At 62.1% G+C, this 56,049-nt stretch carries 54 protein-coding genes, 1 tRNA gene and 1 pseudogene (2 of these 56 only partly in view); 32 read left to right on the top strand and 24 right to left on the bottom strand.

The genetic code is table 11. The features are described 5' to 3' along the window. Nucleotides 1–772: the 3' portion of a patatin family protein gene (locus tag NKI97_RS10885; protein ID WP_023678882.1), read on the top strand. It extends 200 nt beyond the left edge of the window; the window shows 772 of its 972 coding nt (coding positions 201–972); its start codon lies beyond the left edge, outside the window; its stop codon occupies nucleotides 770–772. Nucleotides 773–791: 19 nt separating this feature from the next. Here the strand turns inward: NKI97_RS10885 and recJ are convergent, their stop codons facing one another. The 5 genes from recJ to NKI97_RS10860 all read right to left on the bottom strand — a co-directional run bounded on the left by recJ (nucleotide 792) and on the right by NKI97_RS10860 (nucleotide 6,821). Continuing rightward, the gene (recJ, locus tag NKI97_RS10880; protein ID WP_352834004.1) at nucleotides 792–2,576 is read right to left on the bottom strand and encodes a single-stranded-DNA-specific exonuclease RecJ; all 1,785 of its coding nucleotides are present in this window, start codon (nucleotides 2,574–2,576) and stop codon (nucleotides 792–794) included. A gap of 60 nt (nucleotides 2,577–2,636) precedes the next feature. Continuing rightward, entirely contained in the window at nucleotides 2,637–3,620 is a 984-nt protein-coding gene (glpX, locus tag NKI97_RS10875; RefSeq protein WP_352834001.1) for a class II fructose-bisphosphatase, read from the bottom strand. Nucleotides 3,621–3,822: 202 nt separating this feature from the next. Further along, nucleotides 3,823–5,136, bottom strand: a complete 1,314-nt coding sequence (locus NKI97_RS10870) for a homoserine dehydrogenase (RefSeq protein ID WP_352454459.1) — start codon at nucleotides 5,134–5,136, stop codon at nucleotides 3,823–3,825. A 40-nt stretch (nucleotides 5,137–5,176) separates the two neighbouring features. Continuing rightward, complete coding sequence (locus NKI97_RS10865) at nucleotides 5,177–6,394, bottom strand: LL-diaminopimelate aminotransferase (protein ID WP_023678886.1); 1,218 nt, start codon at nucleotides 6,392–6,394, stop codon at nucleotides 5,177–5,179. Nucleotides 6,395–6,434: 40 nt separating this feature from the next. Next, nucleotides 6,435–6,821, bottom strand: a complete 387-nt coding sequence (locus NKI97_RS10860; protein ID WP_023678887.1) for a hypothetical protein — start codon at nucleotides 6,819–6,821, stop codon at nucleotides 6,435–6,437. Between the two features lie 97 nt (nucleotides 6,822–6,918). On the opposite strand from NKI97_RS10860, the gene phaC reads away from it, so the two are divergent. From phaC to NKI97_RS10820, 8 genes are all read left to right on the top strand, one after another. Next, nucleotides 6,919–8,754, top strand: coding sequence for a class I poly(R)-hydroxyalkanoic acid synthase (gene phaC / locus NKI97_RS10855; RefSeq protein WP_352746069.1), 1,836 nt, complete (start codon nucleotides 6,919–6,921; stop codon nucleotides 8,752–8,754). Between the two features lie 270 nt (nucleotides 8,755–9,024). Continuing rightward, complete coding sequence (locus NKI97_RS10850) at nucleotides 9,025–10,200, top strand: YcbK family protein (RefSeq protein ID WP_352833998.1); 1,176 nt, start codon at nucleotides 9,025–9,027, stop codon at nucleotides 10,198–10,200. A 174-nt stretch (nucleotides 10,201–10,374) separates the two neighbouring features. Next, a tRNA-Glu gene (locus NKI97_RS10845) sits at nucleotides 10,375–10,449 on the top strand. 286 nt (nucleotides 10,450–10,735) lie between these two features. Then, the gene (locus NKI97_RS10840; protein WP_352833995.1) at nucleotides 10,736–10,948 is read left to right on the top strand and encodes a helix-turn-helix domain-containing protein; all 213 of its coding nucleotides are present in this window, start codon (nucleotides 10,736–10,738) and stop codon (nucleotides 10,946–10,948) included. Continuing rightward, nucleotides 10,945–11,787, top strand: a complete 843-nt coding sequence (locus NKI97_RS10835) for a hypothetical protein (RefSeq protein WP_352833993.1) — start codon at nucleotides 10,945–10,947, stop codon at nucleotides 11,785–11,787. Before NKI97_RS10840 ends, NKI97_RS10835 begins: the two co-directional genes overlap by 4 nt. A 509-nt stretch (nucleotides 11,788–12,296) precedes the next feature. Then, the gene (locus NKI97_RS10830) at nucleotides 12,297–14,813 is read left to right on the top strand and encodes a primase-helicase family protein (protein WP_352833991.1); all 2,517 of its coding nucleotides are present in this window, start codon (nucleotides 12,297–12,299) and stop codon (nucleotides 14,811–14,813) included. Between the two features lie 350 nt (nucleotides 14,814–15,163). Then, nucleotides 15,164–15,730, top strand: coding sequence for a hypothetical protein (locus tag NKI97_RS10825; protein ID WP_352833989.1), 567 nt, complete (start codon nucleotides 15,164–15,166; stop codon nucleotides 15,728–15,730). Then, nucleotides 15,727–16,074: a hypothetical protein gene (locus NKI97_RS10820; protein WP_352833987.1), complete on the top strand. Its 348-nt coding sequence runs from the start codon at nucleotides 15,727–15,729 to the stop codon at nucleotides 16,072–16,074. The genes NKI97_RS10825 and NKI97_RS10820 overlap by 4 nt, the downstream gene beginning before the upstream one ends. Before the next feature lie 24 nt (nucleotides 16,075–16,098). On the opposite strand, the gene NKI97_RS10815 is transcribed toward NKI97_RS10820, so the two are convergent. Next, nucleotides 16,099–16,842 carry a recombinase family protein gene (locus tag NKI97_RS10815; RefSeq protein ID WP_352833985.1) on the bottom strand — a complete coding sequence of 248 codons (744 nt, stop codon included), beginning with the start codon at nucleotides 16,840–16,842 and terminating at the stop codon, nucleotides 16,099–16,101. A gap of 127 nt (nucleotides 16,843–16,969) precedes the next feature. Further along, on the bottom strand, nucleotides 16,970–17,254 hold the full coding sequence (locus NKI97_RS10810; RefSeq protein WP_352833983.1) for a hypothetical protein: 285 nt from the start codon (nucleotides 17,252–17,254) through the stop codon (nucleotides 16,970–16,972). 261 nt (nucleotides 17,255–17,515) lie between these two features. Here NKI97_RS10810 and NKI97_RS10805 point away from each other — a divergent pair, with 261 nt between their 5' ends. The 4 genes from NKI97_RS10805 (at nucleotide 17,516) to NKI97_RS10790 (ending at nucleotide 22,751) form a co-directional block, all read left to right on the top strand. After that, the gene (locus tag NKI97_RS10805; RefSeq protein WP_352833980.1) at nucleotides 17,516–18,052 is read left to right on the top strand and encodes a hypothetical protein; all 537 of its coding nucleotides are present in this window, start codon (nucleotides 17,516–17,518) and stop codon (nucleotides 18,050–18,052) included. A 168-nt stretch (nucleotides 18,053–18,220) separates the two neighbouring features. Continuing rightward, nucleotides 18,221–18,697: a hypothetical protein gene (locus NKI97_RS10800; protein ID WP_352833978.1), complete on the top strand. Its 477-nt coding sequence runs from the start codon at nucleotides 18,221–18,223 to the stop codon at nucleotides 18,695–18,697. A 50-nt stretch (nucleotides 18,698–18,747) separates the two neighbouring features. Then, a complete protein-coding gene (locus NKI97_RS10795; RefSeq protein WP_352833975.1) occupies nucleotides 18,748–20,010 on the top strand; it encodes a hypothetical protein in 1,263 nt (420 codons plus the stop codon). Then, complete coding sequence (locus NKI97_RS10790) at nucleotides 20,007–22,751, top strand: hypothetical protein (protein ID WP_352833972.1); 2,745 nt, start codon at nucleotides 20,007–20,009, stop codon at nucleotides 22,749–22,751. The genes NKI97_RS10795 and NKI97_RS10790 overlap by 4 nt, the downstream gene beginning before the upstream one ends. Nucleotides 22,752–22,871: 120 nt before the next feature. Here the strand turns inward: NKI97_RS10790 and NKI97_RS10785 are convergent, their stop codons facing one another. Further along, the gene (locus tag NKI97_RS10785) at nucleotides 22,872–23,477 is read right to left on the bottom strand and encodes a DUF1176 domain-containing protein (protein WP_352833969.1); all 606 of its coding nucleotides are present in this window, start codon (nucleotides 23,475–23,477) and stop codon (nucleotides 22,872–22,874) included. Nucleotides 23,478–23,779: 302 nt separating this feature from the next. On the opposite strand from NKI97_RS10785, the gene NKI97_RS10780 reads away from it, so the two are divergent. The 5 genes and pseudogenes from NKI97_RS10780 (at nucleotide 23,780) to NKI97_RS10765 (ending at nucleotide 28,339) form a co-directional block, all read left to right on the top strand. After that, nucleotides 23,780–24,727, top strand: coding sequence for a collagen-like domain-containing protein (locus NKI97_RS10780; RefSeq protein WP_352833966.1), 948 nt, complete (start codon nucleotides 23,780–23,782; stop codon nucleotides 24,725–24,727). Continuing rightward, nucleotides 24,727–25,104: a glycine-rich domain-containing protein gene (locus tag NKI97_RS35480; RefSeq protein WP_502907093.1), complete on the top strand. Its 378-nt coding sequence runs from the start codon at nucleotides 24,727–24,729 to the stop codon at nucleotides 25,102–25,104. Before NKI97_RS10780 ends, NKI97_RS35480 begins: the two co-directional genes overlap by 1 nt. Next, nucleotides 25,050–26,159 (top strand): annotated as a pseudogene (locus tag NKI97_RS10775) (type 2 periplasmic-binding domain-containing protein); the annotation flags it as partial. The gene NKI97_RS35480 and the pseudogene NKI97_RS10775, both read left to right, overlap by 55 nt. A 127-nt stretch (nucleotides 26,160–26,286) precedes the next feature. Further along, nucleotides 26,287–27,408, top strand: coding sequence for a carbohydrate ABC transporter permease (locus NKI97_RS10770; RefSeq protein WP_352576054.1), 1,122 nt, complete (start codon nucleotides 26,287–26,289; stop codon nucleotides 27,406–27,408). Between the two features lie 13 nt (nucleotides 27,409–27,421). Next, on the top strand, nucleotides 27,422–28,339 hold the full coding sequence (locus tag NKI97_RS10765; protein ID WP_352614125.1) for a carbohydrate ABC transporter permease: 918 nt from the start codon (nucleotides 27,422–27,424) through the stop codon (nucleotides 28,337–28,339). 50 nt (nucleotides 28,340–28,389) lie between these two features. Here the strand turns inward: NKI97_RS10765 and NKI97_RS10760 are convergent, their stop codons facing one another. After that, nucleotides 28,390–29,133, bottom strand: a complete 744-nt coding sequence (locus NKI97_RS10760; protein WP_352745753.1) for a creatininase family protein — start codon at nucleotides 29,131–29,133, stop codon at nucleotides 28,390–28,392. A gap of 5 nt (nucleotides 29,134–29,138) precedes the next feature. Further along, a complete protein-coding gene (gene hxlB, locus NKI97_RS10755) occupies nucleotides 29,139–29,705 on the bottom strand; it encodes a 6-phospho-3-hexuloisomerase (RefSeq protein WP_352746404.1) in 567 nt (188 codons plus the stop codon). 184 nt (nucleotides 29,706–29,889) lie between these two features. Here hxlB and NKI97_RS10750 point away from each other — a divergent pair, with 184 nt between their 5' ends. Continuing rightward, nucleotides 29,890–30,912, top strand: coding sequence for an aldo/keto reductase (locus NKI97_RS10750; protein WP_352746402.1), 1,023 nt, complete (start codon nucleotides 29,890–29,892; stop codon nucleotides 30,910–30,912). 87 nt (nucleotides 30,913–30,999) lie between these two features. On the opposite strand, the gene NKI97_RS10745 is transcribed toward NKI97_RS10750, so the two are convergent. From NKI97_RS10745 to NKI97_RS10730, 4 genes are all read right to left on the bottom strand, one after another. Next, the gene (locus NKI97_RS10745; RefSeq protein WP_023674657.1) at nucleotides 31,000–31,272 is read right to left on the bottom strand and encodes an HU family DNA-binding protein; all 273 of its coding nucleotides are present in this window, start codon (nucleotides 31,270–31,272) and stop codon (nucleotides 31,000–31,002) included. Nucleotides 31,273–31,468: 196 nt separating this feature from the next. Continuing rightward, complete coding sequence (lon, locus tag NKI97_RS10740; RefSeq protein WP_352746399.1) at nucleotides 31,469–33,880, bottom strand: endopeptidase La; 2,412 nt, start codon at nucleotides 33,878–33,880, stop codon at nucleotides 31,469–31,471. Nucleotides 33,881–34,146: 266 nt separating this feature from the next. Further along, nucleotides 34,147–35,421 (bottom strand): ATP-dependent Clp protease ATP-binding subunit ClpX, encoded by a 1,275-nt coding sequence (clpX, locus tag NKI97_RS10735; protein WP_352449349.1) that lies wholly within the window; start codon nucleotides 35,419–35,421, stop codon nucleotides 34,147–34,149. Between the two features lie 303 nt (nucleotides 35,422–35,724). After that, the gene (locus NKI97_RS10730; protein ID WP_023674655.1) at nucleotides 35,725–36,354 is read right to left on the bottom strand and encodes an ATP-dependent Clp protease proteolytic subunit; all 630 of its coding nucleotides are present in this window, start codon (nucleotides 36,352–36,354) and stop codon (nucleotides 35,725–35,727) included. 347 nt (nucleotides 36,355–36,701) lie between these two features. On the opposite strand from NKI97_RS10730, the gene NKI97_RS10725 reads away from it, so the two are divergent. Further along, nucleotides 36,702–37,292, top strand: a complete 591-nt coding sequence (locus NKI97_RS10725; RefSeq protein ID WP_352833961.1) for a hypothetical protein — start codon at nucleotides 36,702–36,704, stop codon at nucleotides 37,290–37,292. Nucleotides 37,293–37,295: 3 nt separating this feature from the next. On the opposite strand, the gene NKI97_RS10720 is transcribed toward NKI97_RS10725, so the two are convergent. Beyond that, on the bottom strand, nucleotides 37,296–38,399 hold the full coding sequence (locus NKI97_RS10720; RefSeq protein WP_352833958.1) for an NAD(P)/FAD-dependent oxidoreductase: 1,104 nt from the start codon (nucleotides 38,397–38,399) through the stop codon (nucleotides 37,296–37,298). A 97-nt stretch (nucleotides 38,400–38,496) separates the two neighbouring features. Between NKI97_RS10720 and NKI97_RS10715 the strand changes: the two genes are divergently transcribed. Then, on the top strand, nucleotides 38,497–39,744 hold the full coding sequence (locus tag NKI97_RS10715) for a cytochrome P450 (RefSeq protein WP_352833955.1): 1,248 nt from the start codon (nucleotides 38,497–38,499) through the stop codon (nucleotides 39,742–39,744). Between the two features lie 162 nt (nucleotides 39,745–39,906). Here NKI97_RS10715 and NKI97_RS10710 read toward each other — a convergent pair whose 3' ends face one another. Continuing rightward, nucleotides 39,907–40,821, bottom strand: a complete 915-nt coding sequence (locus NKI97_RS10710; protein WP_352833952.1) for a LysR family transcriptional regulator — start codon at nucleotides 40,819–40,821, stop codon at nucleotides 39,907–39,909. Between the two features lie 109 nt (nucleotides 40,822–40,930). On the opposite strand from NKI97_RS10710, the gene NKI97_RS10705 reads away from it, so the two are divergent. After that, nucleotides 40,931–42,388 carry an LVIVD repeat-containing protein gene (locus NKI97_RS10705; protein WP_352702551.1) on the top strand — a complete coding sequence of 486 codons (1,458 nt, stop codon included), beginning with the start codon at nucleotides 40,931–40,933 and terminating at the stop codon, nucleotides 42,386–42,388. A gap of 159 nt (nucleotides 42,389–42,547) precedes the next feature. Here the strand turns inward: NKI97_RS10705 and NKI97_RS10700 are convergent, their stop codons facing one another. The 5 genes from NKI97_RS10700 to NKI97_RS10680 all read right to left on the bottom strand — a co-directional run bounded on the left by NKI97_RS10700 (nucleotide 42,548) and on the right by NKI97_RS10680 (nucleotide 46,197). Then, nucleotides 42,548–42,898: a cupin domain-containing protein gene (locus NKI97_RS10700; protein ID WP_352449343.1), complete on the bottom strand. Its 351-nt coding sequence runs from the start codon at nucleotides 42,896–42,898 to the stop codon at nucleotides 42,548–42,550. Between the two features lie 5 nt (nucleotides 42,899–42,903). Then, on the bottom strand, nucleotides 42,904–44,184 hold the full coding sequence (locus NKI97_RS10695; protein WP_352449342.1) for an O-acetylhomoserine aminocarboxypropyltransferase: 1,281 nt from the start codon (nucleotides 44,182–44,184) through the stop codon (nucleotides 42,904–42,906). Nucleotides 44,185–44,345: 161 nt separating this feature from the next. After that, nucleotides 44,346–44,867 (bottom strand): CoA-binding protein, encoded by a 522-nt coding sequence (locus NKI97_RS10690; protein WP_352542616.1) that lies wholly within the window; start codon nucleotides 44,865–44,867, stop codon nucleotides 44,346–44,348. Nucleotides 44,868–44,943: 76 nt separating this feature from the next. Beyond that, a complete protein-coding gene (locus NKI97_RS10685) occupies nucleotides 44,944–45,366 on the bottom strand; it encodes a VOC family protein (RefSeq protein WP_352702557.1) in 423 nt (140 codons plus the stop codon). A gap of 9 nt (nucleotides 45,367–45,375) precedes the next feature. Next, nucleotides 45,376–46,197: an enoyl-CoA hydratase gene (locus tag NKI97_RS10680; protein ID WP_352833948.1), complete on the bottom strand. Its 822-nt coding sequence runs from the start codon at nucleotides 46,195–46,197 to the stop codon at nucleotides 45,376–45,378. A 154-nt stretch (nucleotides 46,198–46,351) separates the two neighbouring features. Here NKI97_RS10680 and NKI97_RS10675 point away from each other — a divergent pair, with 154 nt between their 5' ends. The 6 genes from NKI97_RS10675 to NKI97_RS10650 all read left to right on the top strand — a co-directional run bounded on the left by NKI97_RS10675 (nucleotide 46,352) and on the right by NKI97_RS10650 (nucleotide 49,432). Further along, nucleotides 46,352–46,807: a PaaI family thioesterase gene (locus NKI97_RS10675; protein WP_352833945.1), complete on the top strand. Its 456-nt coding sequence runs from the start codon at nucleotides 46,352–46,354 to the stop codon at nucleotides 46,805–46,807. Between the two features lie 56 nt (nucleotides 46,808–46,863). Continuing rightward, nucleotides 46,864–47,046 carry a type II toxin-antitoxin system HicA family toxin gene (locus tag NKI97_RS10670; RefSeq protein ID WP_352449435.1) on the top strand — a complete coding sequence of 61 codons (183 nt, stop codon included), beginning with the start codon at nucleotides 46,864–46,866 and terminating at the stop codon, nucleotides 47,044–47,046. Between the two features lie 27 nt (nucleotides 47,047–47,073). After that, entirely contained in the window at nucleotides 47,074–47,472 is a 399-nt protein-coding gene (locus NKI97_RS10665; RefSeq protein ID WP_352449337.1) for a type II toxin-antitoxin system HicB family antitoxin, read from the top strand. 257 nt (nucleotides 47,473–47,729) lie between these two features. Beyond that, entirely contained in the window at nucleotides 47,730–48,194 is a 465-nt protein-coding gene (gene rplM / locus NKI97_RS10660; RefSeq protein ID WP_023674645.1) for a 50S ribosomal protein L13, read from the top strand. 1 nt (nucleotide 48,195) lies between these two features. Next, nucleotides 48,196–48,678, top strand: coding sequence for a 30S ribosomal protein S9 (gene rpsI / locus NKI97_RS10655; RefSeq protein WP_023674644.1), 483 nt, complete (start codon nucleotides 48,196–48,198; stop codon nucleotides 48,676–48,678). Nucleotides 48,679–48,901: 223 nt separating this feature from the next. After that, complete coding sequence (locus NKI97_RS10650; protein ID WP_352449336.1) at nucleotides 48,902–49,432, top strand: hypothetical protein; 531 nt, start codon at nucleotides 48,902–48,904, stop codon at nucleotides 49,430–49,432. Nucleotides 49,433–49,519: 87 nt separating this feature from the next. Here the strand turns inward: NKI97_RS10650 and NKI97_RS10645 are convergent, their stop codons facing one another. After that, a complete protein-coding gene (locus tag NKI97_RS10645) occupies nucleotides 49,520–50,428 on the bottom strand; it encodes a LysR family transcriptional regulator (protein WP_352449334.1) in 909 nt (302 codons plus the stop codon). 94 nt (nucleotides 50,429–50,522) lie between these two features. Here NKI97_RS10645 and NKI97_RS10640 point away from each other — a divergent pair, with 94 nt between their 5' ends. Beyond that, nucleotides 50,523–51,401: an aldo/keto reductase family oxidoreductase gene (locus tag NKI97_RS10640; protein ID WP_352833941.1), complete on the top strand. Its 879-nt coding sequence runs from the start codon at nucleotides 50,523–50,525 to the stop codon at nucleotides 51,399–51,401. Between the two features lie 354 nt (nucleotides 51,402–51,755). Here the strand turns inward: NKI97_RS10640 and NKI97_RS10635 are convergent, their stop codons facing one another. Next, nucleotides 51,756–52,814, bottom strand: a complete 1,059-nt coding sequence (locus NKI97_RS10635; protein WP_352833938.1) for a glycerophosphodiester phosphodiesterase family protein — start codon at nucleotides 52,812–52,814, stop codon at nucleotides 51,756–51,758. Between the two features lie 305 nt (nucleotides 52,815–53,119). On the opposite strand from NKI97_RS10635, the gene speB reads away from it, so the two are divergent. The 3 genes from speB to NKI97_RS10620 are packed head-to-tail and all read left to right on the top strand — an operon-like array spanning nucleotide 53,120 to nucleotide 55,920. Next, on the top strand, nucleotides 53,120–54,127 hold the full coding sequence (gene speB, locus NKI97_RS10630) for an agmatinase (RefSeq protein WP_352449331.1): 1,008 nt from the start codon (nucleotides 53,120–53,122) through the stop codon (nucleotides 54,125–54,127). 29 nt (nucleotides 54,128–54,156) lie between these two features. Then, a complete protein-coding gene (gene argC / locus NKI97_RS10625) occupies nucleotides 54,157–55,083 on the top strand; it encodes an N-acetyl-gamma-glutamyl-phosphate reductase (RefSeq protein ID WP_352833935.1) in 927 nt (308 codons plus the stop codon). Continuing rightward, a complete protein-coding gene (locus NKI97_RS10620; RefSeq protein ID WP_352746369.1) occupies nucleotides 55,084–55,920 on the top strand; it encodes an aminoglycoside phosphotransferase family protein in 837 nt (278 codons plus the stop codon). It abuts the gene before it with no gap. On the opposite strand, the gene NKI97_RS10615 is transcribed toward NKI97_RS10620, so the two are convergent. Further along, nucleotides 55,910–56,049: the final stretch of a COX15/CtaA family protein gene (locus NKI97_RS10615; RefSeq protein ID WP_352745893.1), read on the bottom strand. It continues 955 nt past the right edge of the window; only the last 140 of its 1,095 coding nucleotides appear in the window; its start codon lies off the right edge, out of view — the gene reads right to left on this strand; it ends in the stop codon at nucleotides 55,910–55,912. The two genes, NKI97_RS10620 and NKI97_RS10615, sit on opposite strands and share 11 nt — an antisense overlap.

Here is a 56,049-nt window from a genome sequence, read left to right as displayed (position 1 = left end):
CGCCGGCACCTCGATCGGCGCGCTGGTCGGCGGCTGCTATGTTGCCGGCAAGCTTGACGAGCTGGAAGAATTCGCGCGCAGCCTGACCAGGCGGCGCATTTTTGGCCTTCTCGACCTCAATCTACGCGGCAGCGGCCTGTTCGGTGGCATGAAGCTCGATGCGCGGCTGCGCGAGCACATAGCCGGCATCCGCTTTGAGGACCTGCCAAAACCGTTCGTCTGCGTCGCTTCCGAAATCCGTACCGGCCATGAAATCTGGCTGTCGAGCGGCTCGTTGAGTACCGCCATGCGCGCCTCCTACGCGCTGCCCGGCGTGTTCGAGCCGGTCGCCTGCAATGGGCGCGTGCTGGTTGATGGCGCACTGGTCAATCCGGTGCCGGTCTCGGTCTGCCGCGCCTACGAGCAGCCGCTCGTGGTTGCGGTGAACCTTCACTACGATCTGTTCGGCCGCGCCGCTGTGATCAAGCACAATGCCGGCGAGCTGGTCATCGAGAAAGACGCGCCGAGGGCCGGCCACGCCGATCCCGAACGCCAGTCGCGCGAGACGCGGCTCGGCATTACCGGCGTGATGGTCGAAGCCTTCAACATCATCCAGGACCGCATCTCGCGCGCCAGACTGGCCGGCGATCCGCCGGACATATCGCTGCAGCCGAAGCTCAGCCATATTGGCCTGACCGAATTCCACCGCGCCGACGAAGCGATTCGTATCGGCTACCAGGCAACGATGGCGCAGATCGGCGACCTGACCCGGCTGCAGACCGTCCTCGCTTAGGCAGGGCGGCAGCGAGCTCTCAGGCAAGCGCCGCGTCGACGATACGAAACTGCACCGTGCGGTTGCCGTTCCAGTGGTTGCCCGACAGCGAACCGGCGACATGCACCGGCTTACCCCTGTTCTTGAACAGGAATTCGCCAAGAGCCGTGTCGACGGCGCGAAAGGCGATCGCCTGGATGCGGCCGCCGCTTTTCGACTGCAGGTCGGCGCGGATGTGGTTGCTGCCGACCGCCCGCGCATCGACAAGCCGGTGGCGCGGCAGCGCGAACACCGGCGCAACATGCCCGGCGCCGAACGGCCCTGCCCTCTCAAGCGCATCGAGCAGCGCAAGCGTGGCGCCCTCGGCGGCAAGCGCGCCGTCGATCGCCAGGCTCTCCTCGCCTTGCAGGCGGAACACGTCCACCGCCGCGCGCTCTTCGAAGAAAGCCCTGAGTTCGCCGAGCTTCGCCCGCTCGACAGTGATGCCGGCCGCCATTCCGTGGCCGCCGCCCTTGACGATAAGTCCGGCATCGGCAGCCTCGCGCACCAGCCGGCCGAGGTCGAAGCCAGACACTGAACGGCCTGAACCGGTACCGACACCATTGGCGTTGAAGGCGATGGCAAACGCGGGCCGGCGCGCATGGTCCTTGAGCCGCGAGGCAAGCAGGCCGACAATGCCCGGGTGCCAGTCGCTGCTGGCTGTGACCACGATGGCCGGACCATTGCCGCCGGCAAGCTCGGCGTCGGCCTCTGAGCGCGCCGCGGCCAGCATCTCCTGCTCCATCGACTGCCGCTCCTGGTTGAGCCGATCCAGCGTCTCGGCGATGGTGCGGGCTTCGACCGGGTCGTCGGTTGCAAGCAGGCGGCTGCCAAGCGCTGCGTCGCCGATGCGCCCGCCGGCGTTGATGCGCGGACCGATCAGAAAGGCCAGATGGAACGTGCTGATCGGCTCGCCTATACGCGAGACCCGCGCCAGTGCCGCCAGCCCTTCGTTTCTCTGCTGCCGCGCCACCTGCAGCCCCTTGACCACGAAGGCGCGGTTGATGCCGGTGAGCGGCACCACGTCGCAGACGGTGCCAAGCGCCACCAGGTCGAGCAGGCCAAGCAGGTCCGGCGGTGCGGCATCCGGCAGGCGGCTGCGCAGAATCTTCGCGGTCTGCACCAGGCAAAGGAAGACGACGCCGGCCGCACAAAGATGGCCTTGTCCGGAAAGGTCGTCCTCGCGATTGGGGTTGACGACCGCAGCCGCCGCCGGCAACGGCCCGCCGACCTGATGGTGATCGAGCACTACGACGTCGGCGCCGACGGCCTTCGCCGCGTCGATGGAAGCAGCACTATTGGTGCCGCAATCGACGGTGACGATCAGCGTCGCGCCGCGCGAAACGAGTTCGCGCATCGCTTCCGGATTGGGGCCGTAACCCTCGAAGATGCGGTCCGGTATGTAGATCTCCGACGGCACCGAGAAATGTGCGAGAAAGCGCTTGAGCAGAGCCGATGAGGCGGCGCCGTCGACATCGTAGTCGCCAAAGATCGCCACCTTTTCCCTGGCCATCACCGCCTGGGCGATGCGAGCGGCGGCCCTGTCCATGTCGGTCAGCGATGCCGGGTCGGGCAGCAGGTTGCGGATGGTCGGATCGAGAAACCGCTCGGTCTGCTCGGCGGTGACGCCACGCCCGGCCAGCACGCGTGCCACGATGTCGGGCACGCCAGAACCTTGCGCGATGGCGAGCGCGGCCATGTCCTGACGCTCGGTCAGCCGGTGTTCCCAGGAAACGCCGGTGGCCGACTGCCTGACATCGAGGAAAAAGCGTCTTTCCCCCGTCACGTGACGCGCCGTCTGCAATTTGTCATTGCGCACAGTATGCAACGGCTAACTGAGTCGAAATCAAAACTTTTCCAGATCCTGGTGCCTGGCCTTGATTTCGCGCACGGTCCGCGATGACGATCGCAGGACGATCGTGTGCGTGGTGATGAAATTGCGGCCGAACTTGACGCCGGCCAGCATATTGCCGTCGGTGACGCCGGTCGCGGCAAACAGCACGTCGCCGCGTGCCATGTCTTGCGTGTAGTAGATCCGTTTCGGGTCGGAGACCCCCATCTTGGCCGCGCGCGCCAGCTTTTCCGGCGTATCGAGGATCAGCCTGCCCTGCATCTGGCCGCCGGTGCAGCGCAACGCGGCAGCCGCGAGCACGCCCTCCGGCGCGCCGCCGGTGCCGAGATAAATGTCGATGCCGGTCTCGTCCGGGTCGGTGGTATGGATGACCCCGGCGACATCACCGTCGCCGATCAGCCGGATCGCGGCGCCTGTCGCCCGCACGGCTTCGATCAAGGCGCCATGGCGCGGCCGGTCGAGGATGCAGGCGGTGATCTCCGGCACCGGCACGCCCTTGGCCCTGGCCAGGCTGGCGATGTTTTCGGCCGGCGAGGCATCGATGTCGATGATGCCGTCGGCATAGCCTGGGCCGATCGCGATCTTGTCCATATAGACGTCGGGCGCGAACAGAAGGCTGCCTTTTTCGGCAATGGCGATAACAGCCAATGCATTGGGCAGGTTCTTGGCGCAGATCGTCGTGCCTTCGAGCGGATCGAGCGCGATGTCGACAGCCGGGCCTTTGCCGGTACCGACCTCCTCGCCGATATAGAGCATCGGCGCCTCGTCGCGCTCGCCTTCGCCGATCACCACCGTGCCGTTGATGGCGAGACGGTTAAGCTCCTGCCGCATGGCGTCGACCGCGACCTGGTCGGCCGCCTTCTCGTCGCCGCGCCCGCGCAATCTGGCGGCCGCGACCGCGGCGCGTTCGGTGACGCGCACCAATTCCATGGTCAGTATCCGGTCGAGGCCGGCGACAATGTTCTGGGCCACATTCATCGATGGACAATCCTCGTTGGCACTTTGTTTTTATTATGCATGTCGTTGTCCCAAAACCGCTGCACACTTTTGGGCGACATGCATTAGCCTCCCGCCAGAGACGCGCTTCTTGTGTCAAAGCCCCGTGACAACAGCAAGACCTGCGCTGGACCTTTTTGAAAGCGCAGCAATATCAATCGATTAAACGCAAAATGTGAGACTGCTATCCGGCCCGCTCGATGCGGATGACTTGCGGCTTGTCGGTCAGAAGGCTGTCCCTGGTGATGCCGTCGACGGCCTTGCGCACCGCCGCCTCGGTCGTCTCGTGGGTCACCAGGATGACCGTCTTCTGTGCCTCGGTTTCCGGCCCGGCGGCATGCTGGACGATCGATTCCAGCGAAATGTCGTTGTCGGCCATGCGCTTGGCTATTGCCGCGAAGACGCCGAGGCGGTCGTGCACGGTCAGCCGGATGAAATAGCCGCCGGCATGGCTGCGCATCTGCGCTTTCTTGTAAGGCTTCAATTCCTTCGCCGGCCGGCCGAAGACCGGACCATGCTGGAAGCCAGGCCGGCTCTTGGCGATGTCGGCAATGTCGCCGATCACCGCCGACGCGGTGGCGTTGCCGCCGGCGCCAGGGCCGGAAAGCAGCAATTCGCCGAGGATGTCGGTTTCGATCGCCACTGCATTGGTGACGCCGTGCACCTGCGCGATGACCGAGGCCGTCGGCACCATGGTCGGGTGCACGCGCTGCTCGATGCCGCTTTCGGTGCGTTGGGCGACGCCAAGCAGCTTGATCCGGTAGCCGAGATCGCCGGCCGCGCGGATGTCGGCCTGGCTGATGTTGGAGATGCCTTCCATGTAGATATCGTTGGCGGCGATCTTCGTGCCGAAGGCAAGGCTGGTCAGGATCGACAGCTTGTGCGCGGTGTCGTGGCCCTCGATGTCGAAGGTCGGGTCGGCTTCGGCATAGCCCAGCCGTTGCGCATCCTTCAGGCAGGCATCGAAAGACAGGCCCTCGGCTTCCATGCGCGTCAGAATGTAGTTGCAGGTGCCGTTGAGGATGCCGAAGACGCGGGTCACCGAATTGCCGGCCATCGCCTCGCGCATCGTCTTGATGACCGGAATGCCGCCGGCCACCGCCGCCTCGTAATTGAGCAGCACGCCTTTCCTCTCGGCGATCTCGGCCAATGCCACCCCGTGCTTGGCAAGCAACGCCTTGTTTGCGGTGACGACATGTCGGCCGGCCTCGAGCGCCGCTTTGACAGACGAGCGTGATGGGCCTTCGTCGCCGCCGATCAGCTCGACGAACACGTCGATCTCGGCGGTCTGCGCCATCTTGACGGCGTCGTCGAACCACTGTGCTGTGCCAAGATCAACGCCGCGGTCGCGTTTGGGATCGCGGGCCGAAACCGCTGACACGACGATGTCGCGCCCGCACTGCCGCGTCAGTTCGGCCGCCTTGTCGCGTAGCACGCGGGCCACCGACGCACCGACGGTGCCGAGCCCGGCAATTCCAACACGCAACGCTTCAGCCATGTCCGGCGACGCCCCATTCAGTCGGTTGATGTGTAGAAAATCAGCGATGCGCGGCGAGCGGCACGACGTTATTCGGCTGCTTGGCGCTGGATGCGAGGAAGCGCTTGATATTGCGCGCCGCTTGCCGGATCCGGTGCTCGTTTTCGACCAGCGCGATGCGCACGTGATCGTCGCCATGCTCGCCGAAGCCGACGCCCGGCGCCACCGCGACGTCGGCGTGCTCGATCAGGAGCTTGGAGAATTCAAGCGAGCCCAGGTGCTTGAACGGCTCCGGGATCGGCGCCCAGGCGAACATCGAAGCCGCCGGTGCGGGAATGGTCCAGCCGGCGCGGCTGAAAGCGTCGACCATGACATCGCGGCGTTTGCGGTAGACGTCGCGCACTTCGGCGATGTCGGCGCCGTCGCCGTTGAGTGCATGCGCCGCCGCCACCTGGATTGGCGTGAAGGCGCCGTAGTCGAGATAGGATTTCACTCGCGTCAGCGCCGAGATCAGCCGTTCATTGCCGACCGCAAAACCCATGCGCCAGCCCGGCATCGAAAAGGTCTTCGACATCGAGGTGAACTCGACGGCGACGTCTATGGCGCCCGGCACCTGCAGCACCGAAGGCGGCGGATTGCCGTCGAAATAGATCTCCGAATAGGCAAGATCCGACAGGATGATGATGTCGTTCTTCCTGGCGAAGGCCACCACCTCCTTGTAGAAATCGAGCGAAGCGACCAGTGCCGTCGGGTTGGATGGATAATTGAGGATCAGTGCCAGCGGCTTTGGAATCGAATGGCGGATGCCGCGCTCCAACGCCGGGATGAAGCCGTCGTCCGGCTCGACCTGCAGCGAGCGGATGACGCCGCCCGACATGATGAAACCGAACGCATGGATCGGATAGGTCGGGTTGGGGCACAGGATCACATCGCCGGGGGCGGTGATCGCCTGCGCCATATTGGCAAAGCCCTCCTTCGAGCCGAGCGTCGCCACCACCTGGCTGTCCGGGTCGAGCTTCACACCGAAGCGGCGGGCATAGTAGTTGGCCTGGGCACGACGCAGGCCCGGAATGCCGCGCGACGACGAATAGCGGTGCGTGCGCGGATCGCGTACCACCTCGCAGAGTTTGTCGACGATGGCCTTGGGCGTCGGCAGGTCCGGATTGCCCATGCCAAGGTCGATGATGTCGGCGCCGCGCGAACGGGCGCTGGCCTTCAGCCGGTTGACCTGTTCGAAGACATAGGGCGGAAGCCGGCGGACCTTGTGAAATTCTTCCATGGCAGTTCCAGACAGTGAGGTTGCGGTCGCGCGTATAAGCTTATTTGCAACTAGGGTCGAGAGCGGGGTCGCATTTGCCTTCGATCTGCTTCAGCGCCTCGGCGCCGTGTTTTTTTGCCAGCTGGTCCAGCGCTGCCTGGTCCGCAACCTTGACGCCGCCGCCCTTGGCGGCCTGGCTCTGCTCCTCGGCCTTCAGTTGGGCGAGCTTGGCGTTCTTTTCCTCGTCGGTGAATTGCTCGGCCGCCACCTGCGGCCGGATGTTCAGGTTCGGATAGGAACCGGTGTCCTTCGCGCCGACAAGGCCGGTGGCGGGCGCTGCACCTTCTATGTTGCTGCTCGTGCAACCGGCCATCGCCAACAGGACGAGCGCCATGCGGCAAAAACGACCAGTGCCGGAAAAAACGTTCTTGCCAATATTAATCGTCATATTGTTTTCCTGGCGGCCGGGTTAGAGCACATTGGACCCTGTTCGATATCCCATGGTAATATGTCAACAAAACGCTTCGGGAGGAACCCCGCGAACCATGTCCAAAACACCCGATTCGGGCAAAGCGGAAGATGACCAACCTTCGACCGTCGAGCAATATCTGGTGAAGGACCCGGAGCGCTTCGCTCTGAACATGGCCCGCATGATCGAGCAGGCCGGCAAGGCCGCCTCGGCATGGGCCGAGCCGCGGGAAAAGGGCGAGGTGCGCGATCACGTCGCCGAGCCGGTCGTCGACATGGTGAAGACGTTCTCCAAGCTCACCGAGTACTGGCTCTCCGACCCGCAGCGCGCGCTGGAGGCGCAAACGCGGCTGTTTTCCGGCTACATGACCGTCTGGGCCAACGCCGTCCAGCGCATCGGCGCCGGCGCCGAGGACGCCGAGGACGCGGTCAAGCCCGAGCGCGGCGACAAGCGTTTCCAGGACCCGGAATGGGGCCGCAACGCCTTCTTCGATTTCCTCAAACAGGCGTATCTGGTCACCTCGCGCTGGGCGGCCGAACTGGTCGAGCACGCCGACGGCCTGGACGAGCACACCCGCCACAAGGCCGGCTTTTATGTCAAGCAGGTGTCCAATGCCATCTCGCCGTCGAATTTCATCCTGACCAATCCGGAATTGTTTCGCGAGACTGTCGCCTCGAACGGCGAAAACCTGGTGCGCGGCATGAAGATGCTGGCCGAGGACATTGCCGCCGGCAAGGGCGACCTGAAGCTGCGGCAGGCCGATTATTCGCCTTTCGAGATCGGCAAGAATCTCGCCGCCACGCCCGGCAAGGTGGTCGGCCGCAGCGACGTCGCCGAAATCCTGCAATACGATCCGGCGACCGACACCGTGCTCAAGCGGCCGCTGCTGATCTGCCCGCCATGGATCAACAAATACTACATCCTCGACCTCAACCCGCAAAAGTCCTTCATTCGCTGGGCAGTCGAGCAAGGCCACACCGTCTTCGTCATCTCCTGGATCAACCCGGACGAGCGGCACGGCGCCAAGAGCTGGGAGGCCTATATCAGGGAGGGCCTGCAATACGGCCTCGACACGATTGAAAAGGCCACCGGCGAAAGGCAAGTCAACGCCATCGGCTATTGCGTCGGCGGCACGCTTCTGGCGGCGGCCCTGGCGCTGATGGCGCAGGAAGGCGACAACCGCATCAAATCCGCCACCTTCTTCACCACCCAGGTCGATTTCACCTATGCCGGCGATCTAAAAGTGTTCGTCGACGAGGAGCAGGTCGCGGCCGTCGAAAAGGCGATGAACGAGAAAGGCTATCTCGACGGCACCAAGATGGCGACCGCCTTCAACATGCTGCGCTCGGGCGACCTGATCTGGCCCTATGTCGTCAACAACTACATGCGCGGCAAGGATCCCCTGCCTTTCGACCTGCTCTACTGGAATGCCGATTCGACACGCATGGGCGCTGCCAACCATTCCTTCTATTTGCGCAATTGCTATCTCGAGAACAGGCTTTCGCAAGGCATGATGGAACTGGCGGGCCGCACGGTTTCGCTGAAGGACGTTACCATGCCGGTCTACAACCTCGCCTCTAAGGAGGACCATATCGCGCCGGCGCTGTCGGTATTCCTCGGCTCGAAATATTTCGGCGGCGAGGTCGATTACGTCATGGCCGGCTCCGGCCACATCGCCGGGGTCGTCAATCCGCCGGCAGCGCAGAAATATCACTACTGGACCGGCGGCAAGCCGGCCGGCGACTTCGACCAGTGGCTCGCCGGGGCCACCGACCATCCCGGTTCCTGGTGGCCGCACTGGCAACGCTGGATCGAAGCCAGGGACAATACCCGCGTACCGGCCCGCAAACCGGGCGAGCATATGCAAGTTCTAGGCGAAGCCCCCGGCACCTATGTCAAGGTGCGCGTGTAACCATCTGTAATGTGTGGTGAGTTGACGCGCCGCCAAAAGCGGGCGAAATGGTGCCGTCAACCCTGAGCAGCCTTGATTCATCCTCTAGCCGCCAAATTACTTTGAGGCTTGCAGATTTGACACAGGTCTCGTTTCCGGTTCGGGGAACAAGGGTCATTTCGACGAGACGTTTCGACGCCGCGCCAATGACGAACCGGTCGGATATCGAGGGGGAATTTTGTTTTGAGATCAGCAGGATCGCGCCTCGCGAAGGGAGAAAGCCGCGCCATTGTGGCGGCGCTTTTCTCGGTGCTCCTGGCGTCCTGCACCTCGGCCGGCGACCCGACCATGTCGGTCGGCATGCCAGGCTATAATACCTCGGCTACCGAAATCAGCACGGCCGCCGGTGCGCCCCAGGCCAGCACGGCCGCATCATCGTCGCAGATGACGACCGCACAAATGACGATGAATGCCGACGGTGACGCCAACCTTCCCGAGCAGGTGGCCTATGTGCCAGTGGCCAAGCCAGGGGCCAGGCCCGATGCCGGCTTCCCGATCGCCGTTCCCACGGCAGCCGGGACGATCGCGGGACACACGCCGCAGCCGCTGCACCCAAACGCCCAGACGGCCGATCAGGCCGTGGCGCAGAACAGTGCTGATGCATCGAAGCCCGACGCCAAGGCCGCCGCGCCGGCGATGAACAACCCGGTTTATGTGACCGCCGGCGAGATGCCGCAGCCACAGGCCTACGCACCGAAGAAAAACTTCCTGGCCTCGCTGTTCAGCGCCACGCCTGCTTCGGCGGCACCTTCTTCGCCGGCCAACAGCAGATCGGGCGGGCAGCCAACGGTCGTGCAGGCCAAGGCGACGCCTGCGGCAAAACCCACCATCACCCTGGCTTCGGCCGATCCGGCTGAAAAGCCGGTGCAGCTGGTGTCGACGGGCGATACCAGCCACTTCACGGCCGATGCGCTGCCCGGCGTGCGCCAGACGGCGCTGTTCGAGATCAAGCGCAAATCCGGCCTCGACGATGAGAGTGACGTCGATCTCAACGAAGACGAAGGTTCGGGTGGCGCCTACCAGGTCGCCTCCGCCGCCGGCCTTGCCCGGCTGGCGCCCAACGGCCTCCTGAAACAGAACGAAAGCGTCGATGTCGCCTGCTTGAAGCCGTCGCTGGTTCGCGTGCTGAAGACGATCGAAGGCCACTACGGCCGCAAGATGACGGTCACCTCCGGCTATCGCGATCCGGCCCGCAACCGCCGCGCCAACGGCGCAAAGAATTCGCTGCACATGTACTGCGCCGCCGCCGATATCCAGGTTCCTGGCGTCTCGAAATGGGAACTGGCGAGCTACATCCGCACCATGCCGGGCCGCGGTGGCGTCGGCACCTACTGCCACACCGAATCCGTTCACGTCGATGTCGGCCCCGAGCGCGACTGGAACTGGCGCTGCCGCAGGCGCGGCTAGGGCGAGGATCTTCCGTCACCGCAAAGGCCCTTCGGCGGCGTTGCATCATGCCGCAAAAACCAGCTTGGCTGTCGGAAAGACGCGGTTTGGAGCCAAAGGAAAAAAGTTGTCGCAGCCGGCGGCAGACGGGTTGCCGGTTTGTCGCGACGCAACTATAAGCGCTCACATCTGAGCGCGCCCATCGTCTAGCGGTCAGGACACCGCCCTTTCACGGCGGTAACAGGGGTTCGATTCCCCTTGGGCGTACCAGATAAATCAAGCACTTAGCACCCCATCCCGCAAATTCGTTGTCGAATTCGTTGATCTCGAATTCGTTGCCTTCCGATGAGCCACCGAGAATCAGTCGGTTTTGGTAGCGGGAAATTTTTCGAGCCAGAATTGGAAAAACATTCCTCAATCGAAACATCAGCTTCGATTCGTATGTCGAAATCCGGACTAACAGTATAACCCGCCGAGTAGATTTTCGTGCTTCGACAGGATGGCACAAGCTGACCTACCCTGAAGTCTAGATGCATTTCAAGCAATGGACATGGACATGAAACCTACGACACGGGCGGGCGCCATTCCGACTAGCTTATCCGCTGCACTAAGCGTTGACGAGGCTGCTGAATATTTGCGGATCTCGCGCGCAACGCTCTATCGGCTCTTCCGTGAGAAGAAACTGATTCCCGCCCGCCTGGGCGGGCGAACGCTGGTTCGAAGGATCGACGCCGATGCGTTCCTTGAAAGCTGCGTGGGCGCAGCATGAGAGCGACGATCGACGGCTACGAGAGGCCAGAACGATCTCGAGTGAAGTACGAATTTCGATACGACGACCCGAACCCCGCCAGCCTACTAGCTTTCCTTGTCGAAGGGTTTCGCCGAGCGAACGAGATGGTTGCGCCGTCGCCTTGGGGACCGCCGATCGAGATCGACCCAGCCTATCCGACTGCTATCCGCAACATGCTGACCGACGTCAATTCGTTTAAAGCGGCGATTGATGGTGCGTTCCGGACACGGGCAGCAGAGATGGTGGCCGCGACCGGCGTAAAGGCTTCAGGCGGCCAAGCTCTTGTCGAGGATCTCGTGCGCGGTTGGCGGTATGAGCAGCTTGTGTGTGACCTCCTGGCAAAGGAGCGGGTCGTTTCGCAGAGTAAGGTCTTCTCGCCGGCCGCTCGCGTCATCGCAGCCATCTGCGAGATGCTTCGCGCCGAGCTCGGCGTAATCAAGGACACGCCCTTATACGGCGAAGTCGCCAATCTTCTCAACCGAGGCATCCCGAAGAGCGAGACGGGACTGAAAGGCCGCCACATCCGGGCGGGCGCCAATCGCTGGCGAGGTGACCTTCTCATAGCGGTCAAAACACGACGCAGAGATTGTATCTCTGCCAAGGAACTGGTGGAGATGGAACACTCTTACATCACAGGGACCGTTCGGGGTTTGTTGATCCTGTGGCAACAGGCGCCTCTCGTCGAGCGCTTCAAAAAGTCCGGTCGCGGCGCCGACCTTGCGCGGGCGATTGATGACCAAGATTGCATCTCGTACCGCATCGGCAAGACCGACGGCCATCCGCTGAACCTTAGAGCTTTGTACGATTTCCGCCGCTAAAATCGGCGTCGCATCGCACAGCCTTTGTCCCGACAATCAGCCGCGACCAAACCACCTAGGGGAAAACAATGCGCTACCCGTCTCCAATCGAGCCGCCCGAGTTCATAACCGTTCGCGAGGCAGCAATCCGCGCCCGGCGCTCGACGGCCTGGGTGCGCGAGTGGATTGCTTGCGGCCAGTTAAACGCGGAGCGGCGCGACCGGGGGCGGATCTATGTCGACCGGGCTGATTTGGACGGTTTGATTGCAAAGACAGTGCGCAGACGTCGCCGGCTTCCAGTCCCGCATCTGCGGCTCGTCGTAGACAACACCACAAAGTAAGAGGCCCGCGGCTCTTGCAGGAGCGCACGGGCCAAGAAAGGTCTAAGCACAGTGAGCATATCGCGAAAACGGCCAGAGGCGCAAGTTGTAGACCTATCGGCTGCCTTGGCTGCGAAGCGAGCCGGACCGAGTCCCCTGTGGCCGGACAAGCATTCCTTTTCGTTCACGCTCTACACCGGCGCCAGGCCGATGACAAAGACGTATGGCGTCGGCGAAGCCGGGAAGCCTGTGGCAACCAAACTGGCCAGCATCTCGCCAGGCGTCGCCGCTCGAATCGAACTCGCGGGCAGCGCGAAAGAAGTGGCTGAAGGCTTCGCCTCAACGCTCGAATCTCTCACGCCTCGCCAAGCTATCGTTCTCGCTCCTCCGCCGGCCGGCCAAATTGAATGGCGAGTGGTAGCTGCTGATGATGCCGCTGGTCGCCCCGACGTGATCTCCAAGACGAATGAGCATTTTAAGGCCCCGGTTGGGCCGGCGATCATTGGCTTGGATTTTGACGTGAGAGATTGGCCGCGCGAAGTCCAGGAGCGCGTTCAGGCTGCTGATGGCCACCTTAGCGGGGTGCTGAGTTCGGTTTTCCCGGCCATGGCCGACGCGGTTTTCGTGATGCGGGCATCCGTTTCCAGCGGGATCGAAAACTCTGAGACGGGGCCTCAGCTTGGCGAGCGCTTCGGACAGCATCGGTACTTTTTCGCAGCCGCCGGCGCGGACGCTGTTCGCGACGAAAATCTTTTTGCAGACCGCCTTCACGATCGACTGGTGCTTGGCGGTTGGGGCTATGGGTTCATCACCAAGGCAGGCACCGTCCTAATTCGCAGCCTGATCGACAGAGTGGCAACGCAGAGCCTGAGTCGTATCTGGTACGAAGCCGATGCTGTGCTCGACGATGCTCGTCTTCGCCGGGAGCCCGGCGCACGCAGGCCAATCGTGAAGAATCGCGACGGCGGCGTTTTGGACACCTCGCTGCTCGCACCGTTGTCGGAGGCCGAAAAGACAAAGCTCGCCATCATCGAAGCAGCCATCCGAAAGGGTAAAGAGCCAGAGGCCGCGCCCGTGCGTGAAGCTTGGCGAAAAGCTCGAGTAGAGGCACTGATCAAACGCGGCGTGCCGGCCGATCGCGCAACAAAGGTAATCCACGCTGCGATCGAACGGCATGAGTTGACCGACGATTTCGAAATCTTTCTTGATGACGGCAGAACTGTCACCATTCGTGACGTCCTCGACTACCCAACCCGTTTCCACGAACTCACATGCGCGGATCCATTCGAGCCAGAATACGGACGCGGCAGGAACCTGGCCATAATCTACAGCGACGGAAAGCCTGTCACGATCTACTCGCACGCCCACGGAGGCATACAGTATTTTGCCAAAGAGGCGCCTCGCGACTGGTTTGACCCAAATGCGTTTGAGACCGCCGACGAACCCGCGCCTGACAGCGAGATCGCAGCCGTCAATCGCCTGAACGCCCATCATGCGGTCGTGCTCGCCGGCGGCAGAACGATCGTGGTCACGGAGAAGAAGACCGCTGAAGGCCTGCAGTCAGATTTCGGAGCCGTCGACACGTTGCGCCATTGGTATGCTAACGACGTGCTTAGGGTCGCAAAAAAGGACAGGAGCGTTTTCGACCTGTGGCTTCAAAGCCCAAAACGCCGCCAGTACGACGGTATAGTGTTCTCTCCAGAGGGCGCGCCGGCGGGCTCCTACAATCTGTGGCGAGGCTTCTCCGTACAGGCTGACGCCACCGCCAGTTGCGCGCTTTTGCTGGATCACGTCCGAACAAACGTGTGCTCGGGCAACGCTGACCACTTCCGATGGGTTATCGGGTTCTTCGCTCAGATGGTGCAGAGACCCGGTGACAAGCCGGGCGTTGCCCTGGTGCTCCGCGGCGGCCAAGGCACCGGCAAGTCGATCGTCGGCCAGTGTGTCGGTTCACTGTTCCCTGCGCACCACGTCGTCGTTTCCCAGCCCGATCATCTGACCGGACGGTTCAACGCACATCTCGAGCGCGCTATTCTCGTTCAGGCGGAAGAAGCCTTTTGGGCGGGCGACCGAGCAGCGGCCGGCGGCGCGCTGAAGGATCTTATCACTTCGGACAGGATGCGCATCGAGCGCAAAGGCATCGACGCAATCGAAGTCCGGAACAACATTCGGCTCCTGGTCACAACTAACTCCCGCTGGGCTGTTCCCGCAGGCACGGACGAACGGAGGTTTGCTGTCTTCGACGTTGCGGACCATCGCAAGCAGGATGCCGGCTATTTCGGATCGATTGTTGAGCAGATGAAGTTCGGAGGGCGTGGCGCTCTGCTCCACTACCTACAGACGTTCGATCTCAGCAGTGTTGACCTACGAGTGGTCCCCGACACCGAGGCGCTGCTCGATCAAAAACTGGCAAGCCTTCCGCCTTTCGACAGATGGTGGATGACAACGCTCGGCCGCGGCGAACTCGGCTACGCCAGCGACTGGCCGGAAGAGATCGACAAGAAGGCCGCCTATGCCGCTTACGAGAAAGAAGCGGCGAAGCTCGGCCGCGTCATGAGCGACGCCGAGTTTGGCAAGGAAATGAAAAGGGTCTGCCCTTCAATCGATACGAAGCGGATCAGAGTTGGGACGGCCCGCGCTTATGTCTTTGTCCTACCCGCCTTGGAAGTCTGCCGGCAGGCTTTCGCCGATTTGCTCCGCTCCCCACTGGATTGGAACGAACTTTGATGAGCAAAACGGAAGATACCCCGGACCACCTAGACCGGTTCGGGACCGAAAAAACGTTATATTTCAATGAGCGGTCTAGGTGGTCTAGGTGGTCTAAGTGAAAATTAGAATTATGGAAGAATCGGTTTACCGGGGTTTGGGTGCTAGCCGGCTCCGTGGCTGCGCAGTGCTTCTAGGAAAGGAATTGGGAAAATACCCGGACCGCCTAGACCACCTAGACCAGACCAACGATTTCAATGAGTTAGCGGTACGACGCGCCGGACCGGCCACGGACCGCCTAGACCGGGCAAAAAGTACGGACGTTCCGGTTTTGCGATACCTCACGAGCCTCTATTGCCGGAGATGGGTCTATGAAGAAGCGGGGCGCCCCTCAGTTGCTGGCCTGGTCCAAGTCGTCGCAATGGCGCGCTATCTCCAGTGCCCAGGCTAAGAAGAACCTTGCCGCGCTGAACGCTGCGCCTCGCTGCGGGGCATTGGCTAGATCCACGGGCGGCCCTTGCCGCAACCCAATCAAGGCGGGGTTCAATCGCTGTCGTCTTCATGGCGCGACTCCTAAGGGTGCAAAATGGCACATCGCCGGCCCCGCCATCACCCACGTAAAGACGGAGCGAAAGATTCGAGACCGCGTTCGCGCCGCGGAAAAGAAGGCTCGGCGCCTGGCCAAGATGGCCCCTGAGGAATTGGAAGCGCATCGGCAGTGGCAACGCGCGCACCAACCCGGCAACGCCGCTGCGCGTCAGCGCCTTCGTGATGAGCGCAAACAATCGGCGGAAGTTCGCGCCATGATGGAGCGGCCACGGCCGGCGCCGTCTGCCAAGTCTTCCGAACTCGCAGATCAGATAACGGCGCTGCGCGCGGAGCTTGACCGGCGTCGAGACGACGAACAAAAACCAAAGCCGATCGGGGCATTCGCATGAGCGACAACGACGACAACGAACTCGACGATTTCGACGGCGACGAACGCCTGAGGGCCGGCATCATCAGGCAAGCGCGGACGGTAGGGATCCAGGTGGCGTTTGAGAGCGCCTTGGCGGTTTGCCGAGATCCCAACGCGCCAGCAGCAGCGAAGGCCTCGAGCCAGCGCACCCTGCTAATGGTGGGCGGTCTTCTCGACCGCAACGACCGTAATGCCAGCGCGGCCAACAAGCCGCTTTCAGAAATGGACGGTGCCGAGCTCGAGAAGGCAACCCAGGACCTCATGCGCAGACAGCGCCGATCAGGCGCGGCGGCGGCCAAGCCGGTCGGCAGCGCTTTCGATTGATGACGGCGTGCATGCGCCGTCGGCCTACTTCGATGCTGCGGCCTTCGCCTTGCCAGTCTTGGCTCTTATGACCGGTTCGCCCGCCCTCGCCTGCGCACTCTGCGGCTCGGGGATGCCGTCGAGCCTATCCAGCATCCGTTTGATTGACATTGGTTTGAGGTTGGCGCGGCCCATCAACTGGTCGGCAATCCCGCGATAGGAATGACCCTCGTCGCGCATTGCCTTCATATCCGCGAGAATTGCCTGTTGCGCGGCGTTCGCGACCAATCGGTCGTCGGCCCTATCATAACCGAAGGGCACCTTGCCCCCTCCGTAGACACCTTGCGCGGCGAGATGGCGCTTCACCTCGCGAATCCGCTCACGGATGCGGTCGCGCTCGTTCTCCGCGACGGCTGACAGGATGGTGAATACCAGCTTCGAGATGCCGTTGCCGGTGACATCGCCGCCCAGGTCGATCATCACTAGGCCCGTGCCTTGCCCCTTCATCTCCTCGAGCGTGCCCAGCGCGTCAGAAGCGCTGCGAAACATGCGATCGAGTTTCGGCGTGATGATCATGTCGCCTTTGCCGACGGCAGCGAGAAGGCGTTCGCCCTGCGGCCGATCGGCGAGCGGCACCGAACCGGAAACGCCGGCCTCAACGAAAATCTCGTCGACGGGCCAGCCCTGCATCATGGCGTATCCGACGATCTTCGCCTTTTGTGTTTCCAGGCTGTCGCCGTTCGTTGCCTGCTCGGCGGTCGACACTCGCACGTAGCCAAAAACCTTCATTTCCTCGGTCCTTTTGTAAAACCGCGCTTTAGCAATGTTACAAAATAGGCAATGTTACAGGCAGATGCAAGTACAAAGAAGCCCGGCGCATCGGCCGGGCTTTCACTTGATCGCTCGTCCTGGCGTGTCAGTCGCTCGGGCCGCGGCGGTAGACGTTCTCGGCAAGCTCGTGGTTCACGGCCTTTCCCGCAAGAGCGCGAATGGTCGGGTTGTCGGAATGCGTTGCCAGCGCATCCAATTCGCAATGCAGATATTCTTGTTCGGCGATGTCGCCCGCTTGCTCAGCAGCGCGTAGGTCTGCCATCGCGCCCCAGTACATGCGAACTTCATTCTCGTTTATCTGTGTAGTCATGGTCGGTGCTTCTCCGTTGCCACAGGGAGACTGAATCATCGCGCGATACATGTCAAGCATTTGATTTTGTTGATTTTTTGTTGATCAATCAACGCCCAATCAACACAGTTCCCCTGCCCCATTGACCGGCCCGGAGGCCGGTGGCGCCCCCCGGTACGGTCCGAACAGCGCGAGCCGAGCGCCGGCGGATGCCGAAACAAAGTCGCCCCAATTTCAAACTTTTAATCCTCCGTTTTGTTCGATTTAGCGCCTTTTCGGCGCCGTAGTTTCGTTCAGCGGAAGCGGGCAAAATGGGTGCACTGAAACAACTGGACCGCCCCGATGCCGGACGAATTCATCATCCCCTTCGCCACCGATGGACACGCTGAGGGTGATCCACCGACCCGAGAAGAGATCGCCTTCGACAACGACATCGAGCACGTGCGTTTCGGCCTTTGGAAGACGACCCTGGAGCACGTTTCGATCAGCTTCCAACTCCCCCTGACTTTGGCGTCGATCCGAACCTTCAAGCCATCCTTTCAACTTGACGAAAAGCGGCGCGATCAACTGATCGAGGATATCTTCGGAGCCGCGGCGGCAGCATCTGCTCGTCTCCCCACGCAGTACAGCCGTCCTCAGATCGGTGTCGCAATGTCAGCCGCCGCAATCGTCGTGTCGGATTGGGCTGCGACCGAAACCGAGCGTGCTCGCCAGCATCCGCACAAAATCGACGATGCGAAAATGTGGGTGAAGATGCTCGAGCGCGATCTCCGCAACCTGTCGGACTTCGAATATCTGCAAGGCCGAAAACTGAAGCGTGGCCGGGAAGCCGACACCAGTCCGAAGCACCGTCAAACCGCATTCGCGATCGCCGCTTGATACTGGCTTTCACCTACGAAATTTCGTATATTCACATTGCCGGAACAACGCGGGACTCGGGCATCCGCATCGCTGCAAGCAAAGCTTGCAAATTTCAACCGCTCTCTCACGCCAGCCTTTTCATCGCGACGCCCTTGCTTCGCTGCTGTGTGAGTTCGGACGGATGCGATGCCGGAACCTACACTGCCGATCCACCTATCTTCGACTGAAGCTGTTCGTTCTCGACTGGAGCGAGCTGCATGTTATCTGGGCAACGTTGCAGAGCCGGGTAAAGCCGTTCTGAACACCTTGAGCGGGGTGCGGGAAATATTGTTTTCCGCGTGCGAAAGCCGCGATCTGCCCACCGAGTTTCCCGGCCTGTTGCCCAAGCTATCGCAACTGATCACCGAAGCCTGCCCCACCCTCGCCAAAGATGGCGCGATGTCGGCCGAGCGCGTGTACTGGGGCCTTGGTCGCACGAACGATCTCCTACACTTTGCCAAGTCCGACACCAGGACGGCCAGCATCAGTTACGTGGCCATATTCGTCGGCGAGCTTTCGATAGCGTTCCACCGGAAGCATCTGTCGGCGGCCGGTTTCGAGATATTCGAAGACGTTCTGGCTAGGCGCCCGCTGATCGACGCTGCCAGCATCGCCGTTCACTGAAAGGATGCACCGTGCCTATAAAAGCATCTCCATATTTTAACTCGCCCCAAATGGCTGCAGCCGCGTCGAACCTCGCACAGTTGTTCGAACCGCCGAGCGGCGCGGACGCTGCCGGGTGGGCCACGGCCAACGCCAAGAAAGAGGCGGCCAGCCGGCTTGCTGAATACTACGACTATCGGAACAACCCCGATTTTGATCAGCAAACGTTCGATCGGATGGGCGTGGCCGCAGGCGCCTATCAGCCGAATCAGAGCTATTACGCCCAAGACCAGAACGACGCCACGAGGCGCCGCGGCGACGACCTCACGGCGGCCACGTCGCGCGCCAACAACGCCGATGACAACGCTCGTGCGCTTCAAACGAATTCGGCCGACAACAGCCGTGCGCTCGAGACGAACAAACTGACCGAGCTCGGCAAACTCTACCAGCCGCTAAGCGAAGGCCAAGTTCGCCCGGACCTGCCCGCCGACGTCGCCGGCCAGTTCGGCGTCGGCCACGAACTGCCGGCTGCGCAGGGCCGCGAGAAAGCTCGATCTGAAACGGAGGTCCAGGGCGATCTCGTCGAGAAGATGCGTCAAGCCGGCCTGATCACCGATGGCATGATCGCCGACCGCTACGTTGGCGACAAAACCCCCGTTGAGGCCATCGGCCCGGACGGAAAACCCCGCTACATGGCGCCAGGCGCCGCGGTGCGCACCGCCGCCGCGCCGTACGACGCGCCAAAGGGCGCGGGCATGACCACGACGCTGCCGGATGGCACGATCATCCAGATGGGTGGATCGGGCGGAAAGCCGACGGACGCGCAATTGAAGAGCGCCTATGCCGGCACGATGTCCACGGCGCCCACGATCGATTTGTTGTCGGCGTACGACAATGGCAATTTGCCGAATGCCACGGACTACCAGATGTTCGGCCTCAAGAAGATCGCCCCTGACGCCTTCGCGCCGGCGATCAACAGCGGCATGTCTGATAAGGGCCAGATTTTCTACCAGAATCTCTCGACCGTGCTCCCGTACCAATTGATGGCGCAGTCCGGCCAGGCTGTCACCGAGCAGGAATACACACGCAAGCTGCGCGAGTTGGTCCCGGTTCCCGGCGAGGCCAGGGAAGTGACAGCCGCCAAACGCCGAACGCTGGAAACATATCTCCAGGCCGTCGCCAATTACGCCGGCAAGGATGGCGCGCCCATTATGGATGCGCTCACCCAATATCGATCGGGTTCGGCGAAAGCCAATTCGACGAGCGGCGCTACCACGACCCCTTCGGCATCGCCAAGCCGACTACGCTTCGATGAGAATGGAAATCCGCTATGACGAAGGAAGCAGAACTCTACGACGGCACGGTTCTGGAGTTTCCGGACACGACGCCCGACGATGTCATTCAGCGTGTCGCCAAGCAGCAGACCGCGGCCCGACGCGGCTCCGCAGCGCCGCCACCCGCCGGCAACAACATCGAAAGCCTGATTCGCGGTACGGAGCAGGCGCCCGAACAGCCAATCTCTACCGCTAAGGACGTCGCTTTGTCGGCCGGGTCCGGCATTCCGCGCGGGCTGGCCGAAACCGTCATGTTCCCCATCACTCTGAGCCGTATGGTCGAAGGCGGGGGGAACTGGCTCTACAACAAAGCCGAGAACGGCGTCCGCTACGCTGTCGGCGCCGACCCGCTGTCTGAAGAAGAACTGGCACGCCGTGCTGAAAAGGCCAATTCGTCGCCGGCTTACGCGGCGGAGGACCGCGTGCGTCAGTTTATGGACGACAACCTCCACAAGCCGCAGACGACGCCAGGTGAGTACGCCGGTACGATCGCCGAATTCGCCGCGCCGGGCGGTGTGCCAAGCAAAGGTGCGCGCCTCGCCGAGACGGGCCTGGGCGCGCTTCGCAAGTACGGTTCGGAGTTTGTCGGCAACGTCGTTGCCCCGGCGATCGTGTCTGAAACTGCCGGTCAGGCGACGGAAGGTAGCGAATACGAAGGCTTGTCACGCTTTCTCGGCGCAGCCTTTGGCAACGCGGCCACGGCCGGTCTTCGTGTCCATAACGCTCCTGAAAATGTCGTCCGTCGCGCGACTGGTGACGTCACTGAACAGCAGTGGCAGCGCGCCCGTGATCTCCAGAACAACAGGACCGGCGTGGCGTTGTCCGGCCCCGAAGCAATCAGCCAGGCCACCAACGGGGCAAGTGCACTTCCCACCGTCCAACGCGTCGTCGAAGGCTCGACCGACGGCGGGGCACGCATGGGGCCGTTCTATGCGCGACGCCCCGGCCAGGTCGACGCCGCAGTCGGCAGCACGCTGGACCAGATCGCCCCGCAGCATCCGAATCCGTCGACGTTGGGGCAGAGCGCTGCGGTCGCTGCCGAAAGCGCCATCGCCAACACGCCGCAGGGCCAGGCGCTTGCTGACGCTGTCCACGCGGCCGGCCCACGCACTACAGCGATGCAGGCCGGCGAAGAAATACAGGGTGCGCTGCGTCGCATCTTCGACCGCCGCGACGGCATGCGCGACGCGCTCGCCGATCGAGACTATACCACAGCGCGCGCCGCCCGGCCTGCCGTAGACGTGGGCGGTCTTCAGCCTGAAACCGTAGCCGCCGAGCGCCCGGTCTATTCGATCCGCCCAACTGCTGCCGACGAGGCCACTGGCGAAGCAGCGGCGATGGTCCCGCAGCGCGTTGACACGCCGCCGCAGCCGATCGCACTGGAAAGCCGCACCGGCGCCGACGCCGTTCAGGTCGATCCGCGGCCGGCTCTTCGGTACATCGACGATGCCTTGGTGAACGCTCGGGGCACTACCGCCGATGCGCTCGCGACCGTGCGCGGCAACATCATCGGGCCAAATGGCGCTGACACCGGCGTAACAGGGCTCGACAATCTGCGCGGAAACATCAATGGGATGATCTCGCGCGCTGTGCAGGAAGGCGACGGCCAGACCGCTGAAGCGCTTCGCGCTGTTCAAGGCCATCTCGACCAGGCGCTCGAAAGCGTGCCCGAGTACGCCGCCGCTCGCCAGGGTTATCGCGCGGCAAGTGTGCCGCTTCGGCCTTTTGAGAATTCGGCCGTCGCCGACGTCATCCGGCGCGACCAGTACAATCGCGACTTTGCCACCCCGCCCGAGAATGTGCCCGGAACGATCGGCGCGGGTGGTCCGACAGCAGCGCGCGAGTTCAACAGCGTTGCGCCGACGGATGCGCGCATTGCCTTCGAAAACCATCTGGCGACGCAAATTCTCGACAAGGTTACGGATGCGAGTGGCCGTGTGAACGGCGACAGCTTGGCGATCGCGGTACGCGACAACGAGGACATGCTTTCGCAGTATCCGGCAGTCGCCGAGCGACTGCAGCAGATCGTCGGCGCTAACGCTAACATGGCACCGGTACGCGCGGCCCCCTTGGGCCAGGTGGCGGCTGCAAAGGACACTGTGGCTGCCAGCAATGCCATCCTGCCCCACGATCCTCTCACCGGCTCGGCTGGTGAAGCTGGCGATGCCGTACGCCGGCTGGCGGCCGAAGATCCTGCGACGACAGCAGCACTTGTGCGCCAGAACCTCGCCGATCGCTACTCGACCGCGCAGACCGAAACGCAGGGCGGCAGCCGCGAATCAGCGGGCGCTAAGTTTCATCGGAGCGTCGCTGGGAATGATCAGCGGCAGGAAGTGCTCGACGCGGTGCTACGATCCCTCCCTGACGACAAAGCCTCATTGTCGATGCCAGAGCTTCTGGACGTGCTCCAGGCGACCGGCCGTCGAAAGCAGATCGGAAGCCCTACCGAATTCAACCGCAGTCTCAACGCCGATCTCGGCGACGCCTCGCCGGTGGCCCGTGCAGTTGCGGTGGCAACTTCGCTTGGCCGGTCGTTGTTCACCAACGCGGGTGACGCCGTTAAGCGCAAAGCCATGCGCGACGGTCTGGGCACGCTGGCCGACATGTTCATCGCGCCGAACTCGGTCGACCTGATCCGCAATGCCAGGAACCGGACCGGTGGCGCAATCGCTGCAGATGCTGCAGCTCGCACGGCATTGGAGAGCGCCGGGGTTATCTACGACCCCGCCGGGCAGCGTTGATGCGCTCGTTCTCGATGATCCACCGGTTCTCGCTACGCGGGTTGAAGCGCATGTCGCTCACCGGCGCTGAAACCGAGGGACACTTTCGACCTGCGGGTGGCCGCCTTTCAGGCGTATGATTCAGTAGGTGGCAAATGGGTCCTTTTGAGCCGGAGCCGCAACATCTCCAGCAAACGGATCGCTTCCACCTCCATTCTTCCGCCCGAGGTATGCGTCAACTTGGTTTTGGCAGTTACCCATCTCCAGAAGAGCTGCGTTGGAACCGCGCAAGCTCAAATTCAGGATCTGATTTCCATTAAAAAACACGCGAAGGGAGTGCTTTCGCATCAGTTGGTCAACAAATGCCGTCTGGTTTGTTCCGAAGATAAGCGCAGGCATCGAGCCAAAGCGATAGCCGGTCGCGGGCGAACGCCAGCCGGCCTCGTTATCAATCTGCAGCGTCAGATCGTAGTCTTTACCAGCTTCTATTGAGGTCCAATTCGAGTTTGCTAAAGCCACATAAAGACCAGATTTGGAATCCGGCGCCTCGAAGCCAATCCTGAATGTTGTATTATCTTGATACAGAGTAGCGATAAAACATTGATACTTAGTAGTCTTATCGATGTAGACCGCCCAAGTACCTACGTTTTTCCATAGGGCCGTCTCCAGATTGGAGTCGGACATCGCTTCTGTCGTCGAACTAAGCACCAATCCTGCGACACTCAAAGCAACAATGTGCAAGAACATCACCGCCTCCCCTAATCCCATCAGCATGATCGCGCGTTTTGGGAGTTGTGTCGAGTGTTTAGCGGGTCCGATCTACGGCATGGTTAGCAGGAGTGCCGTGTTGGTTGACTCTATGCATTCCCGGACAAATGAACTATAAACACATCGTCGGAACCGCGCAGAACTCGGGCATCTGCACCAACCGCTTCGGATCCCACCGGGGCTGACGTCAACGGTCTTCCAATCAGCATCTGAAACCGTGTCGTGCGGAGCGCTGCTCCTGCGCCGCGATGCTATCTGGAAGCGACGTTCTGGTGCATCAAATGGCTGCTCCCGAAAAGCCCGTCATCGATTTCAGCTACCAGTACTACCTTCCCTACGGCACGCAGCTTGACAATGATCTTGCCGAACTCGTCACCAGCATCGACGAGACGATCGACGCTTTGGCCGACGTACGCCGCAGTGACGGCGCGCTGCCGAACGAAAAGGTCACGGTCGACAGCCTTTCCCCTTCCGTCCTGGCGTTGCTGCGCGGCGACGGCCCAACCGGACCCACAGGGGCGACCGGCCCGACTGGTGTCGGGGCCACCGGCCCTACAGGGCCGACTGGCATCACCGGTGCTACCGGCGCCACGGGCGTTGTCGGAGCGACCGGCGTTGGCGAGCCAGGTCCGACCGGCATCACCGGAGCAACCGGTCCGTCAGGTCCAACCGGCGTCGTCGGCGCAACCGGTCCTGCTGGCGGCCCGACCGGCGCGACGGGTGTCGCAGGCCCGACTGGACTTACGGGTGCAACAGGTCCAACTGGCGTGACCGGAGCAACGGGCGTGACCGGGAACGTCGGGGCTACTGGACCGACTGGCCTTACGGGACCGACTGGCGTTACGGGACCGACCGGCATCACCGGTGCAACCGGCGTGACTGGTGCGACGGGGCCAAGCGGCAGCCCTCTGCCTCGGATTGCCAGTATAGCCAGTTCGGCGACGCCTACGCCGGATTCGACCAATACCGATGAATATATTTTGACCGCGCAGGCGGCCGCTGCGGCTTTCAGTGCGCCGACCGGCACGCCAGCCAACGGCCAGAAACTGATCATTCGCGTCAAGGACAACGGCACCGCCCGCGCCTTCACGTGGGATGCCATTTATCGGGCAGGAACCGATGTCGCATTGCCCGCAACGACCGTCATCAGCAAGACCATGTATCTCGGCTTTATCTACAACACGACTGACACGAAGTGGGACTTGGTCGCCAAGGTGAATAATATCTGATGCCGTACTCCCAGACGATTGCACTCACTTCTGGCACATCCTGGGTTGTCCCTGGGGACTGGAACAGCGCCGATAACCAGATCGTGGTTATCGGTGGCGGTGGCGGTGGCGGTGGCGGTGCGTTCGGCGGCGGCGGCGGCGGCGGCGGCGGTGGCGCGTGCTGCTTCAAGACTAATTATGCCCTGAGCGGGGCCGGCCCCATCTCTTACGCGCTTGGTGACGCCGGTGCGGCGGGTTCGGCGGGTGGAGACACCACGTTTGATGCCAGCGCCTTCATCGCCAAAGGCGGCACGGCTGGCGCCAGCGCGACGACAGCGGCGTCGTGGCCTATCTGCAGCCGCCGGTGGGCACATGGGACGGCAAGCAATATCGCGTGACCGTTGACGGCGACGCACATAATTTCAACTACCGCACCGACGTGTTTGCCGATGCCGACCTCGCCAAGGCCTGGAAGGACGGCGGCGGAGAAGGCGAATGGGGCGTGCCGAAGACCTGGCAGCAGGTGCAGGCGGTGACGAAATTCCTCAAGGGCAAGCAGGTGAAGGGCCAGGATGTCTTTGGCTACCTCGATGCGCCCAAGCCCTGGGGCGGTTTCGGCTTTTATTTCCTCGGCAGCCGCGCCAGCGCCTACGCCAAGCATCCCGATGACAAGGCCTGGCTGTTTGATGCCGACACGATGAAGCCGCGCGTCAACAATCCGGCATGGGTGCGGGCGATCCAGGACGTCATCGATGCCCTGCCCTCCGAACCCGCCGACCAGATCAATGCCGACCCGAACACCACCGCCTTCCAGCAATTCCTGGCAGGCACCGGTTCGATGGTTACCTGGTGGGGCGACGTCGGTTCGAACGTCAAGACCAACGATTCCTCGGTCGTCGGCGACATCACCGGCTTCTCGATCCTGCCGGGCTCGGACGATGTCTACAACTCCAAGACCGGGCAGTGGGACAAGCTCGCCAGCGGCCCGAACCATGCACCGAACTGCGCCTATCTCGGCTGGGGCGTTTATGTCATGGCCCGCGTCGACAGCGACGAAAAGAAGAAGAAGGCGGCATGGTCTGCCGCTGCCCATCTCGGCGGCAAGGACCTGTCGCTCTGGTGCGCGGCCTATCCGTCGGGTTTCCAGCCCTATCGCAACTCGCATTTCAACATTCCGGAATGGGTGGCGGCGGGCTACGACGAGGCGTTCATCACATCGTATCTGAAGTCGGAAGCCGACAGCTACAACCATCCGAACGCGGCGATCGAGCCGCGCATCCCCGGCATCTTCCAGTACTACAGCGCTGCCGAGGACATTTTGGCCAACACCTTTGCCGGCAAGATGAAGGCGCAGGAAGGCGCCGACGCCATCGCAGCCGCCTGGGAGAAGCTGACCGACCAGATCGGCCGCGACAACCAGGTCAAGCTCTACAAAGCCTCGCTCGGCATGTAGGCTGAGATCGTGAAACTGGTTCGGCGGCGCACAGCCGCCGGACCTCACCTTGACCAACTTGGCCTCGACCGGCTCGGCCGGTCATCGAGCCTCCTGTGAACGGGCAAGACGCGTGGCTGACCGGACCCTGGCTGACCAGACTTTGTCGACAAGTGAATGGCCGGCAGGCGCCGTGCCATCGGACCTGATACCGCGGAGCCGCAAACGGCTTGGCTGGGCGCTGATGGCTGCTGCAACGCTCGGCCTTCTGGCGGTGATCGCGCTGCAAATCCTTTACAGGAGCGATGTCGATGCTATCGGCTTCGAAACCTGGCGGCCGGTGGTCTACGCCTATGTGCTGTGGGGTGTCGCGCTCGGCATCGGCCAGGTACTGACGCGCGGCGAGGACGGCCAGCGCGCTCTGTTCCTGCTGCCGGCGCTGCTGTTTACCATTGCCATGGTGATCTTCCCGACGCTGTTCGGCTTCTACATCGCGCTGACCGACTGGAACCTCAGTTCCTTCAGCGGACGGCAGTTCAACGGGCTCGACAATTTCTGGCAGATGCTGAACGACGCCTATTATCGCAATGCGCTGTTCAACATGGTGCTCTACGTGCTGGCGGTGTTCGTCGAATATGTCATCGCCTTCGGCCTGGCGCTGCTGCTCAACGCGCAGATCCGGGCACGAAAATTCTTCCGCGTCGTGTTTCTCATGCCGCTGATGCTGTCGCCGGTGGCGGTGTCGTGGATGATCGGCAAGTCGCTGATGGAATACCGCTTCGGGCCCGCCGCGACGCTGGCGCGCCATCTCGGTTGGGAAAACCCGGCCTTCTTCTCCAACCCGATCACCGCCCGCATCTCGATCATGGTGCTCGACGCGTGGACGTTCATCCCGTTCATGATGATCATGCTGCTCGCCGGCCTGCAGGCGATGTCGCGCGAGGTGCTCGAGGCAGCGCGTGTCGATGGCGCCACTGCCTGGCAGACCTTCTGGCAGGTCACCTTCCCGCTGATGCTGCCGGTGTCGGTGACAGCGGTCATCCTGCGCATCATCTTCAAGCTGAAGCTCGCCGATATCATCATCACCGTCACCTCCGGCGGGCCGGGCGGCGCGACCGATTCGGTGTCCAGTTTCATCTACCGCGAATATCGCGACCGCTCGAACGTCGGCTACGGCACGATGCTGGCGATGGCCTATTTGATCATCATCATCGTGTTCGTGACCTGGCTGCTGAAATTCGCCAGCCGCTTCGTGCGCAACGTCAACTGATCGGGCCGGCGAGATGAGCGTTCAAACCACCGACTATGCCGCCTCCGAAATCCGCTCGCCGGCGAGCTTCGTCGCCAACCGCGTCTTCATCTACGGCGCCCTCATCTTCTGGGCTTTCATCTGCCTGTTCCCGATCTATTGGACGATAACCACCTCGTTCAAGACCGCGGTCGACGTCACCCAGGGCCATCTGATCCCGTTCGTCGACTTCCGGCCCGACTGGAAGGGCTGGCGTTCGCTCGGCCTATCGCCGGACTCGATCTTTCGGACGTCGACGGTCCGCGACGAATTCATCAAGCGTTTCATGAATTCGGTCATCACCTCGGTCGGCGCGTCGAGCCTCGCCATCGTCATCGGCAGCCTCGCCGCCTACGGGCTGACCCGCTATCGTTACAAGTTCGCCTGGTTCAGGAACGAGGATATTTCCTTCTTCTTCCTGTCGCAGCTGATCCTGCCGCCGGTGGTTTTGGCCCTGCCCTTCCTCGTGCTTTACCGGGAGGTCGGCCTGCTCGACACGCGCGTCGGGCTGATCCTGCTCTACACGCTGATGGTGCTACCGATCGTCATCTGGATCATGCGCGACCAGTTCAACTCCATCCCGGTGGAGTTGGAGGAGGCAGCACTCGTCGACGGCCTGTCGATCTGGGGCGCCTTCTTGCGCATCGTCATGCCAATCGCGCTGCCGGGCATGGTCGCCGCCTTCATCCTGGCGATGGTGCTGTGCTGGAACGAGTATTTCTTCGCTGCGCTTTTGACCTCGACCGACGCAAAGACCATCCCTGTCATGGTGGCGAGCCAGACCGGCTCACAAGGCATCAACTGGTGGTCGATGGCAGCGCTTGCCACCGCCGCCATCACACCGCTCGCCGTCATCGGCATCGCGCTCGAGCGTTACCTGATCATGGGCATGACAGCGGGCGCGGTGAAATAACTGCGCCGGCTCTCCCTTCTCCCCTTGTTGTGGGAGAAGGGAAAAGCGCGCTAACCCGAAAGTGTTGCCCGCAAATGCTCGAGGATCATGGCAACCCCTTTTTGCCCCAATTCCGCCGAGGCTTCGGGCGCACTTGCCGTGTACCAGCCGGTGTTGTCGGCGAAGCGGCCGACATCCACCGCTTCCGGGCACAGCGCCAGCATCAGTGACGTCTCGCCGGTGCCGGCATGGTCGAACGGGTACCGGCTGTGCATTGAAGCCGGCATCAGCGGATGCACCTGCACCCAGTTGAAGAAATTGCTGCCCTCGGCGTGCTCGGCATAATAGTCGGCCATCGCCGGAGAGCCCCACCAGCCTTCGCCACGTTCTTTCTCCAGGAAGCGGAAGATCGCCTGCCGGCCGGCGGCCTTGAAGGCGAGATCGGTTGGCATGCCGGCGGCAAAATTTTCGGTCTGGTGGTGAATGATGGCGTGGATGTTGCGGAAGCCGATGCGCAGCAGGCTGTAGAACAGTTCTTCCGCAAATGGCGCCAGCACATTGCCGCCGACCTGCACCGAGCCGCTGCCTTCCGGTGCTGCAACAGCATAGCTCGCCGCGCCGTAATAGAAGGGCGGCAGAATGACGATCTCGGCTTCTTTTTCGAACAGTTCCAGGCTCTTGACCACCGCCAGCGTGTCCATGCCGACGGCCATGTGCTCGCCGTGATATTCGAGCACACCCAGCGGCAACACGACCGGCCAGTTCTCGGCGATCGCCTTGCGGATCTGGTGCGGCAGCATCAATTCGTAGCGCATGACACCTACTCCATATTGGTGTGGCGGGCGCGCATCGCTTCCGGCGAGACGCCGGTCAGATCCCTGAGCTTCAGCACCATCACTTCGAAGAGGACGAACAGCGCGCCTTCGAAAACCGAGCCCATCGGCAGGACGGATGTCTTTTCCGGCCCCTGGTCGTCGGCCATGGTCTGAGCCGGGATAAGCAGTGTGAAGTCGGCCAGCTTCGCGGCAGTGCTCTCGGCTTGCGCGGTGAGCAGCAGGACTGTGGTACCGGCCTCGCGCGCGACCTGCATCAAGGTCAGCACCGTCGACGTCTCACCCGGGCCGGAACTGGCGAGGAAGACATCGCCCTCGCCCAGCGGCGGCGTGGTCATGTCGCCGACGACCGACACCGGCAGACCGAGATGGTAGAGCCGCATGGCAAAACCCTGGACCTGCAGCGCCTCGCGGCCGCAGCCATAGGTGACGATCTTTTTCGCACCGGCCAAGATGGCGCAAGCCGCGTCGATGCGGCTTTCGTCGATACGCTCCAGCACGGTGCCAAGCTCGCTCAGCGCAATCCCAAACAGGTTTTCGCCGGCAGCCGTCATGACATTTGCACCAGCTTGCCGGTGCCGGAGAACCATTTGAATATCTCAGTCACATCTGCCCCGAACAGCTTGTTTTCATTCATGCTATCACCGCGAAAATCGGTGTCCAACGACACACAGAGCTTTTGATGCGCCACAGCCGTGATAGTGTCACGGCAAATCGCAAATGAGGAAACGACGGCCTATGAAGACACGGCATTTCGACCGCATCGGCAATGGCGGCATCAATTTCACCGAGCTCGGCTTCGGCACGGCGCCGCTCGGCAATCTCTACCGCGCCGTATCCGATGAGGATGCCAATGCCACGCTGGAGGCGGCATGGCGGGTCGGCTGCCGCTACTACGACACCGCGCCGCTCTATGGGCTGGGCCTTGCCGAAACGCGGCTCAATCCGTTCCTGCGTTCGAAGAAGCGTGACGACTACGTGCTGTCCAGCAAAGTCGGGCGCATTATGCGCGCCTGCCCGCCGGAACAGCGCACCGGCATCGGCAAATTCTTCGACACCCCATCGCGCCGCGAGGTCTACGATTACAGCTATGACGGCGTCATGTGCTCCTTCGAAGCCTCGCTGGAACGGCTCGGCGTTGACCGCATCGACATCCTCTTCGTGCACGATGTCGACATCTTCACCCATGGCAGCAAGGAAGCCTCGGACCAGCGCATCCAGGAATTCATGAGCTCCGGCTATTACGGATTGCTGGCATTGCGCGACCAGGGCGTGATCAAGGCGTTCGGCGGCGGCATCAACGAGTGGCCGGTTGCCCAGACGCTGGCCGAGCGCGGCGATTTCGATCTGTTCCTGCTTGCCGGGCGTTACACGCTGCTGGAGCAGGAAGCGCTGCAGTCTTTCCTGCCGCTATGCCAGCAACGCGGCATCGGCATCGTTCTCGGCGGGCCGTACAATTCCGGCATCCTGGCAACCGGGCCGAAGCCCGGCGCCTACTACAACTATTCGGAGGCGCCGCAGGACATCATCGACCGCGTCACCCGCATTGAGGCCGTCTGCAAGCGCCACGGCGTGCGCCTGATCGAGGCGGCGCTGCAGTTCCCGCTGCTGCATCCTTCCGTCGTCTCGGTAATCCCGGGCGGCCAGCGGCCGGGCGAAGTCGAAAGCAATCGCTCGCTGCTCGACACAAAACTGCCATCGGCGCTGTGGGCCGATCTCAAGACAGAAGGCTTGATGCGCGCGGATGCGCCGACGGCATAGTGCCGCCTTTCCAACGACGCTGCGGGCACAGAAAAGAAAAACCGGACATACCGGCTTTTCTTTTCTCTGAAAGACTTAAGGAGGCGCTTAGTTGACCGCGTCCTTGAGGCCCTTGCCGGCCGAGAACTTCGGCACGGTGCGCGCCGGGATCTTCACTTCCGCACCGGTCTGCGGATTGCGGCCGGTCGACGCGGCGCGTTGTGACACGGTGAAATTTCCGAAGCCGACAAGCCGGACATCGCCGCCCTTTTTCAGTTCGCCGGTGATGACGGAAAACACCGCATCAACCGCCGACTGCGCGTCACCCTTCGAAATACTCGCGGCATCGGCGACAGCGGACACCAGTTCGTTCTTGTTCATAAAAATTCCCTTCCATGAGAAAACCGGAACACTCGACTCATCCGGCAGGAAACGGACTTTAGAAAGAAGCGCTCCGGCAACCAAGTCGAAAAGCGCCGGGAAAGTCGAAAAAAGCCCGGAAATCCGGGGTTCTTCACATGAAAAAGCCGGGCTCAAGGCCCGGCTCTCTCTTTGTGCATTGCAACTTTAGCAAGAGCTAATGCGCCAGCGATTTACCAGCTTCGTCCCCGACATCGACCACGGCCGGCGCATTGACGGGTTCGACCCACTGGATCGGTTCCGGCATGCGCACCAGCGCATGGCGCAACACTTCGCCAACCCGTGAGACCGGAATGATCTCCATGCCGCTCTTCACGTTCTCCGGAATCTCCGCCAGATCCTTGGCGTTCTCTTCCGGGATCAGCACCTTCTTGATGCCGCCGCGAAGTGCGGCAAGCAGCTTCTCCTTGAGGCCGCCGATCGGCAGCACCCTGCCGCGCAGCGTGATCTCGCCGGTCATCGCCACATCGGCCTTGACCGGGATTCCGGTCAGCACCGAGACGATCGCCGTCGCCATCGCCACGCCAGCCGACGGTCCGTCCTTGGGCGTTGCGCCTTCCGGCACGTGGACGTGGATATCGCGCTTGTCGAACAGCGGCGGCTCGACGCCGAAATCGATGGCCCGCGAGCGGACGTAGGACGCCGCCGCCGAAATCGATTCCTTCATCACGTCGCGCAGATTGCCGGTCACGGTCATGCGGCCCTTGCCGGGCATCATGACGCCTTCCACCGTCAACAGCTCGCCGCCGACTTCGGTCCAGGCGAGCCCGGTGACCACGCCGACCTGATCGTCGCTCTCGACCTGGCCGAAGCGGAAGCGCGGAACACCAAGGTAATCGGCAAGATTGTCCGCCGTGATGTTGATCGTCTTCTTCTTCGTCTTCAGGATCTCGGTCACGGCCTTGCGCCCGAGCTTCATCAGCTCGCGCTCCAGGCTCCTGACGCCCGCTTCACGGGTGTAGGTCTGGATGATGCCGCGGATCGCGTCCTCACCGACGGAGAATTCCTTCGGCTGCAACGCGTGGTCGCGGATCACCTTGGGCATCAGGTGACGTTTGGCGATCTCGATCTTCTCGTCCTCGGTGTAGCCGGCGATACGGATGATCTCCATGCGGTCCATCAAGGGCGCAGGGATGTTCAGCGTGTTCGCCGTCGTCACGAACATCACGCTCGACAGGTCGTATTCGACCTCGAGGTAGTGGTCCATGAACGTCGAGTTCTGCTCGGGATCGAGCACCTCGAGCAAAGCCGATGACGGATCGCCGCGGAAATCCTGGCCCATCTTGTCGATCTCGTCGAGCAGGAAGAGCGGGTTGGATTTCTTCGCCTTCTTCATCGACTGGATGACCTTGCCGGGCATCGAGCCGATATAGGTGCGGCGGTGACCGCGGATTTCGGCCTCGTCGCGCACGCCGCCCAGCGCCATGCGGATGAACTCACGGCCGGTCGCCTTGGCGATCGACTTGCCGAGCGAGGTCTTGCCGACGCCGGGAGGTCCGACGAGGCACAGGATCGGCCCCTTCAGCTTCTTCTGGCGGCTCTGCACGGCGAGGTATTCGACGATGCGGTCCTTGACCTTGTCGAGGCCGAAATGATCGGTATCGAGCACGTTCTGGGCAAAGGCCAGATCCTGCTTGACCTTGGAGTTCCTGCCCCACGGGATTGACAGCAGCCAGTCGAGATAGTTGCGCACGACGGTCGATTCAGCCGACATCGGCGACATTGTCCGCAGCTTCTTCAGCTCGGCTTCCGCCTTTTCGCGGGCCTCCTTGGAGAGCTTGGTCTTCTTGATGCGCGCCTCGATCTCGGCGGCCTCGTCGCGGCCGTCCTCGCCCTCTCCGAGCTCCTTCTGGATCGCCTTCATCTGCTCGTTGAGGTAGTATTCGCGCTGCGTCTTCTCCATCTGGCGCTTGACGCGCGAGCGGATACGCTTCTCCACCTGCAGCACCGAGATTTCGGCTTCCATGAAGCCCATCGCCTTTTCCAGCCGTTCCTTGACGGACAGCGTGGCGAGCATCTCCTGCTTCTCGGGGATCTTGATGGCAAGATGCGAAGCGACCGTGTCGGCGAGCTTGGAATAGTCGTCGATCTGGCTGGCGGCACCCACCACTTCGGGCGAGATCTTCTTGTTCAGCTTGACGTAGTTCTCGAAGTCGGTGACGACGGAACGGGCCAGCGCCTCGATCTCGACCTCTTCCTCCTCCGGTTCGACCAGCGCCGCAGCACGGGCTTCATGGAAGTCAGGACGGTCGGTGAACGCGACGATTTTCGCGCGCGAGGCGCCTTCGACCAGCACCTTCACGGTGCCGTCCGGCAGTTTCAGCAATTGCAGCACATTGGCGAGCGTGCCGATGTCAAAGATGGCATCGGGCTCCGGATCGTCGTCGGCGGCATTCATCTGGGTCGCAAGCAGGATCTGCTTTTCCTGACCCATCACTTCTTCCAGCGCCTTGATCGACTTTTCACGCCCGACGAAGAGCGGAACGATCATGTGCGGGAACACCACGATGTCGCGCAGTGGGAGGACTGCGAAGACGCCGTCGCTGGGAGCCTTGGATAATTTGGCCATTGTCCAACCTTTCATGTCGCGGCCGCCAATCGGCCAACCGCGAATCTCATATTAACGACCGGGGATCGTTCCGCCTACCACCGTTTGTGACGGGAGTTTTACAGCACAGAATTCGGCACCACGGCCTTCTGCCATTAGTTGGAGGCACAGGGGGTAAAGATCAAGGGTCAACACGGTCCGTCCCTCCAATCCGCAGCGATGACGCGGTGTGACAGCAAAACGGCGCCCTGCGGCGCCGTTTCAGAAAAATCCATTGCCGGCTCACGTCAGGCGCTGACGTTGCCCTTCTTTTCCTTCTGCTCGGAATAGATGTAGAGCGGCCTGGCGTTGCCTGACACCACCTCTTCCGAAATAACGACTTCGCGCACGCCTTCCAGCGCCGGCAGTTCGAACATGGTGTCGAGAAGGATCGCTTCCATGATCGAACGCAGGCCGCGCGCGCCGGTCTTGCGGTCGATGGCGCGCTTGGCGATCGCCGACAGCGCGTTCTCGTGGAAGGTCAGGTCGACATTCTCCATCTCGAACAGCCGCTGGTACTGCTTGACCAGCGCGTTCTTCGGCTCGGTCAGGATCTGGATCAGCGCCGGCTCGTCGAGGTCCTCCAGCGTCGCCAGGACAGGCAGACGGCCGACGAACTCGGGAATGAGGCCGAACTTCAAGAGATCCTCAGGCTCGACCAGGCGGAAAACATCGCCGGTGCGGCGATCCTCGGGCGAAGCGACGATGGCGCCGAAACCGATCGAGGTCTTCCTGCCGCGATCCGAGATGATCTTGTCCAGGCCGGCGAAAGCGCCACCGCAGATGAACAGGATGTTGGCGGTGTCGACCTGCAGGAATTCCTGCTGCGGATGCTTCCTGCCGCCCTGCGGCGGCACGGAGGCGACAGTGCCTTCCATGATCTTCAAAAGTGCCTGCTGCACGCCCTCGCCCGAGACGTCGCGGGTGATCGAGGGATTGTCCGACTTGCGCGAGATCTTGTCGATCTCGTCGATATAGACGATGCCGCGCTGGGCGCGCTCGACATTGTAGTCGGCCGACTGCAACAGCTTCAGGATGATGTTCTCGACATCCTCGCCGACATAGCCGGCCTCGGTCAGCGTCGTCGCGTCGGCCATGGTGAAGGGGACGTCGATGATGCGGGCCAGCGTCTGCGCCAGCAGCGTCTTGCCGCAACCGGTCGGGCCGATCAGCAGGATGTTAGACTTCGCCAGTTCGACGTCGTTGTTCTTGCCGGCATGGGCGAGGCGCTTGTAGTGGTTGTGGACGGCCACCGACAGCACGCGCTTGGCGTAGGGCTGGCCGATGACGTAGTCGTCGAGAACCTTGAGGATTTCCTGCGGGGTCGGCACGCCCTCGCGCGACTTCACCATCGAGGTCTTGTTCTCCTCGCGGATGATGTCCATGCACAGTTCGACGCATTCGTCGCAGATGAACACCGTCGGCCCGGCGATCAGCTTGCGCACTTCGTGCTGGCTTTTGCCGCAAAACGAGCAATAAAGCGTGTTCTTGGAATCACCGCTGTTGTTGCCGACCTTGCTCATTTTCCTGTCCTTTCATGGCCGCCCGCCGATGGTCTGGTTGAAAGGGCGCATATTCAATCTATCGCGGGAATCCGCTGCCGCCAGTGCCCGGCTCCCGCAACGCATTCCGTACGAAACACAAATCGGAAAACGGGGCAATGATTCGAACAACCCCACGCAAAGCTAAGCCGTCGAAAATCAACATAGCCTTAACGTAGGCAATTGCACCCGTCGAGGGAACAGCCAATTGTGGCCGAAATGCCGCAACCTGCGCCAAAAGCGCGTGATCCCGCCACTCATTGCCACCGCGGGGCCACCGCGGGCCTATAAGGCAATACCTTCGACCGGCTCACGTGACGAAATGACCTTGTCGATGAGGCCGAAATCCCTGGCCTCGTCGGCAGTCATGAAATGGTCACGGTCGAGCGTTTTTTCAATCTCATCGTAGCTCTTGCCGGTGTGCTTGACGTAAACCTCGTTGAGGCGGCGCTTCAGCTTGATGATGTCCTGGGCATGGCGCTCGATGTCGGAAGCCTGGCCCTGGAAGCCGCCGGAAGGCTGGTGGACCATGATGCGGGCGTTCGGCGTGGCAAAGCGCATGTCCTTGTGGCCCGCCGTCAAGAGCAGCGAGCCCATCGAGGCGGCCTGACCGATGCAGAGCGTCGACACGGCAGGCTTGATGAACTGCATCGTGTCGTAGATCGCCATGCCGGAGGTGACGACGCCGCCGGGCGAGTTGATATAGAGGTTGATTTCCTTCTTCGGATTCTCGGCCTCGAGGAACAGCAGCTGCGCGCAGACCAGCGTCGCCATGCCATCCTCGACCGGGCCGGTGATGAAAATGATGCGCTCCTTGAGGAGCCGCGAGAAAATGTCGTAGGCCCGCTCGCCGCGATTGGTCTGTTCGACCACCATCGGAACGAGGTTCATGTAGGTTTCGACGGGGTTCTTCATGGACTATCCCTTTTTGAGGATGGGATTCCGGCGCCGGAGATTTGCAATCGGGCAGAATCGGTTCTGGATCGTTATTGTGTAAATAGGATGCCGGCTCACCCTAGCGCAAGGCCGCCTCTCCTAGCCATCCGGTTAAGTCGAATCAAGGTTTCCAATCCAGTTTCGCCTGTCGCCGTGCCGGCAGCCCCTCTCCTGCCGTGGGAAGGGGCGCTCATGCTTGGCCGTTGTTTAGCAGTTTCTTAACCCCATCGCTTAACGAAAAGTGGTGAAACCGCTTTTTCCGGCCACGGCTTACCCTACAATTCAACGTTGAACTCGCTTCACGCAGTTCAAACAGGGGGAGTGCGATGATCAAGAAAGTTGCTTCCTTGGCCCTTACCAGCATCGCCGTATTCGGCATGGCGTCCGAAACGGCGGCCGGCGGACGCGCGGTCGAATGCTACGAGCAGGTCAATCGGCCGGCCGTCTACGACACCGTCTACGAGGATGTGCTCGTCAGCCCAGCCGGCCAGCAGGTGCAGTATGAAGCGCCGATCTACGGGACGCGCGAGCGCGTGGTGCAGATCGCGCCGGCGCGCGTCAGCTACGAGATCGTGCCCGCCATCACCCGCACCATCTACCGGTCCGTGAGGGTCGATGACGGCGGCTATTCCTGGGAATGGCGCATCATCAATGGCCGCAAGGTGCTGTGCAAGGTCAGGCACAAGGCGCGCTATGAACGCATTGCCGAGATCGTCGTGGTTGAGCCGGAACGCCGGCGGCGCGTTGTCCTCCCCGCCGAGTACGAGGGCGTCGCCGAAGAGGTTCTCGTGCGGCCGGAGCAACGGCGCATCATCAACATTCCGGCGTCTTATCAGACAGTGGCCCGCCGCGTGGTGGTCAGGGAGGGCTCATCCAGCTGGCGCCGCGTGCATATTCCGAGGCATTGCCAGTATTAGCGCTCAGGCCACCTCCGCCCTGAGCCATTTCTTCAGGCCGTCGACATCGCCATTGCCGACGCAGGCCGCAACCCTTCTGCCGACCGCCGCGCCGAACTTGTAGCCGTGGCCGGAGCAGGCCGAGACGACCAGGCATCTGCCTTTCCGGTGGGCCAGAAATTTCTCGTCGGCGGTGAATGTGTAGGCGCAGGTGACCACGTCGGTGACCTTGTACTCGTCGATACGGGCAATCGGCGGTGAAAACAGGTTGCGGATCGCCTCGCCTTCGCCCGGCACCGGCTGACGGTTCCAGTCGGCATCGCTGGTCGGCACCCTGTGCAGGCCTGAGCCGAATTTCATGCCGGCCCCGCCCGAGGGCGGGATGGCGTAGCCGTCGACAGTGCCGCCGATGTTGAGGACGACCGGTGCTGCCTGCCAGACCGCTTTCAGGTCCGTCGGCGGTTCGACATAGGCGAGCGCGGTGCGCCAGGTTTTCAGCTCGCCATCCAGCTCCGGGAACAGTGTTAGCACCCAGGCGCCGGCAGCGACGACGATCCGGTCGGCCTGCATCGTTTCGCCGCCCGCCAGCACGACATGCCCGGCGTCGGCGTCGATCTCGACCACCTTGCTGTTCTCATAGACATTGGCGCCGTTCGCGCGCAGCCACCTGGCGAGGCCGGCAGCGATCTTGCGGCAGTGCAGCGCGCCGCCGTCCGGCGAAAAATACGCATAGCGGAATGAACCAGGTTCTAGGAACGGCCAGCGTTCGACCGCGGCGTCCGGCTCGAACAATTCGAACGGGTAGTTCCCGGCTTCCATGCCTTCGCGGTATTCCTCGGCCTCATCGCCCGGCTGGCGCGAAATGCAGATGAAGCCGCGCGGATCGAGATGGCTTTCACCGAGATCGGCCCACATCTCGTCCCAGGCTTCGTAGGCTTCGGTGATCAGCCGGCCGTAGCCCGTTCCGGCCCGGTAGGCGCGGCGGATGATGCGATGATGGTCAGCGGAGGCGGCGAGCGGATTGGGGATCGGTCCCTGCTCGACGATCGAGACGAGGTGCCCGGCCTTGACCAGCGACCACGCCGTGGAAAGCCCGGCAATGCCTGCACCGACCACGATCACATTCATGAAAACCGTCCTTCCGCAGCCGCTTCGGCGGCTCGCCTCACGGGAGGGCCAACATACGGTCTGGCACCAGACTGGCAAGCCGCGCTAATGATCTGGCATGACCGAATTGAAGCCGTCCTACCTTGCCTTTGATCCAGCCACGCGTCGCCTGCGGCTCGATCCGCACGAACCGGCTTTTTTCCAGAATCCTTACGAAGCCTATGCCTTCCTGCACGGCGCATCGAACGCCTTCTTCTGGGAAGAATTTGGTTTCTGGTGTTTTGGCGGCTTCGACGACGTCAACCGACTGCTGCGCGATCGCCGCTTCGGCCGCCAGAACCCGGCCGGCATTCCGGACAGCCGGGGCATCGGCCAGGACCGCACGCACCTCAGCGCCTTCGACGGCATCGAGGCCAATTCGATGCTGGAGCTGGAGCCGCCTGTCCACACACGGCTCAGAACGCTGGTCAACCGCGCCTTCGTCTCGCGCCAGGTCGAGCGGCTCAGGCCACGTGTCGAGGCGCTGGCCAACGAACTGATCGACCGTTTCGAACCAGGAGGAGTCGACCTGCTGCCGGCATTCGCAGCTCCCTTGCCGATCACCATCATTGCGGAGATGCTCGGCGTGCCGGTCGACATGGGGCCGCAGCTGCTCGACTGGTCGCATCGGATGGTCGCCATGTACATGCATGGCCGCACCCGCGAGACGGAGGACACGGCCAATCGCGCCGCGCGCGACTTTTCCGATTTTCTGCGCGGCTACGTCGCCGAGCGGCGAAAGAGGCCGGGCGAGGATCTTCTGTCGCTGCTGATTGCGGCACAGGAGGACGGCCAGAAACTGTCGGAGGACGAGCTGGTATCCTCGGCCATCCTTTTGCTCAATGCCGGCCATGAAGCAACTGTCCACCAGACCGGCAATGCGGTGCGCTCGATCCTTGCGCAAGGCGGCGACCCGCGCCGCTTCTTCGCCTCACCGGAAGCAACAGCCGCGACGGTCGAAGAGTGCCTGCGCTTCGACGCGCCGCTGCACATGTTCACGCGCTACGCCTATCAGGAGGTCGAGGCCGGGCCGGGGATCATCGTCCAGCCGGGCGAGACGATCGGGCTGTTGCTCGGCATGGCCAATCGCGACCCTACTGCGTTTGCCGAGCCCCTCGCCTTCAGGCCGGACCGTGCCGACCAGAAGAACGTATCGTTCGGCGCCGGCATCCATTTCTGCATCGGCGCGCCGCTCGCCCGGCTCGAACTGCAGGTGTCGCTGAAAACCTTGTTCGACCGGCTACCGCAGCTGCATCTTGCCGAACAGCCGCGCTTCCGCGACACCTATCATTTCCACGGCCTGGAAACGCTCGCCGTCAGAATCTGAGGACGGCTTCCGACGACAGGCTTCGAAAGCCGGCTCCGGCGAATTCCGGTCAAATAGGTAACATCTCAAGGGTCGCGAGTGCCAAATAATCGCTGATCGAACGATGAAGCTACCGGAAGCAGGACCTCACACTAACAATCCCGGATGCCTATAGAAATTCGGTCATGAAGCTTGAAGAGAGACGGGATTTGAATCTTTTTGCGTCGTCTCGCGGACGATGTCGAGGAAGGCCTTCAGCACCGGCGAGGGTTGTTCATGCCGGTAGATGATTGAAGTGTCGATAGACAAGGTTCGTCCCTGGATAGGGCGATAAACGACGCCGCTCCGGCGCAAATTTTGCAGACAGGCGGGCAGCAGCGAGACGCCCAGCCCGACGGATACAAGTCCGATGATTGTCTGCTTCGGCGTTGCTTCTCGAACGATCCTCGGGCTGAACCCGGATGAACGGCACAACCCGACGATCTCGTCATAGAGGGATGGATTGATGCTGCGCGGGAACTGAATCAACGCTTCGGAGGCCAAGTCGGCTAGCGCGACCTCTGCTTCCGAGGCCAGCCGATGCGTTTCCGGCAAGGCCACGATCAGGGGTTCGACCAGTATGCTTTCGACCTTCAATGCGTTGTGAATGACGGGAGGATGAACAAAACCGATATCGAGCTGGCGTTCGGCCACAGCCCTGACTTGATTGGGAATGCGCAGGTCGGTCAGGCTCAACTCGACCTCGGGATAGCGCTTGGTGAAGCGTTGGACGACAGAAGGCACCACACTGTAGATAGCCGCGTCGATGAATCCGACAGCAAGATGGCCGGTTTCGCCACGATCGGCTTTGCGAGCAAGCTCCACCGCCTGCTCTGTCTGCTGAAGCACGGCCCTAACCTCATCAAGGAACACACGCCCCGCCGCAGTCAGTTCGACCTTGCGCTTGGTGCGCTCCAGCAAGCGCACACCCATCGCCTGTTCCAGTTGCTGGATCTGCTTTGTCAGGGGCGGCTGTGAGATATGCAAGCGCGCTGCCGCGCGCCCGAAATGCAGCTCTTCGGCGACGGCCATGAAGGACTGCATCAGCTTGTGGTTCATCGTCAGCCTTTAATTTCCCAAATAGAATTACCCATGGCTCAAACGATATTGGACGGAAAGTATCGGAATCTGCAAAACCCGGAAAGCTGCAAAATCCGGGAGACGCGCTTTGAAAAATTCCGAGATTTCACGCCGCCAGATGCTGAAAGTGCCGCTCATCGGCGCGACGATCGCCGCGGCATCTCAATCCGGTCTTGTCTGCGAGGCCTTTGCCCAACCCGTTCCAGCTTCGTCGCCAGCGCCCCCTGGCGCTTTCGCCCACAATGTCGAAGCAGTGGGCTATACCGATCTCGATCATCGCCCAGCCTTCAAAATGGCGATCAGGCAGGTTGGCGAACGTTGGTATCTCTACACTGGGCACTTCTGGCACTCCGGCTGGAGCATCGTGGACGTGACCGACCCGGCCAAGCCCGAGACGGTCAAGTTCGTACCCTATCTCGGCACGAATACTTGGACTCTACAAATAGATTTGTCCGGCGACACGATGGTGACCGCCCTCGAAAAGCCCTTTGCTAATTTCGGCGGTGACCCCGACGCACCGTTCGGCGAAGGCGTTCTGATCTGGGATATCGCGGATCCCATCAATCCGAAACAACTCAGTCATTACCGCACCGGCGGAAACGGCACGCATCGCAACCTCTATCCCGGTGGACGTTATGTCCACCTTGCCGCCGGCATGCCGGGTTACAGGGGCAACATCTACGTCATCCTCGATATTTCGGATCGCTCGAATCCGCGCGAAGCCGGACGCTGGTGGGTGCCGGGCCAGCACGAGGCCGGCGGCGAGAGCTTTGCGGCTGCGAAGCCCGCCGCCGACCAGGAGACCGCCGATCGCTACCGGTTGCGACTGAAGCCGCAATGCATGTGCGGCGCCTTCTGCGCCAGCACGGGCGAGGATGTCTCGCTGCACGGCCCGCCTTATGTCACCGGCGATCTTGTCTATTTGCCTTATGGTGCGGCGGGAATCGTTGTGCTCGATATTAGCGACGTCTCCCAGCCGAGGCAGGTCGGCGGCCTGAGCTTCAGCCCTCCGTTTCATTCGCGCTTCGGTGTGCATAGCGTGCTGCCGATTCCAGAGCGCGGCATTGCCTTCGCCAATTCGGAGAACGTCACCTATGGACTTGGTCCGATGCATCACGCTTCGATCGTCGATATTTCCGATTCCAGTGAACCCTTCCTGCTGTCGCTGTTGCCCGAACCAGTGCCACCCGAAGGCGCTCCCTATTCGGATTTCACAACTCGTGGCGGCTGGCGCGGGCCGCACAACATCAACCACCACCAGCATCATCCCGATGTCCAGAAACAAGGCGATCTGTTCTATATCGCGCACTTCAACGCTGGGCTCAGGGTCTATGACGTCTCGAATACTCGGCTTCCGCGCGAGGTCGGCTACTTCATCCCGCCGGAGCCAGTCCGACGCTACGGCCCTATGCCGGAAGACAAGCTGGTTGTTCAGACCGAGGACGTGGTCGTGGACCGGCGCGGCTTCATTTACATAACTGACAAGAACCAGGGGCTCTGGATTCTCCGCTACACCGGCCCGCGGCCGGAAACGGATCGAACGTGACGGTCACATTCACCCTGAATGAAGCCTTAGTCGGAGCGCGGAAGCGGAGGCAGTCATGATTTGCTGGGAAAGTTTCATGGCACCGCGACATGATGAGCCGATACGGATTTTCCGACACGGACATCGATTCCCTTTTGTAAAGTCCGGCGCGATGCGAGATCAAAGCTTGATCACATACTCCTTGCGAGTCGTTTCAAGCACTTCCCAGCTCCCCTTGAAACCCGGCCTCAGCACGAAACTATCGCCGGCTTTGACGGTGCGCGCATCGCCGCCGTCTTCGGCGATCACCGAAACCCCTGACAGGATGTGGCAGAACTCCCACTCATCATATTCGATGCGCCATTTGCCCGGCGTTGCTTCCCAGATGCCGGCATAAAGGCCACCCGCCTGTTCCTCGACATTCCAGGTGCGGAATTTCGGTTCGCCTGAAATCAGGCGATCCGGCGCCGGTGCGCCATGCTCGGCTTCGACGGTGTCGACGCCGACGGAAAGAAATTTCGGCGTGGTCATGGCGATCAAACCTTGGCGAGAGCCTGTTCCAGATCGGCGACGATGTCGTTGACGTCCTCGATGCCGACCGAAAGCCTGACCGTGTCCGGCCCTGCCCCCGCGTTGATCTTCTGCTCGTCGGAAAGCTGGCGATGCGTGGTCGATGCCGGGTGGATGACCAGCGACTTGGTGTCGCCGACATTGGCCAGGTGCGAGAACAGCTCGAGCGCCTCGACGAACTTGATGCCCGCGGCATAGCCGCCCTTCAGCCCGAAAGTGAACACCGCGCCGGCGCCAAGCGGCGAGTACTTCTTCTGCAGCGCATTGTTCTTGTCGCTGGGCAGGCCGGGATAGGACACCCAGGCGACCTTGGGATGGTTGGAAAGCCATCCGGCGACCGCCGCCGCATTGTCGCAGTGGCGCTGCATCCTGAGCGGCAAGGTTTCCAGACCGGTCAGGATAAGGAATGCGTTGAACGGCGAAATCGCCGCGCCGATGTCGCGCAGGCCGAGCACGCGAGCAGCGATGGCGAAGGCGAAATTGCCGAAGGTCTCGTGCAGGACGAGGCCGCCATATTCGGGGCGCGGCTCCGACAGCATCGGATATTTGCCCGACTTCGACCAGTCGAAGGTGCCGCCGTCGACAATGGCGCCGCCGATCGAGTTGCCGTGGCCGCCGATGAACTTGGTCAGCGAATGCACGACGATGTCGGCGCCATGCTCGATCGGCCGCAGCAGATAGGGCGAGGCCAGCGTGTTGTCGACGATCAGCGGCAGGCCGTGCTTGCGGGCAATGTCGCCGATCTTCTCGATATCGACGAAGACGCCGCCCGGATTGGCCAGGCTCTCGATGAAGATTGCCTTGGTCCTGTCGTCGATCTGGCTCTCGAAGGTCGAGATGTCACTGGTGTCGGCCCAGCGCACCTGCCAGCCGAAATTCTTGAAGGCGTGGCCGAACTGGTTGATCGAGCCGCCGTAAAGCTTTGTCGCTGAAACGAAATTGTCGCCCGGCTGCATCAGATTGTGGAAGACCAGCACCTGCGCGGCATGGCCGGAGGCGACCGCAAGGCCTGCCGTGCCGCCTTCGAGTGCCGCGATGCGCTCTTCCAGCACCGCCTGGGTCGGGTTCATGATGCGGGTGTAGATGTTGCCGAACGCCTTCAGCCCGAACAGCGAGGCGGCATGGTCGGCATCGTCGAAGACGAAGGAGGTGGTCTGGTAGATCGGCGTCGCTCGCGCGCCGGTCGCCGGATCCGGCTTGGCGCCGGCATGGACGGCGAGCGTGTTGAAACCGGGCGTGCGGGCCATCGAAAAAAACCTCCCTGAATGGTGAATGGTGAATGGTGAATGGTGAATGGTGAATGGTGAATGGCAAAGTCGGCCAGCCCCACCCTGATTGCAAGCGGCTCATATGCCGCCTTGCCGGCCTTCCAGAAAAATCCTTCTATTCACCATTCACTATCCATTACCTACTTCTGGCGAACGCCGAAACTCTGGAACCCCGGCCGCATCAGCGGCTTCTTCGACGACAGCACGCCTGAATTGACGCCGGTCCAGCCGATCTCGCCGGACAGCTTGCCATATTCGATCTTGGGGCAACGGTTCATCACCACCTTGATGCCGGCGGCTTCGGCGCGTGCGGCCGCCTCGTCATGGCGTATGCCAAGCTGCATCCAGATGACCTTCGGCAGCGGATCGAGCCGCAGCACCTCGTCGACAATGCCCGGCACGGCAGCGGAAGCGCGAAACACGTCGACCATATCGACAGGTTCCGGAACGTCGGCGAGCCTGGCATAGGTCATCTGGCCCAGAATCGCCTTGCCGGCCTGGCCGGGATTGATCGGGAACACCGAAAACCCCTTGCCGAGCAGATATTTCAGCACGAAATAGCTCGGCCGCACATCGTTGGCCGACGCGCCGACCATGGCGATGGTCTTCACGGAATTGAGAATGCCGGCGATATAGGCGTTGTCGTAGGCGTCGTGGTTCATGCCTCGTCATACAGCGCTTCGGAGTGAGGTGCCAACAGCCGAGCAAGTGGCTTGCAATGGGCCAGGGAGAACGTCGTCAGCCCGGCAGCGAAATCGATCCGTCTTCCGCGATCGGAAAAGCGGGATTGTGCGCGACTTCCCAGACATGCCCGTCCGCATCGGCGAAATAGCCGTACCAGCCGCCCCAGAAGGCGCGCCCGGCCGGCTTGACGATCTTGCCGCCGGCCTTCTCAGCCGCCGCAAGCACTTCGTCGACCTCGGCGTCAGAGCGGGTGTTGTAGGCAAGGTAGACGGCCGAAGGTGCCTTGCTGAAGGTCACGCCCGAATCCTCTTCGGCGCTTTGCCGCGGGAACAGGCCGAGAATGGCGCCGCCCATCTGGAAGAAGGCAACGCCCTCGGTGATCCCGGCATGGCGCTTCAGGCCCATCGCCTCATAGAAGCGCACCGCGCGGTCGAGATCGTCGGTAGCTATGGTGATGATGGAGATGCGCGGTTCCATATCCGCCTCCTATTCCTCCGGCCATTCCGGCTTGCGCTTTCCGATGAAGGCGCCAATGCCCTCTTCCGCATCGCGCGCCAGCATGTTCTCGACCATGACGCGCCCGGTGTAATCATAGGCCTCGGCCAGCCCCATTTCTGCCTGTTCGTAGAAGGCTTCCTTGCCGATCTTGACGACCAGGGAGGATTTGGACGCGATGGTTTGCGCGTATTTGGTGACAATCTGATTCAGATATTCGCGCGGCACGACGCGGTTGACCAAGCCGAATTCCTTGGCGGTTGCCGCATCGATCGTCTCGCCGGTCAAAAGCATCTCCATGGCGTGCTTGCGCGAGACGTTGCGCGACAGCGCCACCATCGGCGTCGAGCAGAACAGTCCGATATTGACGCCAGGCGTGCAGAAGGTCGCCTCGTGCGAGGCGATGGCGAGATCGCAGCTGGCAACCAGCTGCAATCCGGCCGCCGTCGCCAGACCGTCGACTACGGCGATCACCGGCTTAGGATGGCGAACGATCGCCTGCATCAGTGAAGCGCAGGCGGAAAAGGTCTTTTCGAAGAAGCCCCTGCCGCGATCGGCATCGGCGCGGTGCGCGCTCAACTCCTTGAGGTCGTGTCCGGCGCAGAACACTTTGCCGGCCGCCCCAAGGACAATGACGCGGACGGACTTGTCGGCCTTGGCGCGGTCGAGTTCCGCCGTCAGCGCCGCCATCACTGCAAGCGAAAGAGCATTGGCCGGCGGATTGGCGAGCGTCAGGCGCAGCACGCCCTTGTCCAGCCGGGCGGTGACCGGCCCTTCGGCAACGGCAGGCTTGATGGCGACGATTTCGGCCATAGGTCGTTCCTCCCCGATTCCGGATCGATGATGGACTAAACTAGTATGCCGTCTCGCTTCGTCCAACTCCCTCGTCCGCTTCTGCCACAATGAATGGCTGTTGCCAGAAACGGCATGCTGCGCTCAAACAGGCAGGCGCAAACGAGAGACCGCCATGCCTGCCCACAGCAATCTCAAGCCGGTGCTGACGGCTGCCGAAATCAACGCGCTGATGGCGACCGTTTTCCCGCAGCTCAACGACCAGTTCACCTTCTATGAGGCGTTGCAGGTGTTTCCAGGCGGCTGCATCGTGCGGCTCAATGCCGACGAGCGCCATTTGCGTCCCGGCGGCACCGTGTCGGGTTCGGCGCTGTTCACGCTGGCCGACATAGGCGGCTATGTCTGCGTGCTCTCGCATGCCGGGCCGGATGCGCTTTCGGTCACCACCAGTCTCAACATCAATTTTGTCCGCAAGGCCGAGGCCGGGCCGATCGACGGCCATTGCCGCATCCTCAAGCTCGGCAAGAGCCTGATGGTGTTCGATATCGACATCGTCGCCGGCCCGAAGGGACACACGGTAGCGCACGCAACGGGCACCTATTCGATCCCGCCAAAGCGAGCGCCGGCCTGATGCTTTCGATTGAATTTTTCCTTGATGTGTATATATGTGCGCATGGGTGATCTTTGCTGGAGCGTGACAGCCGCAAAATCGTGAAGCGTCTCAAGGACGACGGTTTCGAGCTGGTTTCCATACGCGGCTCACATCACAAGTTCCGAAAGGGCGAGATCGTGTTGATCGTTCCGCATCCGGAGAAGGATCTACCAACCGGTACAGCTCGCGCCATCGCCAAGCAAGCGGGCTGGATATAGGCGACCTGAAGCGGCTTGGAGGCTGAGATGAAGAACTATTTCGCGTTGGTCGATAAAGATCCCGACAGCGCGTTCGGCATTCGCTTTCCCGACATTCCCGGCTGCTTTTCAGCCGCGGACGAGGCGGAAGACATCGTACCGAATGCAGTCGAAGCATTGCAACTGTGGGCGGAGGATATGCCTGTTCCCGAACCGTCCAGCCACGAGGCGATCATCGCGCTTGCGGATATACGCAAAGCACTTGCTGAAGGAGGCTATCTGGTCTCGGTACCACTCATCGACAATGACAGCGCCGTCGTGAGGGCGAATGTGACTTTCGAGCGTGGCGTTTTGCGGGCGATCGACGCCGCAGCGCGCGACCGAGGCATAACGCGATCGGCATTCCTCTCCAGCGCAGCTCGCAAGGAAATCGAGGCAAAGCACTGAGACTTGCCCGACATAGAGCCAAAATCGCGATGTGGTAAAATCATACCTTTAACACAAGTCCTTGTTTTCATTTGGCTTTATCTTCTGGCAAGTGTTTCATGCGCCTTGACGCGGTCGAACCCCTCCCCTATAAGCCGTGACGAAGCAGCGGCCCGCAAAGGCCGCCGTTTTGTTATTGGCGGCGGGCAAGCGCCTTTCGCCAATCCAAGCAACAAGAAACGCCTTCTTTTGAAGGTCCGAACCGAAAGCAACAATCCATGGCAACCTTTTCGCAGAAGCCTGCGGATGTGGTGAAGAAGTGGGTGCTGATCGACGCCGAGGGTCTCGTCGTCGGCCGTCTCGCCACTGTCATCGCCAATCATCTTCGCGGCAAGCACAAGCCCACCTTCACCCCGCACGTCGACGACGGCGACAACGTCATCGTCATCAATGCCGACAAGGTGGTGTTCACCGGCAAGAAGTTCACCGACAAGGTCTATTACTGGCACACCGGCCACCCCGGCGGCGTCAAGGAGCGCACCGCGCGCCAGCTACTCGAGGGTCGTTTCCCCGAGCGTGTCGTCGAGAAGGCCGTCGAACGCATGATCCCGCGTGGCCCGCTCGGCCGTCGCCAGATGAAGAACCTCCGCGTCTATGCAGGCACGGAACATCCGCATGTCGCCCAGCAGCCCGTCGTCCTCGACGTGGCCAAGCTGAACGCCAAGAACAAGAAGGTTTCGTAAGATGGCTGAGCTTTCCTCGCTCGCAGAACTCGGAGCTGCCACCGGCAATACCAACACCCAGCCGGCCGCACCCGTCCACGTCCAGAAACTCGATAAGTCGGGCCGCGCCTACGCCACCGGCAAGCGCAAGAACGCCATCGCCCGCGTCTGGGTGAAGCCCGGCTCCGGCAAGATCGTCGTCAACGACAAGGTGTTCGCCGAATATTTCGCGCGTCCGGTGCTGCAGATGATCCTCAACCAGCCGATCATCGCCGCCAATCGCGCCGGCCAGTACGACATCGTTGCCACCGTCATCGGCGGCGGCCTTTCCGGCCAGGCCGGTGCCGTGCGCCACGGCATCTCCAAGGCGCTGACCTATTACGAGCCGGCGCTGCGCGCCGTGCTGAAGAAGGGTGGCTTCCTGACCCGCGACAGCCGCGTCGTCGAGCGCAAGAAGTACGGCAAGGCGAAGGCCCGCCGCTCCTTCCAGTTCTCGAAGCGTTAAACAAAGACCGGTTTTCTATCGATTTTTTCAGAGGGGCTGCGTATTCGCAGCCCCTTTTCTTTGTCGACATAGCAATCCCGCATCTTCAGGTGACCCTACGTAATATTAGTAGTATCTTAATTACAGGCGCGTTCCAGATCCCAGGGCAGCAGCCAACTCCACAGAGCGGGAGCTGTGCACGTTGCGACGCGCCGGTAACCCGACGCTCGCGAAGGAGGAGGCAATGCGCATCCATTCCAGCAGTGTGTTTCTGGCAGCTGTCGCCGCCACTTGGGCATTCGCCGCGCCTGCGGCCGACAAAAGCGACGAGCAGCTGATCGAGAATGCGATCACAGCGGCACCGGAGGCTGTCGGCAAAAACGCCGCCGTCGTGAATTGGGAGATGAAGACGTTGAGGAAGGGCACCAACGGCTTCACTTGCATCCCGGACGACCCGAGCACTCCCGCCGACGACCCAATGTGCACGGATGAGAACGGGATGGCGTGGATGCACGCGATCATGTCCAAGAAGGAGCCGCCTGCAGGGAAAGTTGCTTTCGCCTACATGCTAAAAGGAGGCGATGCGGCCAGCAATACCGACCCCTTTGCAACCAAGCCGCCGGAGGGGGCCGAATGGCTGCATGATGGTCCGCACGTGATGGTCATGAACGCACCAGACATGATGGCCTTGTATCCCCACGAGCCGAACCCCACACAGCCATACGTCATGTTCCCCGACACGCCCTACGCGCACCTGATGATTCCAGTCAAATAGATCAAGCAAGAGCTGCCGCGAAGCGTAGTGGCGGGTCACCTGAGGGAAGCGAGCCGCGCTTATTTTCGGGCGCGGCCCTCCCGGGTGTCAGGGCTGGCCGGCGGACGCCTTGATGAAGTCAATGAACGCCCGCAACGGTGCCGGCACGAGGCGCCGGCCGGGATAGTAAAGGAACGGCCCGGAGAAGCTCTGCCACCAGGGTTCGAGCAGCGGTTCGAGCGCCCCGCTCTCGAAGTGAGGGCGTAGCCAATCCTCGAACAGGCTGATGATGCCGGTGCCGGCGATGGCTGCATCGACTTTGAGGTCAGTCGCCCCGCCCAGGGTCACGAGAAGCGGCCCCGTCGGGTCGACCCGCACCACCTCGCCGTCGCGCTCGAATTCCCACGGCGGCATCGCACGGCTGGCAAAGCGGCCGCGCAGGCAGGCATGGCCGAGCAGGTCGCTCGGGTGTTGCGGCCGGCCATGACGATCCAGGTAGGCCGGGCTGGCGGCGGTGGCGAAGCGCTGCACGCGCGGTCCGATCGGCACAGCGATCATGTCCTGCTCCAGCCGCTCCTCATAGCGAATGCCGGCGTCGCACCCGGCCGCCAGCACATCGACGAAGCTCTCCTCCGAGATCACCTCCAACCGGATGCCTGGATAGGCGGCGAGAAAAGGCGGAACGATGCTGGGCAGCACCAGCCGCGCCGCGCTGACCGGCACATTGAGGCGCAACGTACCTGCCGGCCTGTCGCGAAAGCCGTTCACTACGTCGAGGGCCGACTCCACCTCGGTCAAGGCAGGACCGAGCCGCGCCAGCAGGCCTTCGCCGGCTTCCGTCAGGACAACGCTGCGGGTCGTCCGGTTGAGCAGCCTGACACCGAGCTGCGTCTCCAGGCGCCGCACCGCCTCGCTCAAGCCGGACGCACTGCCGCCGCTGGCGCGTGCCGCATCCCGAAAACCTTTGGCGCGCGCTACGGCCACGAAGGCGTTCAGGTCCCCGAGATCAATCTGCATTGTTCGTCGTTCCGCACAGCCCGTGCGAATTGTACCCAATTATCATGAGATCGGACAGCGTCTATCTGTGCACCGTTCCTGAAGGAGAAAGACCATGTCCAGCGTCGACCAGTCCGGCACATTCATCCTCGGCGACCGCCCAGTGAGACGGCTCGGCTACGGCGCCATGCAGCTCGCAGGGCCAGGCGTCTTCGGCCCACCAAAGGACCACGACGCGGCATTGGCCGTACTGCGCGAAGCCGTTGCACAAGGCGTCAACCACATCGACACCAGCGACTTCTATGGCCCGCACGTGACCAACCTGTTGATCCGCGAAGCGCTCGCACCCTATCCCGACGACCTCGTTATTGTCACCAAGATCGGTGCCCGACGCGGCACGGATGGCTCATGGCTGCCGGCCTTCTCGGCAGAAGAGCTGACACAGGCGGTGCACGACAATCTGCACAATCTCGGACTCGACGTGCTGGAGGTGGTCAACCTTCGGGTCATGTTCGACGCGCATGGCCCCGCCGAAGGGTCGATCGAGGCGCCGCTTAAGACGCTTGCCGAGCTCCAGCGACAGGGCCTCGTGCGCCACATCGGGCTGAGCAACGTCACCGCTGCGCAGATCGCCGAAGGCCGCAGGATGTGCAGGATCGTCTGCGTGCAGAACCAGTACAATCTGGCGCATCGGGGCGATGATGCCTTGATCAACGATCTCGCCCGCGACGGCATTGCCTATGTGCCGTTCTTCCCGCTTGGCGGCTTCAACCCGTTGCAGTCGTCGACCTTGTCCAAGGTCGCCGCACGCCTCGGCGCCACGCCCATGCAGGTCGCGCTCGTCTGGCTGCTTCGCCGCGCGCCCAACATTCTTCTGATTCCCGGCACGTCTTCCGTCGCGCATCTCAGGGAGAACCTCGCCGCTGCCGATCTCGAACTGTCGGACGATGTCATCAAGGAGCTGGATGGTGTGGCAATGGCGGCCTGCGGGTAGATTACCGAAGGCAGTGATGAGCCAATCTCCCCAAGTGGGTTCCCTTGCGGGGGAGATTGCCGGCAGGACAGCGAAGGCGCGCGACCTTGCAGGCGGGACAGCCGAGACGCTGAAGGATCGTCGCATTTTTCTGCGACTACGCCACATTTTGTTCTTGCTTTGTGCCGGCAGCTATGCTACTAATCTGGGTATGGTGCTAATTGGCTCCAACGACCCGCCCACAGAGGCGGGTTTTCTGTTTCTGGGTTCCTTCGAAAGTTTGGCGCTGCCGGCCTGGGGTCGGCGGGACAGCGCCCTTCTGCCCTGCCGGGCATCATTCCCACAAGAGGGAGATCCAATTCTCGCCGCGCCGGTCTAGTTGATGCTGGCCGTGTTGGCCGGCTCGGCCGGGCGCTTCTCACCGGCATAGGGCACGCGAAAACCGTTCGCCGCCAGCCAACTGATGGCGGCCTTCGGTTCATCGGTCTGGATGATGGTGGCGCCGCGCTCGACCCAGAAGCCATAAGTCTCGCGCGGGAGGCTGGCCGCAACCGCCAGCTCGTCGCCGCGACCACCGGCGAGGAAGCCGCCCGGCTTGTTGACGATGGCATAGGTGTCGGCCCAGATGTGCCAGTCGCCCCTCACCGCCAGCGCGCGCATACGCGGGCTGAACAGCGGGCCGCCGGTCTCGGTCAGTGTCTCTGATCCCGTGCGCCAGTTGATCATCTCGACCGCGCGCATCGGGAAGGCCCGGCTCACTTTCTCGGCAAACATGGCGTCGCGAACCGCGTCATCGGCGATAATCGGCATGAACTGGAAGCCGCTGCCGATCGCGTCCATGGCGGCCTTGACACTGGCAATCCGCTCCGCATTCCACAGGTTCTCCTTGACGATCACCTGTTCGGCCATGCCGAGGTCGCGCGCAACCGCGACCATGCCGACGAGGCTTTCGGTATCGAGCTTGTTGTCGAGATTGATGAGGATCCTGTCCCTGGTGGTCATCAACATCTCGCGCAACGTCGAGACCGTCTCGCCCGTAACGGCGCCGGTGCCTTCGATCACCAACCGGCACGTCTTGAGTTCGGCCATCGTGCGGTTGACCACCTCACCCTTGCAATTCGTCGTGCGGTCGAGCCAACTGTCATGCATGACGACGAACTGTCCGTCCTTCGAGCGCCTGATATCGACCTCGACGATTTCGGCGCCCATTGCGATCGACGCCTCGACTGCGGCGATCGAATTTTCGGGATAGAGCGTCTTGCCGGATTGCATGCCGCCGGCGCGGTGCGCGGCCACTATCACATGGTCGCGCCATTGGTTGGCGTGCTCGAAGCGGTCGAGGATCTGCCTGGCGCGCGTTTCGCCTGCCGAGGTCTGGCCAAGGGAGAGCGCCAGCGCCGCGGAAAGCAGAAGGCTCAGCCAAATCGTTCGCATGAGACAGGTCATTCGCACGAGAATCGCTCCGTACCGGGATCGCACCCCGGTTAAGCGATGCCCGTGACAGGCAGGTGAACGAAGCCGGCTTGCAAAATGCCGGAAAATCAGGTCAGCGCCGGCCGAGGCAGTCGTCGGCGGCTACTTTCGGTTGCTTGCCAGGCAATCTCCTGGCGAGCCATGCCGGGTTCGCCTGGCGAGCAAGGATTTGTGACCGGATCGAATGGCCATGATCCTCCGCAGGGGTCGCAATTCTGAGAATTATGTCCAATAAGGTTGCGCGTCGACGCACAGGAGATCGCTTCATGCCGCCAAGGACCATCGATCATGCCTTCACCACCCGCTCCAGGACGGGTGCGTCGTTCGAGCCGACCTATGCCGGCGCCCTGTCGTTCATGCGGCGCAAATATTCGAAGGACGTGAAGGACGCCGATGCGGTGGTGTGGGGCATTCCCTTTGACGCTGCGGTCACCAATCGGCCGGGCGCCCGTTTCGGACCGCAGGCAATCCGCCGCGCCTCGGCCATCCTCGACAACGATCCGCAATATCCGTTTTCGCGCGACCTGTTCGAACAGCTTGCCGTGGTCGATTATGGCGACTGCCTGCTCGACAGCGGCAATCACCAGAAGACGCCTGCCACGATCGAACGCGAAGCGGCGAAGATCCTGAAATCCGGCGCCTTTCTGCTGTCACTCGGTGGCGATCACTTCGTCACCTGGCCGTTGCTCAAGGCGCATGCCGCCATCCATGGCCCGCTGGCTCTGGTGCAGTTCGACGCACACCAGGACACCTGGCCCGACGACGGCAAGCGCATCGATCACGGCTCCTTCGTCGGCCGTGCAGTCAAGGAGGGCATCATCGACCCCGACCGGTCGATCCAGATCGGCATCCGCACCCACGCGCCCGACACGTTCGGCATCAAGATCCTGTATGGCCATGAAGTGGAGGAAATGCGTGCGTCGGACATCGCCTATGCCATCGTCGACCGTACGGGCGGCAAGAAGACCTACGTCACTTTCGACATCGATTGCCTGGACCCGGCTTTTGCGCCCGGCACCGGAACGCCGGTCGCGGGAGGCCCGTCTTCGGCAAAGATCCTGTCGGTGCTGCGCCAGATCAATCAGCTCGATATCGTCGGCGCCGACGTCGTCGAGGTTGCGCCAGCCTATGATCACGCCGATATAACGGCAATTGCCGGGTCGATGGTGGCCATGCACTATCTCGGGCTGTTGGCGGAACGAAAGGCCCGACTCGAAGAAATGAACCAGGGCAATCATGGCGTTGCCGGATTGAACCAGGCAAGCGGCATATAGCTTTGAGATAACAGGAATTTTGGCAAGCAATGAAACCGAAAATCTTCATCGACGGCGAGCACGGCACCACCGGTCTGCAGCTAAGGGCGCTGCTTGCCGAGCGTGGCGACTTGGAAATCATCTCCATCCCGACCGAGCGCCGCAAGGAAACGGCAGCGCGCGCCGAGTTCCTCAATGCTGCCGATGTCGCGATCCTCTGTCTGCCGGACGCAGCCGCCAAGGAAAGCGTTTCGCTGATCGCCAATGACACCACCAAAGTGATCGACGCCTCGACGGCGCATCGTGTCGCCGATGGGTGGGAATATGGTTTCGCCGAAATGGACAAGGACCAGGCGAAGAAGATCGCTTCGGCGAAGCGCGTCGCCAATCCGGGCTGCTGGCCGCAAGGACCAATCGCGACGCTGCGGCCGCTGGTTGCGGCGGGGCTGCTGCCGGCCGATTTTCCGGTCACCGTCAACGGCATTTCCGGCTATTCCGGCGGCGGCCGGCCGATGATCGAGGATTATGTCGGCAAGGGCGAGGATGCGCCGGAATTCCTGCCCTACGGGCTGACGCTGCAGCACAAGCACGTGCCTGAGCTTAGGACCTATGCTAAGCTTTCGCACGATCCGATCATGCAGCCGGCGGTCGGCAATTTCGCGCAAGGCATGATCACGGTGGTGCCGCTGCAACTCGGCGGCCTCGACCATGTGCCGACCGGCGCCGAGCTTCACGCGGCGATCGCCGATCATTTCGCTTCCATCGATGGCGGCGTGGTCGAGGTGGCGCCGTATCTGCATCAGGAACGCATGCCTGACATCGATCCGGAGATCTATAATGGCACCAACCGGATGAAGCTCTACGTCTTCGCCAATGACGATCGAGCGCAGGCGCTGCTGCTTGCGGTCTATGACAATCTCGGCAAGGGCGCCTCGGGCGCCGCCGTGCAGAACATGGATCTGATGCTCGGCCTCTAAATGGATGCGCCAGCATTTCCGAAGCGCTGGAAGGTCGGCGCGCCCGAACTCATCGCCGAAACGTTCAGCAGCCGCATCTGGAAGGTTCCTCGCGAAGACGGCTCGGCAATCGTCAAGGATCTAAAGCCTTTCGACGATGTCGAGGACGAGTTGCGCGGCGAGCATTTCCTCGCCTGGCGACGCGGCGAAGGCGCGGTGCGGCTGCTGGGCCGCGATGGCCACTGCATGCTGCTCGAATATGCTGGCGAAACCTCGCTGTCACAGATGATTGCGGATCAGGGCGACAATGCCGCCACCGCGATCGCGGCGGAGGTAATGGCCAAGCTGTTCTCGCCGTCGAAGCACCCTGCCCCGCCGGACCTTCAGCCGTTGCGGACCCGGTTTTCCAGCCTGTTCAAAAAGGCGAAGGCCGATCGCGCCGCCGGCGAAAAGAGCCTGTATGTCGAAGCTGCCGAAATCGCGGAACGGCTGTTGTCCAATCCGCACGACGTGCGGCCGCTGCATGGTGACCTGCATCACGACAACATCATGCACGGTCCGCGCGGCTGGCTGGCGATCGATCCAAAGGGCGTTCTCGGCGACCCCGGCTTCGATGCCGCCAATGTGTTCTACAACCCACTCGACCGAGACGATCTTTGCCTCGATCCGCGGCGGATCGCGCATATGGCGCATGTCTTTGCAGCAACGCTCGGCCAGTCGCCGCCCGCGATACTGGACCACGCCATCGCCTATGGCTGCCTGTCGGCTGCATGGCACCATGAAGATCGCAATGCGGTCGACGAAAACCGCGAACTGGCGATTGCCGCGGCAATCCGGCGGGTGCGGCTCAGCCTCTGAGAGCGATCTCGTGGGGCAGCGGGTAAGCGCCCTTGGTACCGCGCCAATGCGCGGCGGCGAAGCCCAGCAGAAACAGCGCGAATGCCTGATGCGTCAGGGCCATGTGCAGAGGCACCTGCATCAATAGCG

This window comes from Mesorhizobium sp. M0296, assembly GCF_040321675.1.
In the GTDB taxonomy this organism is placed as follows: domain Bacteria; phylum Pseudomonadota; class Alphaproteobacteria; order Rhizobiales; family Rhizobiaceae; genus Mesorhizobium.
The sequence above is the reverse complement of the archived record's forward strand: the minus strand, read 5'-3'. Positions and strand labels throughout refer to the sequence as shown.

Bases quoted from the DNA above. Each gene is read 5' to 3' on its own strand.
- NKI97_RS10675 (WP_352833945.1), top strand. From the start codon at position 46,352: ATGCCTGCCCACAGCAATCTCAAGCCGGTGCTGACGGCTGCCGAAATC.
- lon (WP_352746399.1), bottom strand. From the start codon at position 33,880: ATGGCCAAATTATCCAAGGCTCCCAGCGACGGCGTCTTCGCAGTCCTC.
- NKI97_RS10720 (WP_352833958.1), bottom strand. From the start codon at position 38,399: ATGAATGTGATCGTGGTCGGTGCAGGCATTGCCGGGCTTTCCACGGCG.
- NKI97_RS10785 (WP_352833969.1), bottom strand. From the start codon at position 23,477: ATGTTCTTGCACATTGTTGCTTTGAGTGTCGCAGGATTGGTGCTTAGT.
- clpX (WP_352449349.1), bottom strand. From the start codon at position 35,421: ATGAGCAAGGTCGGCAACAACAGCGGTGATTCCAAGAACACGCTTTAT.
- NKI97_RS10685 (WP_352702557.1), bottom strand. From the start codon at position 45,366: ATGGAACCGCGCATCTCCATCATCACCATAGCTACCGACGATCTCGAC.
- NKI97_RS10765 (WP_352614125.1), top strand. From the start codon at position 27,422: ATGAGCGTTCAAACCACCGACTATGCCGCCTCCGAAATCCGCTCGCCG.
- NKI97_RS10830 (WP_352833991.1), top strand. From the start codon at position 12,297: ATGACAAAGACGTATGGCGTCGGCGAAGCCGGGAAGCCTGTGGCAACC.
- NKI97_RS10805 (WP_352833980.1), top strand. From the start codon at position 17,516: ATGCCGGACGAATTCATCATCCCCTTCGCCACCGATGGACACGCTGAG.
- NKI97_RS10860 (WP_023678887.1), bottom strand. From the start codon at position 6,821: ATGACGATTAATATTGGCAAGAACGTTTTTTCCGGCACTGGTCGTTTT.
- argC (WP_352833935.1), top strand. From the start codon at position 54,157: ATGAAACCGAAAATCTTCATCGACGGCGAGCACGGCACCACCGGTCTG.
- NKI97_RS10780 (WP_352833966.1), top strand. From the start codon at position 23,780: ATGGCTGCTCCCGAAAAGCCCGTCATCGATTTCAGCTACCAGTACTAC.
- speB (WP_352449331.1), top strand. From the start codon at position 53,120: ATGCCGCCAAGGACCATCGATCATGCCTTCACCACCCGCTCCAGGACG.
- rpsI (WP_023674644.1), top strand. From the start codon at position 48,196: ATGGCTGAGCTTTCCTCGCTCGCAGAACTCGGAGCTGCCACCGGCAAT.
- phaC (WP_352746069.1), top strand. From the start codon at position 6,919: ATGTCCAAAACACCCGATTCGGGCAAAGCGGAAGATGACCAACCTTCG.
- NKI97_RS10795 (WP_352833975.1), top strand. From the start codon at position 18,748: ATGGCTGCAGCCGCGTCGAACCTCGCACAGTTGTTCGAACCGCCGAGC.
- NKI97_RS10695 (WP_352449342.1), bottom strand. From the start codon at position 44,184: ATGGCCCGCACGCCCGGTTTCAACACGCTCGCCGTCCATGCCGGCGCC.
- NKI97_RS10810 (WP_352833983.1), bottom strand. From the start codon at position 17,254: ATGCTTGACATGTATCGCGCGATGATTCAGTCTCCCTGTGGCAACGGA.
- NKI97_RS10825 (WP_352833989.1), top strand. From the start codon at position 15,164: ATGAAGAAGCGGGGCGCCCCTCAGTTGCTGGCCTGGTCCAAGTCGTCG.
- hxlB (WP_352746404.1), bottom strand. From the start codon at position 29,705: ATGACGGCTGCCGGCGAAAACCTGTTTGGGATTGCGCTGAGCGAGCTT.
- NKI97_RS10700 (WP_352449343.1), bottom strand. From the start codon at position 42,898: ATGACCACGCCGAAATTTCTTTCCGTCGGCGTCGACACCGTCGAAGCC.
- NKI97_RS10820 (WP_352833987.1), top strand. From the start codon at position 15,727: ATGAGCGACAACGACGACAACGAACTCGACGATTTCGACGGCGACGAA.
- NKI97_RS35480 (WP_502907093.1), top strand. From the start codon at position 24,727: ATGCCGTACTCCCAGACGATTGCACTCACTTCTGGCACATCCTGGGTT.
- NKI97_RS10870 (WP_352454459.1), bottom strand. From the start codon at position 5,136: ATGGCTGAAGCGTTGCGTGTTGGAATTGCCGGGCTCGGCACCGTCGGT.
- NKI97_RS10665 (WP_352449337.1), top strand. From the start codon at position 47,074: ATGAAGAACTATTTCGCGTTGGTCGATAAAGATCCCGACAGCGCGTTC.
- NKI97_RS10840 (WP_352833995.1), top strand. From the start codon at position 10,736: ATGAAACCTACGACACGGGCGGGCGCCATTCCGACTAGCTTATCCGCT.
- NKI97_RS10835 (WP_352833993.1), top strand. From the start codon at position 10,945: ATGAGAGCGACGATCGACGGCTACGAGAGGCCAGAACGATCTCGAGTG.
- NKI97_RS10645 (WP_352449334.1), bottom strand. From the start codon at position 50,428: ATGCAGATTGATCTCGGGGACCTGAACGCCTTCGTGGCCGTAGCGCGC.
- NKI97_RS10650 (WP_352449336.1), top strand. From the start codon at position 48,902: ATGCGCATCCATTCCAGCAGTGTGTTTCTGGCAGCTGTCGCCGCCACT.
- NKI97_RS10750 (WP_352746402.1), top strand. From the start codon at position 29,890: ATGAAGACACGGCATTTCGACCGCATCGGCAATGGCGGCATCAATTTC.
- NKI97_RS10620 (WP_352746369.1), top strand. From the start codon at position 55,084: ATGGATGCGCCAGCATTTCCGAAGCGCTGGAAGGTCGGCGCGCCCGAA.
- glpX (WP_352834001.1), bottom strand. From the start codon at position 3,620: ATGAATGTGGCCCAGAACATTGTCGCCGGCCTCGACCGGATACTGACC.
- NKI97_RS10725 (WP_352833961.1), top strand. From the start codon at position 36,702: ATGATCAAGAAAGTTGCTTCCTTGGCCCTTACCAGCATCGCCGTATTC.
- NKI97_RS10690 (WP_352542616.1), bottom strand. From the start codon at position 44,867: ATGAACCACGACGCCTACGACAACGCCTATATCGCCGGCATTCTCAAT.
- NKI97_RS10635 (WP_352833938.1), bottom strand. From the start codon at position 52,814: ATGCGAACGATTTGGCTGAGCCTTCTGCTTTCCGCGGCGCTGGCGCTC.
- NKI97_RS10790 (WP_352833972.1), top strand. From the start codon at position 20,007: ATGACGAAGGAAGCAGAACTCTACGACGGCACGGTTCTGGAGTTTCCG.
- NKI97_RS10710 (WP_352833952.1), bottom strand. From the start codon at position 40,821: ATGAACCACAAGCTGATGCAGTCCTTCATGGCCGTCGCCGAAGAGCTG.
- NKI97_RS10730 (WP_023674655.1), bottom strand. From the start codon at position 36,354: ATGAAGAACCCCGTCGAAACCTACATGAACCTCGTTCCGATGGTGGTC.
- NKI97_RS10715 (WP_352833955.1), top strand. From the start codon at position 38,497: ATGACCGAATTGAAGCCGTCCTACCTTGCCTTTGATCCAGCCACGCGT.
- rplM (WP_023674645.1), top strand. From the start codon at position 47,730: ATGGCAACCTTTTCGCAGAAGCCTGCGGATGTGGTGAAGAAGTGGGTG.
- NKI97_RS10680 (WP_352833948.1), bottom strand. From the start codon at position 46,197: ATGGCCGAAATCGTCGCCATCAAGCCTGCCGTTGCCGAAGGGCCGGTC.
- NKI97_RS10640 (WP_352833941.1), top strand. From the start codon at position 50,523: ATGTCCAGCGTCGACCAGTCCGGCACATTCATCCTCGGCGACCGCCCA.
- NKI97_RS10760 (WP_352745753.1), bottom strand. From the start codon at position 29,133: ATGCGCTACGAATTGATGCTGCCGCACCAGATCCGCAAGGCGATCGCC.
- NKI97_RS10815 (WP_352833985.1), bottom strand. From the start codon at position 16,842: ATGAAGGTTTTTGGCTACGTGCGAGTGTCGACCGCCGAGCAGGCAACG.
- NKI97_RS10865 (WP_023678886.1), bottom strand. From the start codon at position 6,394: ATGGAAGAATTTCACAAGGTCCGCCGGCTTCCGCCCTATGTCTTCGAA.
- NKI97_RS10745 (WP_023674657.1), bottom strand. From the start codon at position 31,272: ATGAACAAGAACGAACTGGTGTCCGCTGTCGCCGATGCCGCGAGTATT.
- NKI97_RS10800 (WP_352833978.1), top strand. From the start codon at position 18,221: ATGCCGGAACCTACACTGCCGATCCACCTATCTTCGACTGAAGCTGTT.